Source organism: Marinomonas foliarum (genome assembly GCF_016906065.1).
Lineage (GTDB): Bacteria > Pseudomonadota > Gammaproteobacteria > Pseudomonadales > Marinomonadaceae > Marinomonas > Marinomonas foliarum.
Window position 1 is genome coordinate 288,356 of record NZ_CP070273.1, and the last position, 57,671, is coordinate 346,026.

Consider the following 57,671-nt stretch of genomic DNA (forward strand, 5'->3'; position numbering starts at 1 on the left):
TCACCCTGCATGCCATGAAGCAATTTGGTGTCGACGTTGAAAACCAAAACTACCAAGCATTTGTGGTAAAAGGTCAACAAACCTACCAAAGCCCTGGTGAAATAATGGTAGAAGGTGACGCCTCTTCTGCGTCTTACTTCCTAGCCGCAGCAGCTATTGCTGGTGGAAAAATCAAAGTTCATGGCGTTGGCACTGACAGTGTACAAGGCGATGTAAAATTTGCGGAAGTACTCGAAAAAATGGGCGCTAAGATCACTTATGGCCCAACTTGGATTGCCGCAGAACATAACGAACTTAATGGCATTGATCTAGACATGAACCACATCCCAGATGCAGCCATGACTATAGCGACTACTGCCCTTTTTGCAAAAGGTACAACGACGATTCGCAACATTTACAATTGGCGTGTAAAAGAAACAGACCGTTTGTACGCCATGGCAACGGAGTTGAAAAAGCTCGGTGCTGATGTAATTGAAGGCGAAGACTTCATTACCGTCACGCCCATTGAGAAACTACAACATGCCGCCATCGATACTTATAACGATCATCGCATCGCTATGTGTTTCTCGCTGGTTGCTTTTTCAGATACACCTGTAACTATCAACGATCCGGGCTGCACATCAAAAACCTTCCCAACCTATTTTGAACTGTTCAACACCGTTGCGAGCTAAGTTTTAAAAAGGCACAAGCCTTATTAAAATCCACTTGTTTGAACAAAAATAGTAAAAGCCAAATCCCTATCAAGGATTTGGCTTTTTTTGGTCAAAAAAAAGCCCCTGCATTTCACTGCTGGGGCAAGGCTCTCAATACAAAGGGAAATGTATTAATGAAATATTACGATTGTGGCTGTACTGGAGTTTCCAGCTTTTCAATTTGCTGAGGCGTCAACAACTCATAAAGGCCTGCACGGTTCTTTGCATAAGCCACGGTCAGATCTTCTGTTAGCTCACCACTTTTTTCTGCAAGATCATCCACCTTATCCATGTAGCCTTTAGAGCCTGGTGATAAACTACTTATCTCCATTTGAGTCGTTTGTAACTGCTCTTGAATTTTACGAATTGCCTTACCGTCTTTTTCAAAAAGGTCAGACACTTTGGTTTGAGTTTTTTCATCCAAACCTAGCTGCTGCGCGATGCGACTTGCCAGTTGTTCATGGCTTGGTGCAGTATTGATTGGAGCGCTTTGCACCGCTTCACCTTTAGACATATCGCCCTGAGGCGTTTTAGTTTCTGCAAATGCACTGACGGCTACGCCAGTAATAATCGCGGCACTTAAACCAATCGCACCCATCATTCCTGCTTTTTTACGATTAAACATAGTTAGCTCCTTACGCTCTGTTTCCTGTTTGAATGAAATCCATTATGTCGATTTATCTGTCAAACAGTGCCAAAGAGAGTGAATCGAGATGCACAACTTGTCATGAGAACGTAAAGGAAAGTGCGCATTCACCGTTTTTTCCTAATAAGCGAGCAAACCTGAACATATTCTTAGAAGTGCGAATGATTGGCTTTACGATCATCCACATTTAAATGTAAGAAAGCGCTGGATCCCAATCTTTCCAGACCACTTCGCGCCCCTGTTGACGAATCATCTCCATGATTTCTGCAACTGGCCTTTCGTCACTGATCTCAAATTGCTCTAAGGCTTCCAGAGAATCATCCGCGTATCCACCCGGTTGGGTTTTCGACTCCGCACTCATGGTGGTAAAGCCCATACGCATCGCATGATGGCGGAATTCAGGGGACTCACGAGTAGACAAGCTCATTTCCAAATCTCGATCAAACAAGCGCCACGCAGCAATAAGCTGAACTAATTGACGATCTGAAATGACTGATTTGGGAACGATCCCACCCTCACAAGGACGAATACGCGGGAACGCCACACTAAATCGGCTGCGCCAGTAACGCTTTTGCAAATGCCGAAGATGATGCGCCATCATCACGGAGTCCGTACGCCAATCCTCCAAGCCAAGTAACACACCCAAGCCAATTTTATGGATACTTGCTTGCCCGATTCGATCCGGCGCGTCTAGTCGATAGTTGAAGTTGGATTTGTTGCCGCGTAAATGATGCTCAAGATAGGTTTTTCGTCGATAAGTTTCTTGATAAACCAGCACACCATCTAAGCCAATACCTTGTAGCTGTTTGTATTCGTTTGCATCTAATGGCTGAACTTCCATGGAGAGCTGACTAAAATGCGGCTTGATAAGCGGAATCATGCGCTCAAAGTAAGGCATAGAGACTTTATTGGTTTCTCCTGTCACCAGGAGAATATGGTCAAAGCCTTTGCCTTTAATCGCTTCGATTTCCTTTCCTAGCTGGGTTTCATTTAAAGTGAGACGCTTAATCGCGTTGCTCATAGAAAAACCACAATAGGTACATTCGTTCGCGCAGGTGTTAGACAAATACAAAGGCGCAAACAAACTCACCGTTTTACCAAAGCGTTGCAAAGTAAGCTGCTCGCTTTTCGCCACCATTTCCAGCAAATACGGCTCTGCGGCAGGAGAAATCAAGGCTGCAAAATCATCCACATCCAACTTGCTTTTGCTCAAGGCTCGCAACACATCTTGCTCAGTTTTTTCTTGATGCGACCGTGTCACTTCCTGCCAATCGGCATTTTCAACAAACTCGCTGAATTGACCTTTCGTAGCAGGACTTTGTTCTAGCATGCGAATTTTTTGACTGGCTCCTTCTATCATGACAGAGCCCCAATGAAGTCCGTCAAAGGGCTGGTGGCATTCGCTTGCAAGCGTTTTTCCCCCAAACCCGATTCATAAGCCATACGCCCTGCCTCCACAGCAAGTTTAAAGGCCTTGCCCATTTGAGCCGGTTGCTTAGCGACGGCCATGGCCGTATTTACCAATACCGCATCCGCACCAATCTCCATCGCTAAAGCAGCATCAGATGGCGCACCAATCCCTGCATCCACAATCACAGGCACCCTACTTTGCTCAATAATAATTTCCAGAAAAGGACGACTCGCCAACCCCATATTCGAGCCAATAGGCGACCCCAGCGGCATAACACATTGACAGCCCACTTCTTCCAATCGCTTACAAAGCACGGGGTCGGCATGAACATAAGGCATCACCACAAAGCCTTTTTTGATCAACTCTTCAGCGGCCAATAGGGTTTCCATACCATCTGGCATCAAATAACGCGGATCAGGATGAATCTCCAACTTCACCCAATTGGTTTCTAATGCCTCACGAGCAAGTTCAGCGGCAAATACCGCTTCTTTCGCGGTGCGCGCACCAGACGTATTAGGCAATAATTTCATCCCCTGTTGCAGCAAAGGCTGAAGAATGTTGTCCGTCTGATTTTTTAAATCCATACGACGTAACGATAACGTGACTAACTCACTCTCACTAGCGTTTAAAGAATCCATCATGGCATCGGCACTGGCGTACTTGCCAGTTCCGGTAAAAAGCCGAGAATGAAATTCGTGTCCAGCAATAAATAAAGACGACATATTAGCCTCCTGCAATCGATTCAAAAATAAATACCTGACTCTGCTCATTCAGCTCCGTACTAGACCACAAGCTTTTTGGCACCACTTGCTGGTTAATCGCAATGGCAATACCCTGCTCGCTTTTGCCTAATTGAGTAAGCAAATCTTGGAGCGTCTCTCCAACAAACTCATGAGACGCATCGTTCAACATAATCTTCATTGCTCGCCTCCTTTATTTCTTTGAGTGTTCGAGTGCTGTTCAAACGACCTAATGAGTAATTGTGTCGCTGCTTCTGGATCAATCGCTTTAGTGATGGCTGTCACCAAGGCAACACTATCGACGCCCGTATGCGTAACGCTCGGCAATCGTTCGGCATTGATACCACCAATGGCCACAGTCGGAAACGCGCCTTTTAATAAAGTTGCGTAATGGACCAGTCGACTTAAGCCTTGTGGCTGAGATGGCATATCTTTGGTTTGTGTTGGAAAAATATGACCCAAAGCAATGTAGCTTGGTTGGATAGATTGAGCTCGAGCAATTTCATAGTAGCCATGGGTACTGATGCCGAGTCGCAGCCCTGCAGCTTGGATTTTCGCTAAATCCGCCACCTCCAAATCTTCCTGACCGAGATGAATGCCATAAGCGCCAAAAGCGATGGCCTGCTGCCAATAGTCATTAATAAAGACTTGCGCGTCGTACTCTTTACCCAAGGCAATCGCCTGTTGGATTTTACTTTCTAGATCTGCGTCGTCAGGGTCTTTGATGCGCAACTGAGCGATTTTCACGCCTTGCTTTAACACTCGTTCCAACCAATCCACAGAATCAACAACGGGATACAAGCCCATTTTTTTGAGGTCCATCTTGGCAAAAGGCCGTTTTGTTGGCGCCTTTGTGCTCATGTTTGGTGAAACAATCGCTGGAAGGTTTTCAATCTGAAGAGGCCAACCAGGTCGACCCAATGAACCAATTCCTTTGCCTATTTCCACGCCTGTTTTCAAGGCACCAGTGATATAAGCTTGCGCCATAGTCATCGCATCCAAAAGATCGTAGCCATGAGCAATAAAGCTCGCTAATGCTGTCGACAAGGCGTTGCCTGTGCCACGGGTGTTTTGTACAACCAGTCTTTCGCATGCGAAACCAATGATAGAATCCCGGTTCACTAGCCAGCCTGTTGCCTTCTCTGAATCTAATTGACCTGATTTCAGCAACCAAGCACACTTGGACGACGATAAATACGCAGCCAACTGACCTTGTATATCAACCACTGACTGTTGAGCTGATAAACCTGTCAGCCGTTCAAACTCCATCAAATTGGGTGTAATGACATCCACATAAGGCAGCACTGATTCCAATAAAGACGCTGCGACTGAGTCTTGCAGCAATCGATCTCCCAACTCGCTGCTCGCCGCCATAACGGGATCAAAGACAACCAACACAGCAGGAAAGTCTGCTTTAACACGCTTCAACCAAATCGAACAGGCTTTTACTATCTCAACGGATGGTAGCAAGCTCACTTTAATAGCATCTGGCGGTACGTCGTCGAGCAAGGTTTGCCACTGCTCATCGAACATGGACAAAGAAACAGGCTCGACGATGCGCACTTCTTTGGAGTTTTGCGCTGTGATGCAAGTGACGATGGTTTGCACGTGGCAACCTAAATCTTGCCCTGTGTGTAAATCCACTTGAAGTCCAGTGTGGGCGGACGAGTCCGACTCGCCCACGCACCAGACCACAGGAGGTTTTATAGACATATATCCTCCTTTCGCTTACAGCGATTCTTCTTTTGATTTATTTGACGTTAATTTATCTGTGGTTAACTTATCTGTGGCTAAGTAGACATCACTGCCTAGTTCACGAAAATGCTCAGACATTTGCTGCATACCGGCGTTCGCTTCTAAAGCACTCACATCGATTGCCTGTGTGCCTTCTAACTCTTTTGCACTCTCTAGCCCTTTTGCATAGTCGCGAACTTCTTGGGTGATTTTCATCGAACAGAATTTTGGCCCGCACATGGAACAGAAATGCGCAACTTTACCAGAGGCCTGCGGCAATGTTTCATCGTGATAAGAACGGGCGGTTTCAGGGTCTAACGACAGGTTGAACTGATCTTCCCAACGAAACTCAAACCGTGCTTTCGATAAGGCGTTGTCTCGAATTTGCGCCCCAGGATGACCCTTGGCCAAATCCGCTGCATGAGCGGCGATTTTATAGGTAATTAAGCCTTGCTTAACGTCTTCTTTGTTTGGCAACCCAAGATGCTCTTTTGGCGTCACGTAGCACAACATGGCACAGCCATACCAACCGATTTGCGCTGCCCCAATACCAGACGTGATGTGATCGTAACCCGGAGCAATGTCTTGTGTTAATGGCCCTAACGTGTAAAAGGGTGCTTCGTGACAATGCTTCAGCTGCTCGGTCATATTCTCTTCGATAAGCTGCATTGGCACGTGCCCCGGCCCTTCGATCATCACTTGCACATCGTACTCCCAAGCGATTTTTGTCAACTCGCCCAAGGTGCGAAGTTCCGACATTTGTGCTTCGTCATTGGCATCCATGATAGACCCCGGACGCAAGCCATCACCAAGCGACAAGGCCACATCGTATTGCGCGCACAACTCACAAATCTCGCGGAAGCGCTCGTACAAGAAGCTTTCTGTATGGTGCGCCAAACACCATTTCGCCATGATAGAACCACCGCGAGACACGATGCCCGTCAGGCGTTTAGCCGTCATGGGCACATAGCTCAGCAAAACGCCGGCGTGAATGGTAAAGTAATCCACACCCTGCTCCGCTTGCTCGATCAAAGTATCCCGAAAAACATCCCAGTTCAGATTTTCGGCCACACCATCGACTTTTTCCAAAGCTTGATAAATAGGTACAGTACCGATTGGCACTGGCGAGTTACGCAAGATCCATTCGCGGGTTTCGTGAATGTTTTTACCTGTCGATAAATCCATTACTGTATCTGCACCCCAACGGGTCGACCACACTAGTTTTTCTACTTCTTCTTCAATGGAAGATGTCACGGCAGAGTTACCAATATTGGCATTCACCTTCACTAAGAAGTTACGACCAATGATCATGGGCTCGGATTCAGGGTGATTGATGTTGTTAGGGATAATGGCGCGACCTCTTGCCACTTCATCACGAACAAACTCTGGCGTAATGCGTGTTTGCAGGTTCGCCCCAAAGCTTTGACCTGGGTGCTGCTTCAACAACAATTCGCTTTTGATCGCATCGATATTTTGATTTTCACGTAAAGCGATGTATTCCATTTCTGGCGTAACAACACCTTGACGAGCGTAATGCATTTGCGTCACACACTTGCCTTGGCGCGCTTTGCGTACTTTAGGTAACTCTTTAAAACGCAATTCATCCAGAGCCGAGTTTTCTAAACGTGATTGCGCAAATTCTGACGACACACTGGGCAACACCTCGGAGTCATTACGCTTGTCGATCCAAGAAGCACGCATTGGCGCCAAACCACGATACACATCGATATTTTCGTGCGGATCTGCATATGGACCAGAACAATCGTAAACATAGATGGCTTCATTGGGTTCGAAAGTCAGGTTATCTGGATCAGAACCAATCGGTGTATCGGTTAAGTTGATCTTACGCATAGGAACGCGAATCGAATCGTCTGATCCGCTCAAATATATGCGCTCAGACGCTGGAAAAGGCTTGGCTTGTAATGATTCGATAAAAGACTTGGCGGCTTGGCGCGTTTCTTCTCGAGTCTGTTTTTTAGACTGTTTGCTTGGTTTTTTTTGAGGTTCATTAGTAGTCGACATAGCACTTCCCTTATTTAAAAAATGGAGAATTGCTTGTCTGGGGTGCTGTTTTACAGGCAAACGCACTACTGGCGTTAATTTGCAAAACATGAACCCTGAATTTTATTAGGAAAGGATGCTGTAGACATATGACCGCATCGATTCCATAAAAATCAGGAGTTCATTCGATGCAGAAAAGAAAAATAGAGACTTTCTTGTTTCCTACGCGGGTATTAGCCCGATCAGGTTCTGCGGATCCCGCATTTAATTATGCGATCTCAGCCAAATGGCACTCCGACAAGTAGGGCTGAGTATACCCAGTCTTATCGGAATGTAAACACCCACATTTTCAGCAAGTGTTTGAGGAACCAATCAACGAAAAACTACTCGGCTTGCATTTCCAGCGCCATTTTATAGAGGTAATTTTTCTTCTCACCCGTTAATTTAGCCGCCATGGCTGCCGCTTGCTTAACCGGTAAATCTTCTAACAAAATCGTCAGAATACGCTTCGCTTCTAATTCGGCTTCATTACCGCTTTCTTGCGTAAAACTCAGCATAACGACAAACTCACCACGCATTTGGTTGGCATCTGCATCGAACTTGGCAAGTATTTCTGAGGCCGTTCCGGATAAAAACGTTTCAAACGTTTTCGTTACTTCCCGCGCTAAAACCAGCTGAGCATCCTCACCATAGACTTTTTGTACATCCGCAATGGAGTCATAAACTCGGTGGGTAGACTCATAAAAAACCACGGTGCCAGTTTGCTTCTTCCAAGATTCAAACAAGTCACAACGACCTTTGGATTTAGCTGGTACAAAACCCGCAAAAAAGAACTGATCAGTAGGCAAACCAGAAGCACACAATGCTGAAATCAACGCACAAGCACCAGGGATCGGCACAACTTTATGACCTTGCTCTCGCAATGCATGCACCACGTGATAGCCAGGATCTGAAATAAGTGGCGTACCCGCATCAGAGACTAAAGCGACACTTTTGCCTTCCTCTAATAAGCTGGCAACGTAGTTAGCTTTATCTTTTTCATTATGGTCGTGAATTGAAAATAGCTTCGCTTCAATCGCAAAATGATTGAGTAAGCGGCGAGTGTGTCGAGTGTCTTCTGCCGCGATATAGTCTACATTGCGTAAAGTTTGCTCTGCTCTCTTACTGAAATCATCTAGATTGCCAATTGGAGTGGCAACTATGTACAGCGACCCTCTCGCATCATCAGAACTATGTGGTACCATGTTGCCTCTTTTATTTGTCATTTTATAAGCTTATGAGCCTAATTAATTACCGCATCATATCATTAACTCTTTGCAGTGTGCTGCTAAGCGCCTGTAATTCCATGAATTTAAACATGGAACAACAAACTGCAGCTCAGAAAGCAAACGCAGGGCAAGAGAACAGCTTGCCAGCAAGCATATACCATCCAAGAAAAACGTCTGATGTTTCAGAGTCACTGGCTAAAAGCTTCTCCTCTGCAAGAATGTTTTACGAACAAGGTGAATACCAGCAGGCGTTAGATCTACTTGAAAACGACGTACTGACCACGACCTCATCGCTTCGCTTTGCTGGATATTTATTAGCAGCACAAGCCGCCTCTCAACTAGATAACTCAACGGCTGCCATGAATTATTTAGTCCAAGCAGATGCCTTGGCCGCTGCTCGTCACCCTGACAATCAAAACACGCTAAAAGAAACCAAAGCCAGTATCTTAGAATACTTCGGTAACTGGTTAGATGTGGTCAATCTGCGTATGGACTTGACTTTCAACCTGCCACTGAATGAAGGCGAAGACAATCAAGCTAAATTATGGTTAGCAATTCAAAACCTGACCAAGAATGAAGTTGACGAACTGTACCAGCAGAAAACGCCTCTTTTGAATGGATGGCTAACCATCAGTGGAATTTTACGCAATCAGTCACTTTCAATCGAACAACAGCTAAAAGTATTCGACAACTGGAAAGCAGAAAATCCAAACCACCCAGCTGCACTATCACCACCACAAGACTTTCTGATAATGGCATCTGTTGGCCAAATGACGCCTGAAAAAATTGTGTTATTACTCCCTATGAGCGGACCATTAGAGCGTGCTTCCCAAGCCATTGTGGATGGCTTTTTTGCCAGCTATTACAATCAAAAAGAAGCAAAGCCAAAAGTTGTCATTATCAATGTAGAGGACTACTCCAATATATCTGATGCTTTGGATGCCGCAAACGAGATACAGCCAGATGTTATCATCGGCCCTCTTCAAAAAAATAATGTGGCGCAGATTAGTCGCTTAAATTTGCCTATCCCCGTGATTGCACTCAATCAGCTAGATGTTAATCAGCACCCTAAGAACTTGTTCCACTTCTCTCTCAGCCCTGAAGATGAAATTCACGAAATCATCGCCTTTGCCAAAAAAGAAAGCGCTAATAAAGCTGCTATTTTAAGCATTCAAGACACATGGGCACTAAAGCAAGGGGATGATTTTCGAGCCGCTGCAGAAAAAGAAAATGTGGACCTAATTTCAAACCAAACCTACGCTAACACGCCGAAAGGCAGACAAGAGGCAATACAAAAATTACTCTTGATCGATGAGAGTTTTGCCCGCCGAAGACTGATTGAGAGGTGGACTGGAACCAATGTAGATAGTATCGCAAGGTCTCGAGAAGATCTTGATTACGTTTACTATGTAGGCAAGTTAAATGATGCTAAGCAAATTAGGCCTTTATTAGATTTCTACTTTGCCGAAAAAATCCCTATGTTGGCCAGCAGTACTCTTAATGATAGCGCTCCTGAAAAATCAACCAAGCCTGAAGACATTGAGCGCATACTCTTTACAGAACTCCCTGCACTCACCCCTAAAAATACGGCATTGAGTGCATTACCGAAAAATCAAAGTTCAAACATTTTACGACGCCTACAAGCATTGGGAGCAGATTCGTACCTATTAGCCAACAAGTACAAGCTGTTCGCCTTACTCCCAAGCACCAAAGTTTCTGCAAATACTGGCATTATAACGATCGATGAAAATGGTATTTTTCATAAAAGACCTGAAATCATGACCTACCGAAAAGGAAATTTGGTATATGCAAACAGTCAGCAGTTTTTTGAACAGAAGGAAAGCCTCGAAAAATAATGGCAAAAAAGCAGAGCAACTTGCTGAGGCCTTTTTAAAAAAAGAAGGGCTTCGCTTTGTTGAAAGAAATTTTTTCTGCCGTATGGGTGAAATAGATTTAATATTTTTAGACAATGAAACTTATATCTTCATAGAAGTGCGCTATAGGGCAAAGCTATTACACGGTAGCGCAGCCGAGAGCTTAAGCGCTTCTAAATTACAAAAAGTCCGCAACAGCGCGGCACTATGGTTACAAAAAAACCGTAAAGAACATCACGCAAGTCGTTTTGATGCAATCTTATTTGACGCAGAAATAGACCGACAACACTTAACTTGGCTGAAAGCAGTATTTTAATAACTATGGATTTTCAAGAAGCAATCTATACACAATTTGCCCAGAGTTTTGAAGCACAACAACAGGCGCTGGAAAGTTTACCCCCTTACATTGAACACGCTGCTAAAGTCATTTTTTCAAGCATTGCCTCCGGCGGTAAAGTGATTTGTGTTGGTAATGGTACGGGATCCCACCTATCGCAATACTTCAGCACCCTGATGCTAGATCGAATGGATAGAGAACGCCCCGGCTTACCTGCCATTTGCCTAAGCGGTGAAGGTGCTGCTTTATTAGCTATAACCCATAACGACAGTTACCACGACGTCTTCTCAAAGCAAATTACTGCATTGGGCAATCCTGGGGACATACTGTTCGTTGTAGCCAACCGTGGCAACACATCCCCTATCATACAAGCCATTCAAGCAGCGCATGAGCGCAAAATGGGGATAGTCGCCCTTACCAGCCCAGAAGCCAAAAACGTTTCATCACTTACGTCACAAGACGATACAGAAATAAAAATAAATCTGCTTGGCACTGCAAGAGTACACGAGTGCCAACTGAGTGTTATCCATATATTAATAGATTTACTTGAACGACAACTTTTTGGCTATGAAGATTAAGAGAATCGAATAAACCTAAATTCAAGACAAAAAAAGAGCCGCTGTTTGCGGCTCTTTTTTTGTCGATAATGTAACACCAATGAAATCTTTTATTTCACTACTTTCAACTGAAAACCCTTTTTAGGCTCCGGTGGCGTCGGCGGAGTTGGTTTATCAAGAAACTCTTCATCCGGAAACACAAAACCGTCACCATTTTCTTTTGCATACAAAGCCAGAGCCGCCGACATAGGAACGTAAACCTGCATAGGCTTACCGCTAAACCTTGCCTCAAAAGAAACAGCGTCTTTATCCATTATTAAGTGCCGCACAGCAGTCATACTAATGTTAAGAACAATTTGTCCATCTTTAACAAACTCTGTAGGAATAACAACGTCTTTTTGCTCAGCATCGACCAAAAGATAAGGAGTCATGTCATTATCAGCAACCCAAGAATACGCTGCATTCAATAAATAAGATCGTTTAGGTAACATTTTCACTCCTACTACATATAAATCTTTGTAAAAAAAAGGAGCTATAACAGCTCCTCTTTTGTTACTAAACAAAGCTTGAGAAGGCTCTCAGCTTAGTCTAAACGCATTTCCTGTTCAGCTTCAGATAAGCTTTCTTGGAAAGATTCACGAGCAAATACAAGGTCCATATATTTATACAGAGCTCTTGCTTGCTCTTTAGGAATCTCTACGCCCAATGCCGGTAAACGCCATAAAATAGGAGCCAAGCAGCAATCAACGATGGTGAACTCATCGCTCATGAAATAAGGCTTCTCTTCAAAGATTGGCGCTACATTTAATAGACCTTCACGCAATTCTTTTTGTGCCTGAGCAACCGCGTCTTTGTCTTTACTAGTCAAAATCAAATCAACTAACTTTGCCCAGTCACGCTGAATACGATACATAAACAAGCGACTTTCAGCGCGTGCTACAGGGTAAACAGGTAGTAATGGTGGATGCGGAAAACGCTCATCCAAATATTCCATCATTACATTTGGTTCGTATAGAACCAAATCACGATCAACCAATGCTGGAAGTTCATTGTATGGATTAACATCAGCCAGTTCGTCTGGCTTGTTAAATGGGTCTACATCTATGATGTCCACTGTGACGGCTTTTTCAGCCAATACAATACGAACTCTATGGCTGTAATGATCCTCTCCATCTGAGAAGAACGTCATTGAGGAGCGCTTTGCAATAACACCCATGTCTAACCCCTATATTGAAAACATCAACGCCCTCTTCGAAGAAAAGGACAAACTATAGTATGGAGACGAAGTAACAAACACATTACACAACTTCGTCACACTAAAAATATTATTTCTACGGTTTAATAACCACGCAGCTTCAGAAAACAAGAGATTTGCAACACCAAGAAAACCTTTTGTTTTATAGAGCCGCTATTCTAACATTTTTTGAAACAATTTTTCTTAGAAAAATCATCACGCTGAACGATAGTAACACTGTATTTATTTCAAACAAAAAAAACGCTTGGCGAATACACCAAGCGTTTTGATAATAATTCCAAAGCGAAAATTAACGCTTAGAGAACTGAGGACGACGACGTGCTTTGCGTAGACCAACTTTCTTACGTTCAACTTCACGAGAGTCGCGTGTAACGAATCCTGCAGAACGTAGAGTACGACGTAGAGTCTCATCGTATTGCATCAATGCGCGTGTGATACCGTGACGGATCGCACCAGCTTGACCAGAGATACCACCACCTTTAACAGTGATGTAAACGTCAAATTTTTCAGTAGCATCAACAAGTTCAAGAGGCTGACGAACAACCATCTGAGCTGTTTCACGACCGAAGTACTGAGAAAGAGTACGGTTATTGATAACTAAGTTACCAGTACCCGCTTTAAGGAAAACACGAGCGGTAGACGTTTTACGACGACCTGTACCGTAGTATTGAGTAGCTGACATAATGATCTTCCGTATTAAATGTTAAGGGCTTGAGGCTGTTGAGCAGCATGTGGATGCTCAGTACCAGCGTACACTTTCATTTTCTTGTGCATTGCACGGCCCAAAGGACCTTTTGGCAACATACCTTTTACGGCGATTTCAAGAACGCGCTCTGGAGCGTGATCAATCAACTTCTCGAAATTCATAGAACGCAAGCCGCCTGGATAACCAGTATGGCGGTAGTATTGTTTAGCAGCTGCTTTGTTACCTGTAACGTGAACTTTCTCAGCATTGATAACAACGATGTAATCACCAGTGTCAACATGAGGAGTATATTCCGCTTTATGCTTACCGCGAAGACGGCGAGCAATTTCAGTAGCCAAGCGACCTAGAGTTTTGCCTTCAGCATCAACCACGAACCAGTCGCGGCGCACTTCAGCAGGTTTAGCTGTAAAAGTTTTCATGAAAAAACCCTATCAATATGCGTGTTCAATGACACGCTATACCTATTATTATTGGTTGGCCGAAAGCAAAGCTTCCGATCAACGTACACTTACCTTTAAAAAGGCGAGCGAAGTATATACCAACCTAATAAAATATGAAAGTCGAAATACTCTTAAGGACGGTGCTCTAAAGACAAATATTCTTCAGATTGCATCTCTAACAATCGGCTCACAGTCCGGTCGTACTCAAAGGCCAACCTTGTACCTGTATATATATCAGGGATTGCCACCTCGGCTGTAAATATCACCTTGACATGACGATCATAAAACTCATCAACCAAGTTAATAAAGCGTCTCGCCAAATCATCACGAGAAGCGTCCATCTGAGGTAAGTTAGAAATAATCACCGTACCATAAAGACGCGCAATTTCGATGTAGTCAATTTGACTTCTTGGGCCATCGCAAAGCGCTTTAATATCAAACCAAGCAAGACTTTCACAACTCCTCAAAAGAGGGATTGTACGTCCCTCAATTTCGACACCACCACCCTCTACAATATGAGACGCATCAGAAATAAGACTCATAAACCTGTCATTTAGCTCCTTATCAGCCGCTTCACTTAAAGGGTAATGATACAGTTTAGCCTGCTTCAGCGTACGCAATCGATAGTCGACACCACCATCAACATTCATTACTTTGGTGTGCTGCTTAACCAGATCAATAGCTGGTAAAAAACGCGCTCGCTGCAAACCATTCTTATACAAGCCATCTGGCTCAATGTTTGAAGTAGCAACTAAGGTAGTGCCATTCTTAAACAACACATCTAGCAAGCCCGCTAATATCATCGCATCGGTAATATCAGTTACAAAAAACTCATCAAAGCACAAAACCTGCGCTTTCGAAGATATTTGCTTACCCACAATCTCTAGCGGATTTTTAACGTCATTTAACTTACGCAATTCCTGATGAACCATCTGCATGAAGCGATGAAAATGCAGGCGTATTTTCTTCTCTGTCGGCAAACAATCAAAAAACGTATCCATTAAGTAGGTCTTTCCTCTACCTACCCCACCCCAAAAATAGAGACCTTGCTCTACAGCAGGTGTTTTTTTCTTTAAAAACCTTCCCAAAAGTCCATCTGAAGGCTTATTAGCCTGATTTGCGACTAAGCGATCAAATAAATCTTGAAGAGCCTCTACCGCTTCTTCTTGAGCTGGATCATAATGGAAGTCTTCTCTGGTCAAATCTTGCTTGTAACGTGTAATGGGTGTCATCGCCGCTCTTATTCGTTCAATTAGGTGAATTGCGTTTATTCTAACAAATTGCGCCTTAAACAACACCTATCAAGCTGTTATCGTAGAAGTGATTTAGCTATAATGGATTATCTGTTTTTTGGAGAAAGTCATGAACTTGGAAGAATTCAACATTATCATATTTATTACTGGCATCATTATTGGCTGCGTTGCCACGCTTTTTGTTAAAAGCCTCAACACAAGACAAAGTAAGCAAACAATATCTAACTCAAGCGTTATCACCATTAAATCGCTACAACAGGAGCTAGACAGCAAACAAGTCATCATTGATAACTTCTTCACTGACAGCAATGAACACCTTATTGCTGCCGAAAAGCGACTAGCAGAATTGAGAAACTGCCTTGCCAGCAATGCACCTCAATTAAGCAATGTTAAAATAGAAAGCCATCAAACCACCACCTCAGTGTTGACAGATGACTCCGAGATAACAGAAGCACCTAGAGATTACGCTCTCAAGAAAGATAAAGAACCTGGCATGCTCAGTGAAAGCTTTGGCCTAGATGATCGAAACAGAGATTCAGATCTAGAACCGAAACGCACTATATAAAAAAAGGGCTTTTTAAAAGCCCTTTTTTACGCTTAACCATCAACATTAAGCAGGATTATCCACATCAATAAAGGTCGCAACTAAGCCACATTCGTCCGACAAATACGCCGCTATAGATTTAGCCCCAAACCGTTCGGTAGCATGATGCCCAGCCGCAATGAAATGAATTCCCATTTCACGAGCAATATGAATAGTCTGCTCAGACACTTCACCTGTAATGAAAACATCTGCCCCAATAGCCACAGCCTGCTCTATATAACCTTGCGCACCTCCAGTACACAAAGCCACTCGACGTATAGGCTGATCACTAACACGCTCAAACAACACACTTCGACTGACCGCTGATTCAACTCGTTGCTGAAAAGCATCAAGTGACATAGCTTCCTCTAACTCACCCACAATACCGATGGACTCCTCGATAGGAACCCCAGTCTGTAGAGCAGATCGACAAGACAAACCAATAGCATCAGCCAAGCCCGCATTATTGCCCAGAGTTGGATGCGCATCCAACGGCAAGTGATAACCATACAAATTGATGTCATGCTTTATTAATGCGGCGATACGGCGATACTTCATACCAACAATACGAGGATCTTCGTTTTTCCAAAAATACCCATGATGAACAAAGATTGCATCGGCCTTTAGTTCAATAGCAGCATCAATTAACGCCTGACTTGCTGTAACACCTGTCACAACACGGTTAATGTCTTTTTTTCCTTCCACCTGCAAACCATTGGGCGCATAATCTTTGAAACGACTTGGACTTAATGTTTCATTAAGCAATAACTCAAATTCACTGCGTAGCAAAGTAACCTCTCACATCTATGAATCAAAAAACTTACTGGGTTTCGGCCATTATCTCCATTCTCACCGGCACTTGTATAGGCCTAGCCGTCTTACTCATTCAAGAGAAACAAAAAACACCTATTACAAGCTACTCTTCACCTGTAAAAGCTGCGACTCCTTCCGTTGTAAATATATACACCCAAGTAGCAGAACCAAAAGCCTTTAACGATGCAAATAAAGTAAAACACAGCATAAATTTAGGCTCTGGCGTTATAGCAACGAAAGATGGATTTATTCTAACCAATCATCATGTCATTCAAAATGCCCAAAGCATTGTTATCGCCCTATATGATGACAGACGCATTGAGGCTAAAATTATTGGTTCCGACCCATCCACAGACCTAGCCGTTCTAAAAATAGAGCTACCCAACTTACCAAATATAAAAATAGGCAACAGTGATGACGTCTTTGTTGGCGACCAAATTCTCGCCATTGGTAATCCTTTCGGAATAGGTCAAACGGTTACCGCTGGAATAATCAGCGCCAAAGGCCGCAATAGCATAGGATTGAATACCTACGAAAATTTCTTACAAACAGATGCCGCTATAAATCCAGGTAACTCAGGCGGTGCACTCGTTAACCTAAAAGGCGAACTGATTGGCATTAGCTCTGCCATCTATTCAAGTACAGGAGGCTCACAAGGGATAGGATTTGCAACACCAGTGGACGACGCGCTTGAGGTTATGGCGGATATTATAGAGCACGGTGAAGTTATAAGAGGCTATCTGGGCATGGACGCACAGAAGGTCACAAAAGCACTAGCTGAAAACTTGTTACTACCTTCAGAGCACGGGCTATTAGTAAGCGATATAACAAAGGAAAGCCCGGCCGAGAAAGCAGGCATAGAAGTTGGAGATATTATTATTGAAATAAACAATATTCCGAGCGAAGATCCATTTCAGATTAGGCATTTAATTGCATCACTAAAGCCCGGCACCAATATTTCACTTGTTGGCATTCGTGGGCAGCAATCCTATCAAACAAATATCATGCTAGAAAAGCAACCCACGATGCAACGCATTAACTATTAATACATTATTTAATAATACTAATTCTGAAGCTCAACTTGCTCTTTTAGACTCTGCAAACTGCGCTCAAAATTACTTCCCGCAATATCATTCGCAAACATAGCAAGATAAGGGCTCAGTAACCCAGTATTCAGACTACCTTCAATAGTCCAGACAACCATAGTTTCACTACCACTATCTCGCAGCTCAATTTGGTTTCGAACTAAATCAACTGCTGGCTTAGGGCGCACATCAAAACGAATAACGGATGATGAAGACTCAACAATTGTCAACAAACCTTGCTCAGCGGTTTCATCGTAAACTAAAGCGACAGAATCACCCTCTTTCAACGCCCCTTCAAAATCAGCAACCTTACCACCCTGAATAAACATCCAGCTCGGCAAACGATCCCCTTGAAGAATATCTCGATAAATAGCATCACGAGAAGCCTGAATAACCACGCTGCGCTCTACTCGATAGTCAGTTGGCATGAAAAATCCAACAACCACTAAAAGCAAAATAACCAACGCAGAAATACGTGTTATTTTTCTGAGCGTATAAAGCGCTGCAGGGTGAGATAAATTACTCACCATTCACACCCTTCAGAATACGATACTCTGCTGACAATGCGTGCGCCTCTAATGATTCACCACGCGCCAAAGGGGAAGCAATTTTCGCTAACTCACTCGCCCCTTCAGGGGAGCAATAAATCAAAGAACTACGCTTTTGGAAATCGTACACACCTAAAGGCGATGAAAAACGTGCAGTGCCAGATGTTGGTAAAACATGATTTGGCCCAGCACAGTAATCGCCTAGCGCCTCTGGAGTATGACGCCCCATAAAAATAGCACCAGCATGACGAATTTTCTCAACCCATTTTTCGGGATCATCCATAGACAATTCTAGATGTTCCGCGGCAACAACATTCGCAATATCCATCGCTTCATCCATGTTCTCAACATGAATAAATGCACCACGACCTTCCAAGGATGCTTTAATAATATCTTTGCGACTTTGCGTTTCGAGCAACTTATTCATTGAGGCCTTTACAGCCTTAAGAAAAGCTAAGTCAGGTGAGATCAGAATCGATTGTGCATCTTCATCATGTTCAGCCTGTGAAAATAAATCCATAGCAATCCAATCAGGATCAGTTTTGCCATCACACACAACCAATATTTCAGAAGGGCCGGCAATCATGTCGATACCAACCACACCGAAAACCATTTTTTTGGCGGTAGCTACGTAGATATTCCCTGGCCCAACAATTTTATCAACCTTAGGAACGCTTTTTGTACCATAGGCCAGAGCTGCAACGGCTTGGGCACCGCCAATCGTAAATACACGATCAACACCAGCAATATAGGCCGCAGCTAAAACGATATCGTTAACTATTCCATCAGGAGTCGGGACCACCATGATGATTTCACCAACGCCAGCCACTTTTGCAGGCATCACATTCATCAACACAGAGGAAGGATAGGCTGCTTTACCACCAGGCACGTAGACACCAACTCGATCTAACGGAGTGATTTTTTGCCCCAGCACAGTACCACTGTCTTCTTGATACTGCCAAGAAGGCTGTATTTGACGCTCATGGTAATTATGAACTCGCTTCGCTGCCGCCTCTAAACTAGCCACCAGCTCTATGCTTACTCGACCTTTCGCTAACGCTAACTCTTCACGGGTAATTTCAAGTTCAGAAGACGATGCAACCTGTCGGCGGTCAAATTGATTGGTAAACTCAATCAGAGCGCTATCGCCTTTAAGACGAACCTGCTCAACAATATTTGCTACCGCTTGCTGAACTCCATTATCAGACACTGAGTCCCACGCAAGTAGAGATTCTAGCTCTGAACGAAACCCTTCAGCTCTAGAAGAAAATTCTCGAATATTCAGACTCAATTACTTACCCTCGTTATCTTCAACCGCTCGTCTTATCATTTCTAAAATAGGCTCAATTTCTGAGTATTTAGTCTTGTAAGCCGCTTTATTGACCACCAAACGCGTACTAATTGGCGCAATCAATTCCCGCGCCTCCAGACCATTCGCTTTTAACGTATTGCCCGTGTCCACTATATCAACAATAAGATCAGCAAGCCCCATGATCGGAGCCAACTCCATCGCGCCATATAGTTTCACAACGTCTGCTTGAACGCCCTGCTCAGCAAAGTACGCTTTCGCAGTTTTGATAAACTTAGAAGCCACCTTCAAACGTCTATTTGGCAAAGGTTGGCCCACAACACCAGCCGTCATCAAACGACATTTGGCTATTTTAAGGTCTAATAGTTCATATAAATTTTTAGTAGAGGCTTCCATCAATACATCTTTGCCCGCCACACCAAAATCTGCCACACCATGATCAACATATGTGGGCACATCCGTTGCGCGCAAAATAACTAATTTTATATGCTCATGATTAGTATCAAATATTAACTTTCGACTTTTACTAATATCTTCAACAGGAACAATATTCGCCTTCTCTAAAAGCGGCAAGGTTTCACCAAGAATACGCCCTTTCGACAGAGCAATCGTTAATGTTTTACTCATATCAATTCAGAACCCGTGAAATTTTCGCACCCAATGCACCGAACTTTTCTTCAATACATTCATAGCCACGATCAATGTGATAAATACGATCAATTTTAGTATCGCCCTCAGCAACCAATGCAGAAAGCACTAAGCTAGCGGAGGCTCGCAAATCTGTCGCCATTACTGGTGCACCTTTAAGACGATCACAACCACGAACAATAGCTGTATTACCATTCACTTCTATATCTGCACCCATACGCAACATTTCGTCTACGTGCATAAAGCGGTTCTCAAAGATATTTTCAATGACTCGGCCAACACCATTAGCAACCGAGTTTAAGGCAACAAATTGCGCTTGCATGTCAGTAGGGAAAGCTGGGTAAGGCGCTGTACTAATGTTCACAGCTTGCGGTCGACGACCTTCCATATCCACTTCGATCCAATCATCACCACAAGTAACCTTAGCTCCCGCCTCCTCCAACTTAGCAAGTACAGCCTCAAGTGATTTCACATCAGTATCAATCACCTTCACTTTACCACCAGTAATTGCAGCAGCAACCAAGAAGGTACCTGTCTCAATACGGTCTGGCATCACCGGGTAGTTAGTACCATGTAGATTTTCAACACCATCAATAACGATAGTATCTGTGCCATGCCCAGTAATTTTTGCTCCCATAGCAATAAGGCATTCAGCCAAATCAACCACTTCCGGTTCACGTGCAGCGTTTTCTAAAATAGTCTGACCATCAGCCAAGGTTGCAGCCATTAGCAAGTTTTCAGTACCTGTCACAGTCACTTTGTCGAAGAAAATGCGCGCACCTTTAAGACGCCCATCTACACTAGCAACAATATCACCACCTTCGACACTTATAGTTGCGCCCATAGCTTCCAAGCCACGCAGGTGCAAATCTACAGGTCGACTACCAATGGCACAGCCGCCAGGTAGAGACACAATAGCCTTACCAAAATGACTTACTAATGGACCTAGAACCAAGATAGAAGCTCTCATGGTTTTAACAAGTTCATAAGGCGCTTCACAATTATTGAGTGTTGAAACATCCAATTGAACACTCATTTTTTCATCTACTACAACGCCACACCCCATAGAACCAAGCAGTTCCAACATGGTCGTAATATCATGTAAATGCGGAAGATTTTTTATTGTGATTAATTCTTTTGTTAGCAAAGTGGCTGCAAGAATTGGCAGCGCAGCATTTTTCGCGCCAGACGCACGAACAACACCATTAAGCCGAGTACCACCGGTAATCAGAAGCTTGTCCATATTTTAAATCTCTTATAATCGCGTTATTACAGCTTATTTTTTTGTTCTGGCGTGTAGGTTTTCATGGTAACGGCATGAATGGCGCCACTGGAAATAGCTTCCTGAAGGTGAGAGTAAACAAGCTGCTGCCTTTTGACAGTTGATAATCCTTCAAACTCACTTGTTACTACCACTACTTGAAAATTACACCCCTCACCTTCTGCGATCACTTCGCAATTAGGAATAGAGGATTCTAAAAGTGCTTTAACTTCACCTGCGTTCACAGTCGCTCCAATAGATTAAATATACATAATTGGCTTTATTCTACCTTAGTACAGCCAACTACTTAACACCTCAAAGCGTAACTCTGAAGAAAAAACTGGCTGTTTTCTAACATTTTAATCTAGGCTGACAATCGAACTGACAAAAAATCCGAACCCACAGAGTGAATTCGGATTTTTAACGTGCTTTATATCAAGGAGGAGAAACTATGACTTTTTAGCTAACGACTCTCTCCAAGCCGAAATAGCCGACTCAATATCATTTCTATTTTGTTCCATCATCACACCAAACTGCTTGCGAAAAGTCAGTCCGAAGTTAATGTTATTGATGACTACATTGCTCAACATCCAATTTCCTTGCTTTGCCTGTTCCATATAAAAAGAAATATTTAGAACACCGCCTGCTTCCATCTGGAAATTAACATCTACCTTTGTTTCCTTTCCTCGCCCCTGAGGCCCCAAGGGCAAAACATTAATTCGATCTGCGTCCAACTCCAAAAGCGATGCGCCATATGTTTTCAGCAAGGTATCTTTGGTCACATTTGCGAAACGGGCTCGCTGCTCTGGAGAAGCTCTACGATAATACTTCCCCATTACCTTTTTTGAGAAATCGTCAAAATCAACAACCTCTTCCAAAATATCATTTACACGCTGTTCAAGTAACGCTGGGTCTTTTGCTAAAACCGCCTTATCAGCAACAATATTCGTTCGAAAAGCCTCAACCACATTAACAACAGTGTTTCTCGCTTCATCTACGTTTGACCATGCAAGATTTGCACTGACCAAGGAAAAAAACACAAGCACGCCTGAAAAAACTCTTAACATAATACTACTCCGAATCGCCTGCCTTGAATAAAAACTGACTAATTAATGTCTCCAAAACAAGAGCCGATTGCGTATCAAAAATCTCACCGCCATCAGTCAGCATTTCATCATCAGCACCAATTGATAACCCTAAATATTTTTCTCCCAACAAGCCACTTGTCAGGATAGCAATAGAACTGTCTGTCGGAATATTATCGACATCCGAATCGATATTCATGGTAACCAACCCCATATAAAGATCTTTATCTAGCGTTATCGATTCAACACTACCAATATTTACGCCAGCAATAGTGACTTTTGCTCGATTACTCAAACCACCAATATCATCAAATCTAGCAACTATCTGGTAAGTATCTTTTTTATCAGAAAATGCCAAGCCACTAACCTGCACCGCTAGGTAAACAAAGGCCATAATACCAACAACAATAAAGACCCCTACAAACAATTCAATACGTTTACTTCTCATCTTAAAAATCTCCAAACATGGCGGCAGTTAATACAAAGTCCAACGCCAAAATAGCCAATGAACCTAAAACGACAGTACGAGTCGTGGCTTTACCAATCCCTTCTGAGGTTGGTACACACTCATACCCTTGATAGACAGCAATCCAAGTAACAGCAACAGAGAAAAACACCGCTTTAATAAAACCATTAAGAATATCGGTATCAAAATAGACTGACTGCTGCATCAGCGACCAAAAAGCGCCATCATGGACACCTAACCAGTTAACAGAAACAATCAAGCCACCGATAATCCCTGTCGCCGAGAAGATCAAACTCAACAAAGGCAAACAAATAACCCCAGCAATAAACCTAGGTGCAATGACTCGACGCAATGGATCAACACCCATCATTTCAAAACTAGATAGCTGCTCTGTTGCTTTCATCAAGCCAATTTCAGCAGTCAAAGATGACCCAGCACGACCTGCGAACAATAAAGCGGTTACCACTGGACCTAACTCTCGCAATAAAGCCAAAGCCAACAACTGACCTACCGCTTCCTCTGAACCAAACTTAGCCAGTATGCTATAGCCCTGTAACGCCAATACCATCCCAATGAAAGCGCCAGAAACGACCACTATCACTAGAGATAAAACACCCACAGAATACAACTGTTTAACCAGTAAATTTAAAGACTCTTTCGGCCTAACTGGCAATCTAAAGACACTTTGAATGAGAAAAATCCCAGCACGCCCCACCGACTCTAGCCAGTTCAGCAACGCAGCCCCAAGCTCTGCAACCATTTTCATAAAGACACCTTATCCGCAACTGAGCTACTTTCTGGATAATGAAATGGCACTGGCCCATCTGGCTCACCATTTAAGAACTGCTGGACCTCAGCATTATCTGACGCCTTTATCTCCTCAGCTGACCCTTCCGCAATAACACGACCGCCAGCTAAAATACATACATGATCTGCAATAGAAAGAGACTCTTCAACATCGTGAGAAACAAGCACTGAGGTGATCTTGGCTGAATCATTTAACTGGCGTATTAGCTTCACCAGCACACCTTTTGAAATTGGATCCTGGCCTGTAAATGGCTCATCATACATAACCAACTCAGGGTCCAAGGCTATCGCCCTAGCCAATGCAACACGTCGCGCCATACCACCAGAAAGTTCAGAGGGCATTAATTCGGCCGCCCCTCGCAAACCGACACTGTAAAGCTTTTCCAATACTCTGTTAGATATTGCTTCAGCGTCAAGCTTGGTGTGCTCCTCCATTGGAAAAGCTATGTTCTCAGCAACACTCATATCACTGAATAGAGCACCACTTTGGAACAACATGCCCATTTTCTTTCTCGCTTTATACAGATTCGACCGAGACAATGAGTGGACATTTTGACCATCTACCAAAACCGCCCCAGAGTCTGGCGCTAACTGAGCTGCAATCAAACGCAGCAAAGTAGTTTTACCTGTTCCGCTTGGCCCCATGACAGCGGTAATCTTCCCCCTAGGAATCGTTATAGAGACGTTTTCGTAGATAAGCCGCTCTCCCCTTGAAAAACTCACATTTTGGACTTCGATATAAGCATCAGTCACTGGTACACCCTTAGCATCCTTCCCAAATATGGTTTGATACTATCATTGCCCCCTAACAATTAGAATCGTGACAAAGGCAAAACTACTTTGTTTGCAATATCAAGCCTTGAATTTAGTCGCCAAACCTCATTAAATGGTGCCTTCTATTACAATGAGTCATACCATTAATATGTTGTTATTTTCTATTGCTCTCATCGCAGGACTAGTTTTACTCGTATTTAGCTCTGATAAATTCATTGAGCACGCTGCTCTCGTAGCTGAAAAGCTCAACGTAAGCCCTATGATTATTGGCATCACCCTAGTAGCATTTGGCACATCAGCTCCCGAGATGGTGGTTTCTGCTATTGCCGCAATGGATAATGCGCCAGAAATAGCAATCGGCAATGTTCTAGGCTCGAATATTGCCAACATCGCTCTAGTGCTAGGTATCACCTTGTTGTTTTCCGCCATCCCTATAGCAAAAGGACTTTCCACAAAGGAAGTCCCCCTAGTGTTAGCAATCACACTACTAACCGGCTTTTTATTATATGACCAAGCATTAGATCTTTGGGACGGTATAATACTCATTGTTGCTTTTATCGTCGTACTGATCATTCTATTGCGCGGCAACAAAGATCTAGAGAGTGAACTAAAAGAAGAGCTTCCTGCAGATGACGGCACATCAATACTACAATCACTAGTCATTGCATTAATCGGACTAATCGTCCTGATCGGCAGCTCCAAACTACTCGTTTGGGGAGCCATAGGGATTGCCACAGCATTAGGTGTTAGCGAGCTAGTCATCGGCTTAACTATTGTTGCGATTGGAACCAGCCTTCCAGAGTTAGCGGCTTCCATTAGTAGTGTGAGAAAAGGCCATCATGACATTGCCATTGGCAATGTATTGGGCTCAAACGTCTTTAACCTAGCCACCGTACTACCTTTACCTGCACTGATTGCCCCGGGAATCATTGATCCGAGCGTGATACAGCGTGATTTCCCTTGGGTACTAGGATTGACTGTCGCGCTTGCTGTTGCCATCTTCATCTTTAAAAAATCCAAGAGCATTGCTATCCCTAGATGGTTAGGTCTACCCTTAATCGCTTCTTATGGCGTGTATTTATTCGCAATCAGCACGAATGGCGCTTTATAACAATGGATACTGCAAAGCTATTAAAGACCAAAAACACTCTCATATTAGTCGTGATAATTATGCTTGCGATTGCTATCAGTTGGTACAGTACAGAGCCAGGAAAAAACTTGGTGGAAGCAGATGCACTTCGTGGATCACCTGATTACTTTGTAACCGAAGTACAAATTAAAGAGTTTGATAAAAGTGGAACTTTAATCGAATCTATGAATGCAAAACAAACCTTCCACTATGATTTGCAAGACAAAACATTCCTTGAACAACCTAGTGTTGCACGCTACTCAGAGTCAGGGCAATGGAATGCAAAAGCAGATAAAGGGGTTATTGAGGACGGAAGTAATGATATCCTATTAACTGACAACGTAAGAGCAACTAAGAAGTATCAACAGTCTGAAGACATCAATTTAAGCTCAGACAACATGCACTACGAAGATAAAAACAAATCATTGACCAGCTACGGAGCTGCTACCCTGATATCAACTCAAGGAAAAACCTCCGCAAGCAAGATTACAACCTATATAAATTCAGAAGAAGTCGTGATGACAGGATCTGTACGAGGAAGCTATGAAACAATTCATTAACGCCAGCATGTTGCTCACTTCTGCCCTTATTGGACAATACACTTACGCATTACCAGATGACATCAGTAAGCCGTTAGAAATACAAGCCGATGAAGCATCGTTCGACCAAAACTCAGGTCAAGCCATTTATAAAGGCAACGTATTTGTAAAGCAGGGCTCTATCGAGATTCAAGCGCAGTATTTAAAAGTTTCCACAGATCCAAAAACCCAACAATTCAATAGCCTTGAAGCGACTGGTTTGCCTGCGAAGTTCAGCCAACAAATTGACTGGAATGGAAACATTGTTATTAGCAGAGGAAACGAAATCCACTACCAAACAGATGAATCTAAGTTAGAAATTACTGGTGATGGCTATTTGAGCCGCATGCAGAACTCTATCACTGCTGACTATATTCTCTATATGATTCAAGACGGCACCTTTAGCGCAGAGAAAAAAGATTCTGGACGCGTGTCTATGACATTACAACCACAAGCTACTGAGGCAAAATAATAGATGGCCTTACTAGAAGCAAAGCACCTTGCAAAAAGCTATAAAAAACGCAAAGTTGTAAAAGATGTATCAATTTCTGTTGAATCAGGACAAGCGGTTGGTCTATTAGGACCAAACGGAGCAGGGAAAACCACTTGCTTCTATATGATTGTTGGCATGGTAGCAAATGACGCTGGCGGCATTTTTATTGATGGCGTAGATATAACCCACGACGCAATGCATACACGTGCACAAAAAGGCATTGGCTACCTTCCTCAGGAAGCATCTATTTTCCGAAAGATGTCGGTAGAAGATAACATATTAGCTATCTTAGAAACCCGAAAAGAGCTAAATAAAAGCCAACAACAAGAGAGACTTGAGGCTCTTTTAGAAGAGTTTCATATTACTCATATACGCACCAACTTAGGCATGGCATTGTCTGGAGGAGAACGTCGTAGGGTCGAAATTGCAAGAGCACTTGCAATGAACCCAAAATTCATCCTTCTAGATGAACCATTTGCTGGTGTAGACCCTATTTCTGTTGGTGACATAAAGCTCATCATCAAACATCTGCAAGAAAGTGGTATAGGTGTATTGATCACCGATCACAACGTCAGAGAGACCCTCGACATCTGCGATAAAGCCTATATTGTTGGCAATGGCTACATCATTGCGTCAGGTGATGCTAGTACTGTCATCAACAATGAACAGGTTAAAAAGGTCTATTTAGGCGACGACTTCCGTCTGTAACCCCTTATCATTGCTGTAGAAAGGGAGTAGTATGCACAACTCGTTCCAATTCATTCAAACAAAAAGAGTTGCTCCATGAAGCAGTCTTTACAATTAAAGCTAGGTCAACAGCTAACCATGACCCCCCAACTGCAGCAAGCAATACGCTTACTGCAGCTTTCTACGTTGGATTTAAAGCAAGAAATCCATGAATTTCTAGAGTCTAACCCGCTCCTTGAGCTTGATGATGACGAGCAAACTCATAACGATATCCCTGCTAGCATTGAATCAAAGAGCGAAACAGAAACACCTCTAGACAACGGTGAAGAAGCGCGCGTAGAGTCTGAATGGACGGAAAGCATCCCCGAAGAACTGTCTATAGATAGTAATTGGGATGACACCTACCAAAGTTCAGCAGCGGTGAGTGACAGCCACAGTTTTGAAGGCGATAGCGATTTTGAAAGCCGCAATGCTCCAGCCGAAAGCATTCAAGACCATCTTATTTGGCAGTTAAACCTCACCCACATGTCAGATAGAGACCTCGAGATTGCCTATGCCATCATTGAATGTGTTCAGCCTGATGGCTACTTAAGCATTACCCCTGACGACATCTGCGAATCACTCAGCATTGAACTTGAAGACTTAGAAATGGAAGAAGTCATTGCTGTTCAACATAGACTACAGCGCTTCGACCCCGTCGGTGTATGCTCTATTGATTTACGCGATTGCCTATTAGTGCAATTAGAGGCTTTTCAAACACATCCTCTATTTAAAAGCACATATAACCTTATTGACCACTATTTACCCCTATTGGGTAATAGAGATTTTGCGCAATTAAGCCGCAAAACAAAATTAAAAGACGAAGCCCTAAAAGAAGTCATTAACCTAATCCAGCAACTAAACCCGCGCCCAGGTTCTGTTATTGATGCGGATGATACAGATTACGTGATTCCTGACGTATCAGTTAAAAAGCGCAACGACGTATGGCAAGTTGAATTAAACAATGACGCTCTTCCACCAATAAAAATCAATGAAACCTATTCAGCGATGGCAAGTACAGCTACAACAGCTGAAGATGCTTCTTACATCAAAAACTCTCTACAAGAAGCAAAATGGTTCATGAAAAGCTTGCAAAGCCGCAACGAGACACTACTAAAAGTAGCCAGTTGCATTGTTAGCAGACAAATCGATTTTTTCGAGCTTGGTGAAGAAGCGATGAAACCAATGGTACTTCATGACGTAGCTGAAGAAGTAGGCATGCATGAATCGACCATATCTAGGGTGACTACTCAAAAATACATGCATACGCCCAAAGGCATATTTGAGCTAAAATATTTCTTTTCTAGTCATGTTAATACGGCATCCGGCGGTGAATGCTCTTCGACAGCAATCAGAGCCATGATCAAAAAGCTTGTTGCCGATGAACCTGCTAAAAAACCTTTAAGTGATAACAAGTTAGCTGCCATTCTGGCAGATCAAGGCATACAAGTTGCTAGACGAACTGTAGCCAAATATCGTGAGGCGATGAACATCCCTCCTTCCAATGAACGCAAACGACTGATCTAAACGGAAAGCATTTTATCATGTCATTGAAATCATTATTAAAAGCAGACCTCGTTCTCGCAAAGCAAGATATCATTAGCAAAAAACGCGTATTAGAAAACCTCGCGGAAGTAGCATCTAACCGACTTCACTGTGATAACGAAGCGGTTTATGACGCCCTGCTAGGTCGAGAAAAACTTGGAAGTACCGGTATAGGCAATGGAATAGCAATTCCACATTGTAGACTAGAGTCTGCAAATCATACTGCCATAGTCGTGATGTCCTTAAAGACACCTATCGATTTTGACTCGATAGACAAGCGAGCTGTCGATCTAATATTTGCTCTGATTGTTCCGCCACATGAGTGCGACCAACATCTTGCAACATTAGCTCAAATAGCAGAATTAGCACAGTCTCCAGAGTCATTAGACAAGCTGCGTACAGCCCAAAATAACGAAGAGCTATTCAATATTTTTAACTCATTAGTATAGGTATAGAGCATGCTGGAAGAGTCTATTGTTATTATAAACAAGCTTGGCTTGCATGCCCGTGCTGCAGGCAAACTCATTGAAACAACCACACGCTTTTCTTGCGATATCACCATAGAGAAAGACGGCCGTAATGTGGATGGAAAAAGCATCATGGCAATGATGATGCTCGCTGCAGGAAAAGGCACCGAAATAAACATAAAAGCAAATGGTGAAGACGAACAAGACGCTATTAACGCGATTGTTGAATTAATTAACAATCGCTTCGGTGAAGATGAGTAAAGAGCACCATGTCGGAGCAAAACACCCTTAATCATTTGCAGACAGTTACCGAGTCCCTTGAGACCGGTGCTACGATGCAAATACGCTACCTACTTAACGGTGCCTTGCCTGCACAAGATGTTGCGCGACTACTAGAATCTTCCCCACCAAAAGAGCGCAAGCTCTTATGGGAACTCATCGAAGACAAAAACGAAGGCGAAGTATTACAGTATCTACCCGAAGATATTGGTGTTCAATTCATGAAAAACATGAACACAGAACGCCTAATCGCCGTCTCTGAACACTTCGAAAGCGATGACCTAGCTGACTTACTGCAACACCTACCAGAAAAAATTGTAAAAGAAGTTCTTGCGTCAATGACGGCGCAGGACAGAACAAGAGTCGAAGATTTATTAAGCTATTCAGAGGATTCTGCTGGCGGCTTAATGAACACGGATACAATAACAATTCGTCCAAACATTACCGTTGACATTGTTTTTCGCTATCTACGCAGGCACGCAAAAATCCCAGATATGACCGATAACCTATTGGTCGTAAGCCGCTCAGACAAACTGCTAGGCACATTGTCCCTTACAAAGTTATTAGTTTCCAACCCAAGCGCAACCGTGCGTGATATTATGGAAACAGAGTTTACCGCTATCAATGCAGAAACTCCCGCGAGTGAAGTCGCACAGTTATTTGAGAAAATGGACCTTGTCTCAGCTCCGGTTATTGATGGTGAAAGCAGAAAATTACTTGGCCGTATCACTATAGATGACGTGGTTGATGTTATTCGAGATGAGGCAGAACACTCCATGTTAAGCATGGCAGGCCTCGATGATGACGAAGACACCTTCTCCCCTATTATGAAAACCACCAAACGTCGTGCTGTTTGGCTAGGTATAAACCTTATTACTGCATTTATTGCCTCCTATGTTATTGGTCTATTTCAAAATACATTGGATCAGGTGGTCGCATTGGCAATATTAATGCCTATTGTTGCCAGCATGGGCGGCATCGCTGGCTCACAAGTACTCACACTGGTTATTCGTGGTATAGCACTCAACCAGATTGGAGCAACCAACACTCGCTGGCTTTTGAATAGAGAGCTTGTTGTAGGTCTTCTCAATGGCATTTTGTGGGCAACCGTTATCGCAGCCCTTACCGCTCTTTGGTTTGACAACATAAAGATTGCCTATATCATTGCGGGTGCCACCATAATAAACCTGCTATTTGCAGCAACCACTGGTACACTTCTGCCAATTTTCTTGAAAAAGATTGGTATCGACCCTGCCCTTGCTGGCAGCGTAATTTTGACTACCGTGACCGACGTGATTGGATTCCTTTCTTTCCTTGGTCTCGCTACTATTTTTCTAATATAGGTTCCCATGACAGACTTTGATCAATTTGAAAACGAAGAAGACATCCCTAAAAGTAAAACCCAGATCAAGCGTGAAATGGAAGCCCTGCAAGATCTAGGTAAAAAACTACTAAGCTTAAGTAAAAATCAACTTAAGAAAGTTGAGATGTCAGACACATTACGCGAAGCCTTTGTTGAAGCAGGGCGCATAAAACAACACGAAGCAATGAGAAGACATCTCCAATATATTGGCAAGGTAATGCGCACAGAAGACCACGAAGCCATTGCGCATCGTGTCGCTCTGTTTGACTCGACGTCGGCCGCTTACAATAAATTATTTCACCAACTTGAAGTAAAGCGTGATGCACTGATTGGTGAAAATAGCAAAGAGGTTTTGTCACAATACTTAGATGAAAACCCTCAGATTGAAGACATTCAATTGCTTAGGCAGTTAATTCGCCTATCACAGAAGGAAGTATCCCAAGCCTCAAACACAACAAATCGTAAAAAACTTTTCCGCTTTTTACGTGAAGCCGAAGAAAAGCGCTTGGGCCTAAAAGACTAACAAAGAAAACTAAGTCTATTGGAATTAACGACGAAAAGCTCCGGTACAGACATAACTGACCGGGGCTTTTTTAGCGAAATCTACGATGAACTAAACAGGGCATCTTTTTCCTGCAGCCATTCAGCCTTTGTTTTTCCACTTCAAAAACAAAAAAGCCAGGCTCTCCCTGCAAATCCGCCAAACACTCACCAAACGGCGAATATAAAGCACTATTACCATAAGTCTGTCTTGTTGAGTTATGCCAACCACACTGACCAACACCCAATACATAACACTGATTCTCTATTGCACGAGCAGACAACAATGTGCGCCAATGCGCCTTTCCAGTGACATAAGTAAATGCGGATGGCACTAACAATATTTCGGCCCCTAGACTTACCAGTTGTCGATATAGCTCTGGAAACCTCAAGTCATAGCAAATACTTAGACCAACTTTAAAACCATCAATGTCCAACACCTTTAATGATAATTCACCCGCTTCTATAACGTCAGATTCTTTATAAGAGGCCGCTTTATCATCGACAGCCACATCAAATAAATGAATCTTGTCATATCGTTCAAGCACTGCGCCATCCGGCCCAACTACCCAGCAAGACTGCCTCACACGCTCATTAGGAACCACACTGCCGTCAAACCTAAGAAGGGATGGATGAGAGCCAATAACGATATAGACAGAGTGCAATATAGCAAGGGCCTTAACTTCAGCAAAAATCGTAGCTTGATATTCAGACTCAGCCAAACGACGCATGCTTTTGCCATCAAACAAAAATACGTTCTCAGGAAGGACTACGAGACGCGCACCTCCATCCAGAACAGCTGAAGTAACGAGTCGCTTAACCTCTTTAACATTGCTTCGCCAATCTTTCGTGCTCGTCAGTTGAATAGCGGCAACAGACAATCTATTTGTCATTTGACTTACCCTGTGGCTGATATCGAACTGGCGTCATAACAGGATTATTAAATGAACCTTCAACCTTATATTGAACACTCGTTACCTTCGATAACTGATCACCTATTAGCTTATCAGTTATGAACAATAAACCTGCTAATTGAGGTGTCCCCCAAATCAAACCCGCCAAAGGAAGCGTGCCAGTTAAGGGGAAAGTCGCCGTTAATTTTTCATTCAATATTTCATTCACAATATCCGCCTCACCAGCAACAACAAGCTCAGCAGTCGGAGACTTGATGGTAATTGGAGAAACCGTTTTCAAAATACCGTCGCCAAGTGAAAGCACCCCTTTAAACTCATCATAAGTTAAGCCTGGCTCATAAACATCTGAAAAATCCAACAATAAACGTCGACTTAAGGCCCCTATATTAAAGATACCTAGCGCTTTCAAAAATGGAGGTAACTCATCAACTTTACTGAAATTACCATTCGATGCCGAAAAAGCAATCCGTCCAGATACAGATTCACGATCAAAATAAAATGGGTGCCCTTTCCAACTTAACCCCACATCGATGTTGTAATTTTTAGACGTAACAATGGCCTCGTTGGAAAACTTTTGTGTTAATTCTGCAAGGTCAGCACCATCAGCAGTAATAACTAGCTCAACATTGGAAGCTTTCCCACTGTCTTGCCAAAATAAAGAACCTTTAAAACTGCCCGTTTTTAACTTAGATGAAATAGGATCAACCCTTACAACATCTCCTTCTCTAGTTATAGTTAGCTGCCAATCACCATAGGGCTTTTCATTAAAATAAAGTTGATCTACCGATAACTTCATATTGGGAATTTGCTTAGCCGAGAAAGGTGCCGCTTTACCGCTATCAGCATCATCCTCTGAAGAATCAGAATTCCAGCTTAGAAAACCAAAATTAAGATTAACCACACCATCTTTCCATATAAAAGCAAAATTCATTTCATCTGAATTTACAAAGAGTGGCTTATCCGTAGACGAGTTATAAAGCACCTTAAAGTTATGCCAAGTATTATTTGGATTTACCACCACCCTATCCACTATAAGGTCAACACGACTCAACCAAGCAGGTAGAGCAGGAATTTCCACCGAATCAGACGTAGTATTTTCGTTTGAAAAATCAGCGATTACAGACTGCCACTCATTAACAAGAAGCTGTTTTAGATCACCACTAATCACCAAACCATTTGGTATGGTTGAACCCAGCCCTTTATGTTGCACCGTACTAACAATCAACTCGCCACCAACAAACTCTTCGTTTTGGAGCAATAACCTTGCCTTCGAAAAAGCATCGTAGCTTGCATCGATAACAAGATCGGATTCATGCTGCCTTACTTTAACTTGTAACGGCTTTACTTCACCCGATTCTTTCCCAATAGGCTCTGGCAGATCGATTTTTGCACCCAATAAATCACTATCGATAGTAAAGTCGACTTGACCCGGTTGAGATTGATTCACTGATAATTTGCCGACATAATCTGCCAAACCAGAAACTTTATTTACGGCCACATCAGTAACATTACGCCATTTAAGTACTTCCTTAACATCCACATTGCCGGAAAGATCGCCAATAACTGCCAACCCACCGCTCCCATCAGATGTTGCCATAGAAGACAACGCTAGGTGAGAGACTCCACCTAAAGCTTGCACATCAAATCCTGAATCGGTTATACCCTCACTAGAGCTGTAATTCAGCCTCCCTTCTTGAACATAACCGGTCAAGTCAAGTTCATTAATTCGCAACGAATTGTCTTTAAAATCTAGCGCAAGCTGTACCTTGGGCTCCATGTCAGCTGAAAAAGGAATCGCAACATCAAATTCGCCTTTTACACGCCCCTTCAATTGCCAATTAGCAAAAGGTGACAAGACAGACTGAGCCAATGGCGTTGATTGTAATGTAGACATAACCAGCGGCGCGTCTTCATCCACTGCACCCGAAATATTTAGCCAATCCGCTCGCTCATTTATGATTGGAACCGTAACCAAAAGATCACGTATCGGTAAGTCTGCTAGCTTTGCTGAGTCCACTCGGACACTAATGCCAAAGCCGTCATATGAAAAATTGCCTTTGACATCCGTCGCTGTAGGCCAGTTTTCATCAAACGCCACATCCGTATCATTTAGCCCCATTTGCACTCGTACGTGAGGCTTAGCACCGTCAGACAAATCACTCTGCACCAATACATCAATATCAGTGATTTCTCCAGAATTAGGAAATGCCTTCTGAATCCAAGACATAACCGCTTCATCAAGCACTTTAGGCGGAATATAATCCAGTCGATCTGCAACAGATAAGTTTTGACCATGCAAATCTAAAGCAAGCCAGTCAGGCTCATTACTTCTAACCTCTAAACGAAAACCACCATCAACATCTGCACCATGACGCTGCACGAGCAAATCCCGACCACTCACTAAAAATACATCTTGCTGTTGCCGCCACCCCACATAACCCGAAAGTTTATCAACCAGCCACGGCGACTCGTAAACTGTATCGAACCACAATTTACTTCCATTACTTCGAAAATCAATATAACCATTGTCCTCAGACAAACTGAAAACGGCATTAACATTATCGGCCTGAGGAATGCCATTATAGGCGCTAACCGATGCCGACTGTAGGTTACTTAAAAACTGGAATGACCACTGATCATTTTCTCGCCATACTTGGACACTGCCATTGCTAGCCATTCCCACTGGATTTAAGCCATTCAAAATACTGAATGCGTTAGAATCTTTTGGTAAAAAATACGCTAATACCTCATGCCCCAACCCTAGATCAGCTTGATTAAAGCGAATTGTCGAACGATTTGTTAAAGACGACCAATCAAACACACCCTTGATTGCTTGGTAATTTAAGCCATCACTATCCCTAATGGTTAAATCCTGCACATCAACACGAACCGCAGGCTGTTTCTGCGAGTAATGAAGCTTTACAGAAGATGTCGTGTCAAAACGCTGCCCATCCTCAAAAGCAACATTGAAATTTGTTGACTCGGCACGAACCTCATATTCTTTGCCAACAATCGCATCCAGCCATATTTCACCACCAAAATCAGCAGATGCAATTGAATATGAATTATTCGGTAATAAACTATTAATAGGTAAAGATATCTTCGGGGCATGAAGCGATGCTTTTACTCGATAGTTACCAAGTAAACCTCGCGCTTCCGCTATGCGGGCATTAATTTTGAACGGAGATTGATAGCCATCTAAAAAGACAGTTGATGTCAGCAAAGACTCATAAGACTTCTGAAATAGGTACAGGTGTGGGACTCGGATTTTATGTAGGCCCAGCTGCTCGCTATTAACGTCTATTTGACCATCATAAATAGAAAAGTTTTTCTGTGCAGATAGGTAATCTAAAGCACGCTCAACCCCCACTTCATTACGAACATTGCGTGTGGGTGTGGCGCCATCTAAATGCCAAACACCATTACTCTCTTGCATCCCTAAATAGGGGCGGACAAAACGAATATAGGTAAACTGAGGACTTAAACTAAGCAGGGATTTAACAGTGTCTAAGCGAATACGCATTTCATCAATACTAACGGCGACCTTTCCATTAGCGAGGATGTTAAACCCGCTAACAGAAACAGTAGGATCGACTCCCTCTAATCCCCCATCAATGCTAGCCAACGTCACAGGATAACCAATAATTTGCTGTAAATTATTCTCGATCTGCGGACGATATCGATCCATATAAGGAAGCAGCTGCCCAACACTGAGCGCAAAAATGGCCAACAATGCTGTTAATGCAACACTCCCCCAAAAAGAAAAAAGGATCAGTTTACGCAGTATCCAACGCATCTTAGGTCCTTTTTAGTTAACGCAAAACGACATCATACTGGTCTTGCGTGTAAACAGAATCAACTTGAAAACGGATAGTTTTGCCAATGAATGCCTCTAACTCAGCAACAGCAACACTTTCTTCGTCAAGAAACCTTTCAACAACAGCACTTGCTGCCAAGACAGTGTATGTTTGTGAATTATAGGCGCGATCTGCTCTTAATATTTCCCGGAACACCTCATAACACACTGTCTCTGGTGTTTTAACAAGACCACTGCCTCGGCAGGAACGACAGGGCTCACATAAGGTTTGTCCCAAACTCTCGCGCGTTCTTTTTCTCGTCATTTCAACCAAACCAAGCTCAGAAACCCCAGTAATTTTGGTTTTCGCATGGTCCGCATCTAATATTTTTTCAAGCATACGTAGCACTTGACGCTTATGCTCTTCATCTTCCATATCAATGAAGTCTATGATGATGATACCACCTAGATTACGCAACCTAAGTTGCCGGCCTATTGCGGTGGCCGCCTCTAAATTTGTCTTGTAGATGGTTTCTTCAAGATTTCTACTTCCGACAAAAGCACCAGTATTAACATCTATAGTGGTCATGGACTCGGTTTGCTCAACAAGCAAATAACCGCCAGATTTCAATTGCACCTTACGATCTAACGCCTTATGAATTTCATCTTCAACACTGTATAAATCAAAGATCGGACGCTCACCAGGATAATACTCAATGCGATCTCTAAGGTCAGGAATAAAATCTTCAGCGAAAGAACGTAACTTGGCATAATTCTCTTTGGAATCTATTCGAATTTTTTCTGTCGAAAGTCCAACCAAATCACGCATAGTACGTAAGTGCAAAGGAAGATCTTCATAAATAACAGAAGGCGCTTTTGCATTTTGCATACGACGCTTTACAGATTGCCATAGACGAGTAAGAAACTTGATATCAGCAAGAATCTCGTCTTCACCCGCTCTTTCTGCTGCAGTTCTTAATATATAACCACTATTTTCATCTGCGTCCGTGAGCGCTTCAGAAACTAACGATTTTAAACGTTCACGCTCAACTTCATCTTCGATTCTTTGGCTCACTCCAACATGTGCCTGATCTGGCATGTAAACCAAATAGCGAGAAGGAATAGAAAGGTGAGTTGTTAGTCTCGCGCCTTTTGAACTAATAGGGTCTTTGGTCACTTGAACCACTAGAGATTGCCCTTCACGCAAATAATCACCAATTTGATCACTTGGGTTAACAGCATCACGGCTCACAACCTCTGATACATGAATAAAAGCAGCCCTTTCCAAGCCAATATCAACAAATGCCGCCTGCATACCAGGAAGAACTCGGACAACCTTGCCTTGATAAATATTACCGACAATCCCTTTACGGCTGGAACGCTCTATATAAACTTCTTGTAATACGCCGTTCTCAACTAGAGCAACGCGAATCTCCATTGGAGTAACATTAATGAGTACATCTTCACTCATGTGACATTTCCTCTAGTGAATGAATTCCGAACTGGGCTAACAACTCAGCCGTTTCATAAAGGGGCAACCCAACAACAGCAGAATAAGATCCTGACATAGAGCGCACGAAAATAGAACCCAAACCTTGAATGCCGTATGAACCAGCTTTATCTTTGGGCTCATTGGTTTTCCAATATTGATCTATTTCTACATCTGAGATATCTCGAAAACTCACATCGCTTACAACACATTCCGTAGCGACATATTCAAGATTAATATTGCACAGACAAAGGGAGGTAATGACTTGATGAGAACGACCTGACAGCCGCCTTAACATTGACCTTGAATCCTCAAGAGACTCCGGCTTACCAAGGATACAGCCGTCTACAACCACACTGGTATCTGACGCGAGAAAAATCACTGAAGAGTCAAGATGATGATTTTGTTGCTTATATATTCTGGATGCTGCATGCGCTTTTTCCACTGCCATACGAACAACATATTCTTTCGCTTCTTCCTGCTCTTTTGGCGTTTCGTCGATGTCAGCAGGCAACACCTCAAAACGCTTAACCAAAAGACCAAGCAGCTCTTTCCTTCTCGGCGAAGCTGAAGCCAAAACAAGCATAATGTTTCCCTAAAGAATAAACCTAGCGAATAGCATAAATACGGCGCACACTGCGCAATATAATAAAAGACCAAGGCCATAAAGCCCCAGTAATCACCGCAGGCATAAAAATCATTAATGTTGGCTCAGCATTACCAAGGTAATGATCAACCCAGAAGTCGACAAGCTGATTCACACTTACCAACAAACATATAAAAAAACCCTGTTGCCAACGATGATACATTCTCAACCGCTTATAAAACACGGCACAGGTATAAGCAATAATCACATAGGTTAATGAGTGCTGACCTATTATGCCGCCTTGCAATAGATCAACCATCAAACCTAGAAACCACGCCAAACCAACACCAACACGGAATGGCAACGCAATAACCCAATATAAAATGACCAACAAAGCCCATTCAGGGCGGAACCAGACAAGATCACCAGGAAAAGGCACAGCCTCAAGCATTAAAGCGGTTAATAAGGTAATACAAAATACAAAGATAGGCTTCATGACCGTCCCGCCTTAGGCTTTTCAATAAGCATAACGTGACGGCTTCGACCCAATTGAGCTAAAGGGACAACTTCCACATCAGCATAAGCTTTGCCCTGAGTATATTTCACACTCCGAACAACACCGACAGGATAACCACTGGGGAAGCGATTATCTAAACCAGAAGTAGTGAGCACATCACCTTTTTTTATATCAACTGAACGAGGAACGCTCATCAATTCCATAATGGTGACGCTTCCAGTACCACGCAAAATCCCTCTAAAACCAGTACGTGAAAGCTGCACAGGCACAAAGTGATTAGCATCGGCAATTAACAATACACGACTACTATAAGCAGATGTTTCAACAACTTGCCCTAACACACCAGTCGCATCCAAGACAGGTTGACCAACATAAGCGCCAGAGGAAAACCCTTTGTCTATCATCAATCGATGACTATAAGCACTTTGGTCAAAACCAATTACCTCAGCCATTACGATTTTTTCATCAACCCGTTGAGATGCATCTAAAAGCTCTCGCAAGCGAACATTTTCTGCTTGCAGAGATTCAAGGCGCTGCTGTCGACTGCGTAGGATTAAAATTTCAGACTGTAAAGACTGATTCTCTTTAACCAAGCCTTCCCTACTCGCAAGATGCTCACCAGCCCAATTGAACATTTTCTGAGGCGTGTTAACAACAACTTGGATAGGTGTCACAAGCAAAGTCAGATAAGGCCTTACTTGTGAAAAAGCCGAGTAACGTACATCAGCAACGATCATCGCAATAGACAAAATAACCAACACAACAAAACGTGTGCTGGATACTTTGCCACTGAAAAGAAGCGAATTATTAATGGTACGCTCCTAACGCTTATTCGTTATCTGCTGTAAACAACTCAGAAGCGTGTTTGTCCATCAACTCTAAAGCCATACCACCGCCACGAGCAACACAGGTTAACGGATCGTCAGCTATGATAACTGGTAGACCAGTTTCTTCACTGATCAAGCGATCAATTTCACGTAGCAACGCACCACCGCCAGTCAAAACCAACCCCGTTTCACCAATATCTGCAGCTAATTCTGGTGGAGATTGCTCAAGAACACCTTTAATTGCTTGTACGATCTGAGCCAATGGCTCTTGTAGCGCTTCTAGAATTTCAGTGCTGCTTAGAGTGAAAGAGCGAGGAATACCTTCAGCCAAATTACGACCACGAACATCGATCTGTAATTCTTCACCAGTATGGTAAGCCATACCAATCTCTGTTTTTATGCGCTCAGCCGTCGCATCACCAATCAAACTACCGTATTGGCGACGAACATATGTAGTAATGGCTTCATCAAAACGGTCACCACCTACTCGAATCGATTCAGATGTAACAATACCGTTCAAAGAAATGATAGCGATCTCTGTCGTACCACCACCGATATCGATAACCATGGAACCTGACGCTTCAGCAACAGGAAGACCTGCACCAATAGCCGCCGCCATAGGTTCTTCAATAATATAAACTTCGCGTGCGCCAGCGCCCAAAGCGGATTCTTTAATCGCACGTCGCTCTACTTGGGTAGATTTACAAGGCACACAAACCAAAACTCGAGGGCTTGGCTTTAACAAACTATTTTCATGAACCTTGGAGATAAAATATTGCAGCATCTTTTCTGTAACATGAAAGTCAGCAATAACACCGTCTTTCATCGGTCGGATAGCGGTAATATTACCCGGTGTACGACCCAACATGCGCTTCGCATCTGTACCAACAGACGCCACTGTTTTTTGGTTTCCATTATGACGTATAGCAACAACAGACGGCTCATCTAGCACAATTCCGCGGTCACGAACGTAAATAAGGGTATTTGCCGTTCCTAAGTCAATTGACAAATCACTTGAAAACATTCCCCTGATTTTCTTAAACATGAATTCTTACACCCTGATAATACGATACGAACAGCGTCAAAATGTAACAATGACGGGGCCAATGGGCAAGTTGATTCCGCGTAAATGTTAAAAAAGTTCCAAGGTATTTCATTGTTTAGCAAAAAAAATTAATAAATCTAAAATATGCCTTCTTTTTCACCCGCTTTGCTTTATAGCAATACCACTAAGAGATACAATGGCGGGCATTTACGATAATCAAAACATTTAGGTGGAACATGTCCATAGACAAACAAGACGTGCAAAAGATTGCACACTTGGCACGCCTCGCTCTTACTGAGGCAGACGCCGATCAATACCAACACTCTCTTTCAAGCGTTTTATCACTCGTTGAGCAAATGCAATCTGTTAATACCGATGGTGTTGAACCTCTTTCTAATCCACTTGAGATGACGCAACGCTTAAGAGAAGACATAGTCACCGAAGAAAATCGTCGTGACGCATTCTTAGCAAACGCACCTCAGACCGAAGCTGGCCTTTTCCTAGTACCGAAAGTGATCGATTAAGAGAGACAAGCATGTTCGAACAAAGCATCTCGACATTAGCGCAAAAGCTGCGCAACAAAGACATTTCAAGCGTTGAGCTAACACGCCTATTTTTAGCGCGTATCGCTAAGCTTGATCCGCAATTAAATAGTTACATTACTGTTAGCGAGCAGCGCGCTCTTGAACAAGCAGCCACAGCTGATGCACTTATTCAAAATGGCAAAGGCACTAGCCTGACCGGCATCCCTATTGCCCACAAAGATTTATTCTGCACGGAAGGCACATTAACCACGTGTGGCTCAAAAATGCTGAACAACTTCATTCCGCCTTATGAATCCACCGTAACTAGTCGCATTCAACAGGCTGGCGCAGTAATGCTAGGCAAAACCAACATGGATGAGTTCGCGATGGGCTCTTCCAATGAAAACAGCTTTTACGGTGCCGTAAAAAACCCATGGAACCTAGACATGGTCCCTGGCGGCTCTTCAGGTGGCTCTGCGGCAGCTATTGCTGCAGGACTAGCTGTTGCAGCAACAGGCACAGATACGGGCGGCTCCATTCGCCAACCCGCTTCTTTCTGCGGCATTACTGGCCTAAAACCAACCTACGGCCGTGTATCTCGCTTCGGTATGATTGCCTACGCATCCAGCCTTGACCAAGGCGGCCCAATGGCAAAAAGCGCTGAAGATTGCGCACACTTGATGCAAGCTATGGCTGGCTTCGACGAAAAAGACTCTACATCTGCAGATACGCCTTCAGAAGATTATCTAGCCAATTTGAACGCTCCGCTAACAGGCCTAAAAATCGGATTACCAAAAGAATACTTTGGCGAAGGTCTAGACTCACAAGTCGCTGACATCATTATGGCGGCAGTAAAAGAGTTTGAAAAACTGGGCGCGACGGTAAAAGAAATTTCCCTGCCAAACTTACAGCTAAGTATTCCGTCCTATTACGTAATTGCACCATCTGAAGCCTCTTCAAATCTATCTCGCTTTGATGGCGTTCGTTTCGGCCACCGCTGCGACGATCCAAAAGACTTATTAGACATGTACATGCGCTCACGTGCTGAAGGTTTCGGTACTGAAGTACAGAAACGTATCATGGTTGGCACTTATGCACTTTCTGAAGGCTACTACGATGCTTACTATCTAAAAGCACAAAAAATTCGTCGCCTGATTAAAGAAGACTTCGTTAAAGCACTTGATGAAGTCGATGTCATCATGGGACCCGTTGCACCAACTACCGCATTCGGTCTTGGCAGCAAAACAAGTGATCCAGTTGCCATGTATCTTGAAGACATTTACACCCTATCCGTTAACCTTGCAGGCATCCCAGCCATGTCTGTTCCAGCAGGCTTTGCCAATGGCATGCCGGTTGGGCTACAAGTAATGGGTAACTATTTTGCCGAAGCCAAGCTTTTAAACGTAGCGCATCAGTATCAACAAAATACAGATTGGCACTTACAAACACCAACTATGGCAAAAGGAGCATAAGCATGAACTGGGAAGTTGTTATTGGCCTTGAGATTCATACTCAGCTCTCTACAAAATCAAAATTGTTTTCAGGCGCTGCCGTTGGCTTTGGCGCCGAACCAAACACACAAACCACACTTGTTGATCTAGGTATGCCTGGCGCATTACCTGTGTTTAACAAGGAAGCGTTACGCATGGCCGTTATGTTTGGACACGCCATCAACGCTGAAATTGGCATGTCATCCGTTTTTGCTCGTAAAAACTACTTCTACCCGGACCTTCCAAAAGGCTACCAAACTAGCCAAATGGATCATCCTATTGTTGGTAAAGGCTATCTCGATGTGATGCTAGAAGATGGCACTACCTCTCGCGTTGGCATTACTCGCGCCCACCTAGAAGAAGATGCAGGCAAATCCTTGCATGAAGATTTCCAGGGCATGACAGGCATAGACCTGAACCGCTCTAGCACGCCTTTGCTTGAGATCGTATCTGAGCCAGATATTCGCTCAGCAAAAGAAGCCGTGGCTTACGTTAAGATGATCCACTCTATCGTAACCTACCTTGGTATTTGCGATGGCAACATGGCAGAAGGCTCTATGCGTTGCGACATCAACTTGTCACTACGCCCTAAAGGCCAGAAAGAATACGGCACTCGTACTGAAATCAAAAACGTCAACTCGTTCCGCTTTATCGAAAAAGCAATCTACACCGAGATAGAGCGCCAAGCAGACATTTTGGAAGACGGCGGTCGCATCATTCAGGAAACTCGCCTGTATGATCCAGAAAAGAACGAAACTCGCAGCATGCGCTCTAAAGAAGACGCCAACGATTACCGCTACTTCCCATGCCCAGATCTACTTCCGGTAGTACTGACGCAAGAATACGTTGACGGTATCAAGGCAACGCTACCTGAGCTACCAAGCCAAAAAGCCGTTCGTTTCCAAAGCGAATACGGACTCAGCGAATATGACGCCAACGTTCTTTCATCCTCTCGCGCCATGGCTGACTATTTTGAAACAGCCAATAACGTCGCTAAAGATGCAAAATTAACTGCAAACTGGGCAATGGGCGAACTAAGCAAACTCCTTAACCAAGAACAGCTAGACATCGAAAACTCACCGGTTAGCGCAGAAGCATTTGGTGGACTGTTAGTTCGAGTCAAAGACAACACTATCAATGGCAAAACAGCAAAAGACGTGCTGCAAGCCATGTGGAACGGTGAAGGTTCGGCAGACGCGATTATCGAAGCCAAAGGCCTAAAACAAGTCACAGATACTGGCGCCATTGAAGCCATGATTCAGACTATTTTAGATGCTAACGCAGCACAAGTTGAACAATACCGAGCCGCCGATGAAGACAAGCAAAAGAAAATGATTGGCTTCTTTGTTGGGCAAGTTATGAAAGCATCGCAAGGCAAAGCCAATCCTGGCCTTGTTAACCCGATACTGTCTAAAATGCTGAAAGGCTAACAAACAATAGTTATTAAAAAACCGCATCAATTGATGCGGTTTTTTATTCTGTCTTGAACAACTAAGCATCAGCAATCAAAAACTGGATACAATTCTATCTCGCCCACAACGCTTCGCTTCATGCAAATTCTGATCTGCCATTCGAATCAACTCCTCAAATGTGTCAACTTTATCGCTACATATACCAACACTGAAAGCCAAACGAATTTTTCCTTCCGTGAATTCCTTTAAGCGCAAAGTTTCCAAGAAAGCATGTAACCTATCCTGAAATTTTTGGCCCTCTACTTTCGCGACGACACAAAATTCTTCTCCGCCAAAACGGCCAACCAGCATATCTGGAAATGCTTCAATAAACTCCCGCCCTACCGCCTCAAGCAAACTATCTCCAACAAGATGGCCATAGGTATCATTAATTTTTTTAAAATGATCAATATCTAACATAGCGAGAGAAAGCCCTAGGGCATTATCTCGAAGCAGCTGTTCACCCTCTTCAAATAGGCTGCGGCGGTTTTTTAACTTAGTTAAAGGGTCAATGTTAGCAAGATCTCGTATGGTCTCGAGCATCTCCTGCGCCTCTAGACTATGAATAACCCGACAATGAAACTCTTCGTGATAAAAAGGCTTCTTCAGAAAATCATTCGCACCAGCCTTTATGAATTTAGCAGATAAAGCATTGTCCCCCTCTGCTGACAAACCAATAATGACTAAGTCCTGAAAACGAGAGTTATAACGAAGCATACGCACAAGGTCATAACCATTAACCAAAGGCATATTAAAATCTGTTATCAGCATGCGTATAGAAGGATCTTCCTCCAACTTAGCCAAAGCGACCTGACCATTCTCAGCCTCAACGACATTAAACCGATATTGCTCCAATAATATTTTGATAAACAAACGGCTTGTAGAGGAGTCTTCAGCAACCAAAACCTTAATGTCTCGATTACGGTCTAGTCGCTCAATCACCTTAACTACATGATTAAAAGAATAGCGACCATCCTTAGTGATATAGTCCAACACCCCTTTATTTAGCAGACGAAGGCGTAACTTATCATCAAAATTGCCAGTCAAAACGACACATGGGACTTTATGCGACAAAACAAGATCAACAACCTCTCCGTTTTCAGCATCCGGCAAATTCAAATCAGCAATCGCCGCAAAATATTCTTCACCTGAAAGCGCCAATTTCTCTTCTGCTTCTTTGTAGCAAGCGCACAATATCGGGGTAAACAAAGCCGTCTGGGAAAGTAAATGATGGAGGACCTTCAAAACGACAGGACTATCCTCAATGACTAATATTTTTCTTTCCTTTACCATGCTCAATTCCCATTTTAAAAGTAAGTGCCATACTTTTTGAATATTTTTAAATTATCCCCTATGACCCGCGATTCCGATACTCTAAAATACTTATTTTACAGTCTGGTTTTATAAAAATCTGACAGTACTTAACATTAACCTTACTCTATCTAAATGCAAAGTGGCCCTTTATGCAATGCAGAGAAAATTGCGGTGCATGTTGCACAGCCCCTTCTATTAGCTCTCCTATACCTGGTATGCCAAATGGAAAAGCTGCTGGAGAACCTTGCATACAGCTACTAGCTGATTATCGCTGCGCCATATTTGGCGACCCCTCAAGACCTGAGGTATGCGACAAATTTAGCGCCGAAGAATACACGTGCGGAAGTAACCGTGAAGAAGCACTCTTCATATTGACCCATTTGGAAGATGAAACTAGCCCAATCAACACAGGCTTATTAAAAAGGAAATATCAATGATACCAGCGAAGCACCTACTCCCTTTACTCTGTGTTAGCTTATTGCTCGGCGCTTGCTCAACCTCAAAAACAAGCAAACAATTCATTGTTATTCCACCAAGTGAATCGCAAATAGAAAGCAGTGTGAAGGAGCAAGTTTCATTAGCACTTAATGCGTTCACACCAGTTGCTGGGCAAGCCCTTCCAAACAACACTGTTCTTCAAGCCTATGAAGCTCGTGGCTACGATCCAATTTGGATTCAAGACAAAAAAATCAACATGTCGATTTATAAGCTCGTTGATATTCTAGAGCAATCCCAAAGCCAAGGTTTAAATCCCATTCATTACCACGCTGGGATTATCAAAGAATATTTAGCCCTAAAAAGCCCAACACCTCAGCAACTAGCAGAGATGGATGTCATTTCGACTATTGCCTTAACCAGCTACGCCCATGACATTAGCAATGGCCGCTACGAACCTCAGCTGATAGACCCAAATTGGCAACTTGATGCGCCAAGCAACACCTGGAAAGATTTACTGTATCTCGACTCAGCAACCGACATGGTAAATTCACTGCAACTTCTGTCACCACGCAGCCCACAATATCAAGTTTTACAAAAATGGCTGGTTTATTACCAAGACCTAGCTGCAAAAGAAAGTGATATTTTCGTTAGCGCTGGCGTGCCTTTATCCCTTGGCGATACAGGACCAAGAGTTGCCCAACTAAGAGCGAGACTAGTACAACTTGGTGACATTCGTTTTTCCACACGCAAAGTAAATGAAGAACAGTTTGACTCTCGCCTAAAAGAATCATTGATGCGCTTTCAGCGCCGCCATCACCTAACAGCGGACGGTGCAGCAGGATCCAGAACAATAGAAATGCTTAATGTTCCACTAGAAACTAGAGCGAAGCAAATTGCTTACAACTTAGAAAGATGGCGCTGGCTGCCAAGCGAGCTAGAAGCGAACCGAGTCTGGGTCGACCTAACCAATTACACCGTCGATATGCACCTTAACGGCGAACTCACTTCAATGAAGGCAGTCATAGGAAGGCCAGACAGAAAAACCCCCGTATTCAAGGGCTTAATGACCTATATGGTTACCAACCCTACATGGCGAGTACCGCACCGTATCGCCAGAGAAAACCTTTTACCAAAACTACAAGCTGATCCAAACTATCTTGTAAAACATGGCTATAAAGTCTTCTCAAGCTGGAGTATTGGCGCAAAAGAACTTGATTCAACCAAAATCAATTGGAAAGCGATCAGTGAGGACAAGTTAGCCTTTCGCTTTGAACAAGAGCCAGACGAAGGCAATGCCCTAGGCCAGTATAAGTTTATGTTTCCAAACAAAAACGAAATTTATTTACACGACACCCCTGCTAAGCACCTTTTTCGCGAAAGCGACAGAGCATTTAGCTCCGGTTGTGTACGACTAGAGAACCCTGTTGAGTTTGCTAGAGAAATTACCAAAGGCAGCAAACAACTCAACGCTATGAACAGCTCATTGAAGAATAAAAGCAACACAGTCATCTCGCTACCTACTTACATCCCTGTGTATTTGGTTTACTTCACTGTAGTTCCAAATGCAAACGGTATGCTGGAGTTTCGTAACGATGTATACGAAAGAGACGCCTTAATGGAAGAAGCGATGGGTTACTCGCCATTCAGAGCAAGGGACTCTATTTAAAACCCTCAAAACCACCATAAAACAATGCCCGATAAGTATTATTTACTTACCGGGCATTTTTATATGTACCACTTTCAGACTTTCAACTTCAACAACTAGCCCATTATATTATCGAACCATAATACATACTGTAACTTCTTCACGATCATGATAAAGGTGCTTTATTTGATACTGATAACCGACGCCAGCTTTTCTCAACATTGCCTCTATCATCTGTAAGCACAAAGACACTTCTTGGTAGCGTTTTTTCATTGGCAGCTTGAGGTTAAAAATTGCTCGTCTAGTCCATCCACTTGCCAACCAATTAGCCATTAATTCTGCGACTTTAATTGGTCGCTCCACCATGTCACACACTAACCAATCTACAGTGTAAGGTGGCTCATATTTAAAACCATCTGCCTTTTCGTGCTGAACCAAACCCGTCGACATTAATTCTTTTTGCATTGGGCCATTATCAATTGCAATAACATGAATGCCTTTTTTAACAAACTGATATGTCCAGCCGCCAGGGGCCGCACCAAGATCAACCGCCGTCATACCCTCTGTTAGGTCAGACTCTCGCGTTTGTTCTGGCACAAATTGTAGAAAAGCTTCCTCCAGCTTAAGTGTTGAACGGCTTGGGCCTGCTGCAGGAAAGCGTAAACGACGAATCCCCATCGGAAACTCACTACGGCAGACCGCGTATGAAACACCTAAGTAAGCCGCCTCACCATCCAGCATAAACACATGATGACGAACACCTACCGCCTTATTACGCAACACACCCGACTTTTTCCAGCCGTCACGCAATGGCTTTTCCAGCTTCTTAATTAAACCCGACAAAGATTTAGCTTCATTAGTGTCTGCTGTTTCAATCCAGATTTCTTCCGCAAGCGGCAATTCCCGAGCAGCCTCTAGCAAGGACTCAACTCGGCCACCCTGCTCCAACTCAATCACGTCATTCACAGCGATAATCTGGCGAGCAAATATAAGGCGGTTAAAACTCAATTGCTGAATCAAGGTTTCGCCAGCATCAGGCTGGTCAAAGTTATACACAATATAGCCAGCATCCGGCACAACTTTGGCGTACCCGTAAAAACCTTTACTGCTCGCTACTTCAGATAACTCAGCCGCACAATCTTTTTCAAAGCCTTGACGACAATAAACCAAAACATTTTTCATTCAAATTCCTTCTTAGCAAGCATTCAAGCTAGCTAAGTTAATCAATTATTTTTTAGAGGGCCATTTTAATAAAGACTCATCAAACTGAGCGCCCACAAAGTCACCTAAAGCTGATGAAAACATCGCCCCATTATTTGGTGCACAAACATAAACCTTATCCTCTCCATGCCAGTTAAACTGCAAAAAATAAGCATGAAGGTATCCTCTATCTGCCTCTTCACCACCATATCTAAGATCGCCAAAAATGGGCGAACCAATACTTTTTAATGCAACACGAATCTGGTGGGTTTTCCCCGTTAAAGGCCTAACAATGAAAACCCTAAACCCTTGAAAAGATGAAGAAAAAAACTGAGTGACAGCCATATTCTCACCTTCTTTGGTCAATTTCCACTGCCCCCTTCGACTAGGGGACATACCACCAGCGATCGTGCCTTGTTTTTTTCTAGGCTTGCGCTTTGATAACGCCAAATAGCGTTTTTCAACTGCATGCTGCTCAAACATCCTACCAAAGTCAGCCGCTGCCTTTGCGTGACACGCCACAACCAACAGACCCGACGTCATTTTATCCAATCGATGCACCGGATAAAACGTTTGCTCAGGGTAATAGGCAGACAAAGACTGCATAACTCCCATCTCTTCTGACTCTGCATGAAAGCTCATACCAGCGGGCTTATCGATCACCCAATAATCATCACAACGAAACAATATAGGAAGCAAATGAGCCCCACCACGAATAAATAAAGAAAAAATGGATTAGCCAACAAGTTTATCCACAGAGAAAGTGGACAACTCATATGTCAATACAGGGAAGTAAATATAATCTAATTTTGATAATCTGACTGCACAGAAAGGCGATTACGACCACTACGCTTCGCGACATAAAGACCTTTATCAGCTTGCGCTAGTATTTCTTCATAACGTGAAACGCCAGGGTCTATTGCAGCCAAACCGATGCTAATAGTAACAGGAATAACAATTCCATTTTCCGTCTCTATCAACATATCTTCAACAGACCGCCTCATAGCTTCCATGATATCAGCAGCGTCTTTGATGCTAGTTCCACGCATAATAACGATGAACTCTTCACCGCCGTAACGACCAATCTCATCCTGTGGCCGAATAACAGAAGCCATCATTGCAGATACTTTAGCCAGCACAAGGTCACCAGCTTCATGACCAAAGGTGTCATTAATTTTTTTAAAATGGTCCAAATCTACGATTGAGAAAACACATGATTCTCTATTGATAATTGAATCTGCAAAAATATTAACTGCATCGGCCAATACCTTTCGCCGATTAGATAACCCCGTCAGCTCATCTTTTTCAGCAAGGATACGTAAATGCTGATTAACTGACTTCAAGCGACTTATAACTAGGTTTATAACCATTGCAAAATTAAAGCTCACCGCAAAAAACACCAAGATAACGGATAGCTCTTGATCTGTTGAATTAAGATACAACCCATTGGTATCGGTCAATTCACAAAGTAAAAATAACGCTAATGAGATGCCAACAACCCAATATTTCACTGCTTGTCGATCTGTTCTAAAAACAACTAAAGCATAAGCAATAACATTGACAAAAAACCAATGAAAACCGCTTTCAGTACCAAAATAAAACAAGCTGAGAATAGATGTTTGAAAAATTTTAATGATAGGCATTAAAATCTGAGCCCTAAAAAGATGCCCAATAAAATTGTATCGAAGACCCACCAAGGCAACTAGTAGACCCAAAGTAGAAAGGATGGTAATAGAGTACATTTGACGAAAGGTAAAAACAGCGATCAAAAACAAACAGCCCACACAAAAAATTATGTAAGAGAAGTTCACTACATGCTTTTGATTGAGGTCATTTCCAAATTCATCCTCAAAACCAATATTCAAAAGCGTATTTATGAATTGCTTTATCGATGAAAACACAATACCCCGTATATATTTGCCTGAAATAATTTAAATTGCGATCAAATCGCTATATTCATCACCCAATACGTACAAAAAAACAGTTTTCTATAATGTGCAGGCTAAAGCGCATACTTTACAGAAAACCAATTATTTTTTCTATAAATTAAGCCAAGTAAAAACCCTACAAAGAGGGTTTGACAACCTCCCCTCCTATCTCCTAAAAAATAACGACAATCACATGCTATCATTTTGCAAAATCAAGTAAACTTTTCGTGAAAGAATCCACTTCGTTGGCATGAAACTTGATTATTATCAATACTAAAAGCAAAAAATTAACTGATCGGTCAAAAATACATGAGAAAGATCAGAAATGCCCCAAAAGGAAGCGAGGCATAAACCAAAACGGTGCACAAAGATGAAAAAGTTATCATACATATCGGATGACACAGTATCTTCAAGTCTTTTACTCATTTAATAGAATAAGGTGCCAGTACATTGAAAAAGCACAATTTGGTATCACGCCTTGAGCTCACAAACATTACCAAGCAATACCCCGGCTGCCTTGCCAACGACAACATCAGCTTAACCCTGATGCCAGGAGAAATTCATGCTCTGCTAGGAGAAAATGGTGCAGGCAAAAGCACTTTAGTAAAAACCATTTATGGTGTGGTGGCTCCAGACAAAGGAGACATTATTTGGAATGGGAAAGAAGTCTCTATCAAATCACCCTCTATTGCTCGTGATTTAGGTATTGGGATGGTGTTTCAGCATTTTTCATTATTCGAAACATTAACAGTTAGCCAAAACATTGAGTTATGTTTGAGCAAGACACAATTAAATGAAATCGGAGATTTGGCAGAAAGAATTACTCACCTCTCTGCAGAATATGGCTTAAACGTAAAGCCAAGCCGATACGTACATTCACTATCAATAGGAGAAAGACAACGTGTTGAAATAATGCGCTGCCTAGTTCAATCCGTAAAATTACTAATCTTAGACGAACCTACCTCGGTTTTAACCCCCCAAGAAGTGTCAGGGTTATTTGGCGTTCTACGTACACTTTCAAATGAAGGCTGTAGCATTTTATTTATCAGCCACAAACTCCATGAAGTTACAGAAATTTGCCATAAAGCCACTATTTTACGAGGCGGAAAAGTGGTTGATACCTGCATTCCACAAAGAGAAACACCAGCTTCTATTGCAAAAATGATGGTAGGTGATCTTGCTGAACAAGATGCAGGGTACACAAAAAAAGAAGGCACTGTTGGCGTTTTTAACGTCGAAGACTTATCTCTTGCAGCCAAGCAGCCTTTTGGGACAGCGCTTAAGAACCTCAACTTCGAACTAAAATCAGGTGAAATCCTCGGCATCGCTGGCGTTGCTGGCAACGGTCAAGACGAATTGATGGCCATTATCAGTGGTGAAGATGAACGCAGTGTAAAGAACAGCTTATCACTTGATGGTTCAGACATTAGTGATTTAAATGCTGGCGAGCGTCGAAAACTTGGTATGGCATACGTTCCAGAAGAGCGCTTAGGTCGAGGCGCTGTTCCAGACATGAGCCTAACAGAAAATACCCTTCTAACTCACAGCCAAGGCTTCATTAGAAACGGCCTAGTCGACTGGCAGAGTATAAAAGGCTACACCAGCGAGCTCATCACCAAATATAAAGTAAAATGTCACGGTGAATTCTCCGAAGCGAAAAGCTTAAGTGGCGGCAACTTGCAAAAATTCATCATGGGGCGCGAAATTGGACAGAACCCTAAAGTGCTTATTTGTGCCCACCCTACTTGGGGAGTCGATGTAGGCGCAGCACTTGCCATTCATCAAGCCCTATTAGAACTTCGTGATAAAGGCGCTGCCATTTTGCTTATTTCGGAAGACATTGATGAATTATTTTTGTTGGCCGACCGAATGGCAGCTGTTTGCGATGGCTACCTATCACCTGTTGTGAAAACTGAAACCACCAACATAGATCAAATAGGACAATGGATGGCTGGTACTTTTATAAAAAATACGTCAGCCTCTGACAAACAAGAGGCAACCGCATGATTCTTATCCAAGCTCGTACTGAGCCAAGCTCATTGATGAAAGTGGCTTCACCGCTTCTAGCTATTGCGTTAACCCTGATCTTTGGCTGCGCTCTTTTCTCAGCCATAGGAAAATCGCCGATTCAAGCATTGCATGTCTTATTAATCGCACCATTAGCGGACAGTTACAACATTGGAGAAATGTTTGTCAAAATGGGGCCTCTCCTACTCTGTGCTGTTGGCCTGTCTTTATGTTATCGAGCCAATTTATGGAACATTGGTGCTGAAGGTCAACTATTAGCAGGCGCTCTAGGTGGATCGGCAATGGCGCTTTACTTTGGCGATTCTGACTCTATTCTTGCCTTGCCAATAACCTTATTAGCCGGCATAGCATCAGGCATGATTTGGGCGGCAATTCCGACCTATTTAAAGTTACGCTTTAATTCAAACCTAATATTAACCACCATCATGTTTAACTACATCGGCCTATATCTTCTTATTTGGGCAGTACATGGACCTCTCCGTGATCCCCAAGGCTTCGGCTTTCCTGAGTCCGCAATGTTTTCCGATACCACTCTCTTACCGACACTATTTGAGAGCAGCAGAATTCACCTTGGTATAGTTTTTGCCATCATATCCGCTTTTATCGCTTGGTTTATATTAAGCAAATCCCACCTTGGCTTTCAAATACGAGTTTTTGGTTCCGATGAACCAGCAGCAAAGTACGCAGGCTTTAGTAGCAGAAAATTAAGCTGGATGGTGATGCTTTTTGCAGGTGCATTAGCAGGCTTAGCAGGTGTCAGTGAAACCACTGGCCCAATTGGGCAACTGGTCCCCAATGTATCACCTGGTTACGGCTATTCCGCCATCATTGTTGCTTACCTAGGAAGACTAAATCCTCTTGGCGCTATCTTAGCAGCAGTTTTCATGGCGGTTCTCTATATGGGAGGCGATTTAGCACAAATCGAAATGGGCATCCCCGTTGCCGTGGTGAGTATGTTCCAAGGTGTTTTATTGTTCTTTCTTTTGGCATGTGACTTTTTTATTAACAACAGACTCGCCTTTTCTAATAAAGCGACAAACTAGGAGCCTATTTTGGACTCAGATCTAATCGTACAAATATTGTTTGCCGCCGTAAAAACTGGCACTCCGTTGCTTTTTATTGCCCTAGGTGAAGTTATATGTGAAAAATCTGGCGTGTTAAACCTTGGCCAAGAAGGCATGATGTTAATGGGCGCTGTAGTAGGCTTCCTAGCGGCTTATGGCACAGGTAGTGCAGGACTTGGTGTTCTTGCTGCCATGATAATGGGGTGCATAATGAGCTTAATTTTCGCAGTACTCGTTCTGCATCTTGGCGCCAATCAAGTAGCCACAGGGCTTGCTTTAACTATTTTTGGAACCGGCTTAAGTGCTTTTATTGGATCAGGTGTTGTTGGCCAAACCATTCAAGGTTTTCAGCCTATTGCCATTCCACTGCTATCGGACATTCCCTTTCTCGGTCGCATTCTTTTTAGTCATGACATTTTGGTTTACACCTCTTTTGCTATGACCTTTATTCTGATGTTTGTGATTTACAAAACACGCATCGGACTAACCTTAACCGCCGTCGGAGAAAACCCTCACGCAGCAAACGCCATAGGCATTAAAGTGTTAAGAGTTCGCTATTTAGCCGTCATGTTTGGCGGTGTCATGGCGGGCATTTCAGGCGCCTATATGTCGCTTGTTTATACTCCTATGTGGGTAGAAAACATGACAGCGGGGCGCGGCTGGATCGCCCTTGCATTGGTCGTCTTTGCATCGTGGCGAATCGGCAGAATCATGTTAGGTGCCTACCTCTTCGGCATAGCAAGCATTATGCATTTAGTCCTTCAAGGCTTGGGCTGGTCTATTTCACCAAACCTACTTGCCATGCTGCCTTATGTCGCAACAGTCATTGTAATGGTGATTATCAGCGCAGATAAATTTAAAGAAAAATTATTGGCCCCTAGGTCATTAGGAAAAACCTTTGACCCAAGACAAATGGCCTAAACAAAAAAAGTGAATACCATAAATAAAATGCCTTCGGGCACAAAAGGAGCAAGCAATGAAACTTAAAAGTGTATTGATAGGTCTGGGACTTTTAGCGGGAGCAAGTTTTGTTCAAGCTGAGGATCCACTCAAAGTCGGTTTTGTCTATGTTGGACCCGTTGGCGACTTAGGCTGGAGCTATGAACATGACAGAGGTCGTAAAGGCATAGAAGAATATTTTGGCGATAAAGTAAAAACCACTTACGTTGAAAACGTGCCAGAAGGTGCTGATGCCGAGCGAGTAATCACCCAACTCGCTAAAGCAGGCAATGACCTTATTTTTACTACCTCTTTTGGTTTTATGAACCCAACGGTAAAAGTCGCGAAGCGCTTTCCTAAAGTAAAGTTTGAGCATGCTACTGGATACAAACTGTCTAAAAACTTAGGCACTTACGTTCTTCGCACCTACGAAGGCCGTTATATTTCAGGCGTGGCTGCAGGCATGATGACCAAAACCAATACCATTGGTTATATTGGTTCATTTCCGATCCCAGAAGTTATCCGTGACATCAACGCCGCTTACATGGGTGCAAAAAGTGTTAATCCAGATGTAAAAATGAAAATTGTTTGGGCGAATACTTGGTACGATCCAGGTAAAGAGACAGATGCTGCAAACGCACTAATGGACCAAGGTGTTGATGTAATGCTACAACACACCGACAGCCCAGCGCCGCTTATTGCTGCTGAGAAACGTGGGTTACGCGCCATTGGCCAAGCTTCTGACCAAAGTAAATTTGCGCCAAACGCACATATTTTCTCTGTTCGTGATGATTGGGCACCTTACTACATCAAACGAGTGCAAGCCGTTATGGATGGCACATGGGATTCTAAAGATTTCTGGGGCGGCTTCCAAGAAGACATGCTATCTCTAGCGTCTATTAACCCAAACCTTCCAGCAGATGTTCGAGCTAAAATTGATGCAACTTATACTGCAATCAATTCTGGTGAATTCAAACCATTCACTGGGCCTATTAAAGACAACAAAGGCAATATCGCAGTTCCAGCCAACCACTCACTAACAGATCAAGAGCTTGCTCAAGTAAATTGGTATGTTGATGGCATTACTGACGAAATTCCTCGCTAAGTCCTACTATGCTTATATACAGCCAGCGCCGCTGGCTGTATATTCTGCCGTTTTTTCCTAATCACTATTCTTAAACTCAGCCAACCATCCTTTTTCATCATCGGTTTTATCGCTATATTTAAGAATCAAAGGCAAAGCAACGAAAGGTACCCCCATGGAAACACTAATCGAACTATCAAAGAAAATGCCCAAAACAGAACTTCATCTACATATTGAAGGCACCTTTGAGCCAGAGCAGATGTTTGCCATAGCCCAACGAAATCAGGTGAAACTAAAATACAGCACAGTAGATGCTTTAAAAGCCGCTTATCAATTCACGAACTTACAAGATTTTCTCGATCTTTATTATCAAGGTATGTCTGTACTACTCCATGAAGCCGATTTTTACGACCTTACCATGGCGTATTTGAAAAAAGTTAATAGCGAAAATGTTGTGCACGTAGAGATTTTCTTTGACCCACAAGGCCACTTATCTCGAGGGGTGAGCTTTGAGCCCCAAATCCGAGGCATCTACAACGCCCTGCAAGACGCCGAGAAAAAATGGGGAATGACCTCCAAGCTCATTATGTCTTTCCTACGCCACCTCAGTGAAGAAAGCGCCTTTGACACGCTAGAACAAGCAAAACCTTATTTAGCTTGGATTGATGGTGTTGGATTAGACAGCTCAGAAGTCGGACATCCGCCGGAAAAATTCTTACGTGTTTTTGAAGCCTGCAAAAAGCTTGGCTTAAAGATCACTGCCCATGCTGGTGAAGAAGGCCCTCCAGAATATGTTTGGCAAGCTATAAACCAAATCGGCGTTGACAGAATTGATCATGGCAACAGAGCGTTAGAAGACGATAAACTTATTGATACGATAAAAGAGCGTAATTTAACTCTGACGGTTTGCCCGCTTTCCAATTTAAAGCTTTGTGTCGTCACCGACATGAAAGACCACCCGATCAAAAATATGCTGGCACTTGGTTTGCATGCTACCGTCAATTCTGACGATCCAGCTTACTTTGGTGGCTACATGAACGACAACTATGCATCACTTATTAATGGCACTGGCATTAGCAAAGATGAGCTTTTTCAGTTAGCCCAAAACGGCATCACTGGAAGCTGGATGGAAGACCATGTTAAAGAACAGCACTTAAAGGGCCTTCATGCCCTTTTCGCATAAGACTGTTATTAGGTACCTATAACACATGAAACACCGATACCCCGAAGCTTGCTGCGGGGTATCGGTGTTTCATCCGAGCAATATTAAACTTTATTCATATGCCATTCTCTCTCGAAGGAAGCCGTCGCAAAACGACTTCTCTCGACCTTGTAGGTCGCGCATTTATGCCGACAAAAAACTCACCACAACAAATTATGTCTTGTCGGGCTAAAGCCACGACCTACAAAAAGCAATATAAATCAACATATTGTAGGCTACGCCTGTACTCCCCTCATCAGGCCTACAACGCTTTAACGACAACCTCCTTCGCGGGAATGGCGCAGCAAGCTGAGAGGAATTTACCCGAAGAAATTAAATTGGGTGATTGAGTTGATCACTCTTTTTAGCCGATGTGTTAAGATGCGTTTTTTTACCAACCCGAGTCAAATTCATGTCAAACACAATCCTTCTTGATGATACCTTCTATCGTTTACCTAGCAGCGAACGCTATGATCACGTTTTAAACCTCGTGAAGAAAGGCACATCCGTATGGACACTGGCTGACGCAGAGGGCTGTTTAATTATTGATCTTGGTAGCGATAAAGTATTACCTATTTGGCCAGCGGAACCCCTAGCTACCGCATGGGGCGAGAAAGAGTATCAAGGGTTTAATAGCTTAGAAATTAACGCTGCCGATTGGGCCGAGAAATGGCTTCCAGGCATGCAAGGTGATGGCTTTTCTGTTGGTGTAGCGCCAAACCTTGCTGGCGAATGCATTGTTTCTTCTGCCGAAGAACATGCAGCCGACTTACAAAGC

At 43.1% G+C, this 57,671-nt stretch carries 59 protein-coding genes and 1 riboswitch (2 of these 60 running past the window's edge); of the genes, 26 read left to right on the plus strand and 33 right to left on the minus strand.

What is annotated here, in order from left to right; translation table 11 throughout:
- Window positions 1–671: the 3' portion of a 3-phosphoshikimate 1-carboxyvinyltransferase gene (gene aroA, locus JSY38_RS01390; RefSeq protein WP_114412854.1), read on the plus strand. Its footprint begins 607 nt before the window's first position; the window shows 671 of its 1,278 coding nt (coding positions 608–1,278); its start codon lies beyond the left edge, outside the window; its stop codon occupies window positions 669–671.
- A 163-nt stretch (window positions 672–834) separates the two neighbouring features.
- On the opposite strand, the gene JSY38_RS01395 is transcribed toward aroA, so the two are convergent.
- The 7 genes from JSY38_RS01395 to rsmI all read right to left on the minus strand — a co-directional run bounded on the left by JSY38_RS01395 (window position 835) and on the right by rsmI (window position 8,468).
- On the minus strand, window positions 835–1,317 hold the full coding sequence (locus JSY38_RS01395; protein ID WP_114412856.1) for a Spy/CpxP family protein refolding chaperone: 483 nt from the start codon (window positions 1,315–1,317) through the stop codon (window positions 835–837).
- Between the two features lie 208 nt (window positions 1,318–1,525).
- The gene (gene thiH / locus JSY38_RS01400; RefSeq protein WP_205114885.1) at window positions 1,526–2,698 is read right to left on the minus strand and encodes a 2-iminoacetate synthase ThiH; all 1,173 of its coding nucleotides are present in this window, start codon (window positions 2,696–2,698) and stop codon (window positions 1,526–1,528) included.
- Entirely contained in the window at window positions 2,695–3,471 is a 777-nt protein-coding gene (locus JSY38_RS01405) for a thiazole synthase (protein WP_114412859.1), read from the minus strand. Before JSY38_RS01405 ends, thiH begins: the two co-directional genes overlap by 4 nt.
- 1 nt (window position 3,472) lies before the next feature.
- Window positions 3,473–3,670 (minus strand): sulfur carrier protein ThiS, encoded by a 198-nt coding sequence (gene thiS / locus JSY38_RS01410; protein WP_114412860.1) that lies wholly within the window; start codon window positions 3,668–3,670, stop codon window positions 3,473–3,475.
- A complete protein-coding gene (gene thiE, locus JSY38_RS01415; RefSeq protein ID WP_205114886.1) occupies window positions 3,667–5,202 on the minus strand; it encodes a thiamine phosphate synthase in 1,536 nt (511 codons plus the stop codon). The genes thiS and thiE overlap by 4 nt, the downstream gene beginning before the upstream one ends.
- 15 nt (window positions 5,203–5,217) lie before the next feature.
- The gene (gene thiC / locus JSY38_RS01420) at window positions 5,218–7,245 is read right to left on the minus strand and encodes a phosphomethylpyrimidine synthase ThiC (protein WP_205114887.1); all 2,028 of its coding nucleotides are present in this window, start codon (window positions 7,243–7,245) and stop codon (window positions 5,218–5,220) included.
- A gap of 181 nt (window positions 7,246–7,426) precedes the next feature.
- Window positions 7,427–7,531: riboswitch (TPP riboswitch) on the minus strand.
- A 76-nt stretch (window positions 7,532–7,607) separates the two neighbouring features.
- Window positions 7,608–8,468, minus strand: a complete 861-nt coding sequence (gene rsmI, locus JSY38_RS01425; protein WP_239544104.1) for a 16S rRNA (cytidine(1402)-2'-O)-methyltransferase — start codon at window positions 8,466–8,468, stop codon at window positions 7,608–7,610.
- 113 nt (window positions 8,469–8,581) lie between these two features.
- Between rsmI and JSY38_RS01430 the strand changes: the two genes are divergently transcribed.
- The 3 genes from JSY38_RS01430 to JSY38_RS01440 are packed head-to-tail and all read left to right on the plus strand — an operon-like array spanning window position 8,582 to window position 11,281.
- Complete coding sequence (locus tag JSY38_RS01430) at window positions 8,582–10,348, plus strand: penicillin-binding protein activator (RefSeq protein WP_239544106.1); 1,767 nt, start codon at window positions 8,582–8,584, stop codon at window positions 10,346–10,348.
- On the plus strand, window positions 10,299–10,682 hold the full coding sequence (locus JSY38_RS01435) for a YraN family protein (RefSeq protein ID WP_205114890.1): 384 nt from the start codon (window positions 10,299–10,301) through the stop codon (window positions 10,680–10,682). Before JSY38_RS01430 ends, JSY38_RS01435 begins: the two co-directional genes overlap by 50 nt.
- A gap of 5 nt (window positions 10,683–10,687) precedes the next feature.
- Window positions 10,688–11,281: an SIS domain-containing protein gene (locus tag JSY38_RS01440; RefSeq protein WP_114412868.1), complete on the plus strand. Its 594-nt coding sequence runs from the start codon at window positions 10,688–10,690 to the stop codon at window positions 11,279–11,281.
- An 89-nt stretch (window positions 11,282–11,370) separates the two neighbouring features.
- Here JSY38_RS01440 and JSY38_RS01445 read toward each other — a convergent pair whose 3' ends face one another.
- From JSY38_RS01445 to zapE, 5 genes are all read right to left on the minus strand, one after another.
- Window positions 11,371–11,751 carry a ClpXP protease specificity-enhancing factor gene (locus JSY38_RS01445; protein WP_205114891.1) on the minus strand — a complete coding sequence of 127 codons (381 nt, stop codon included), beginning with the start codon at window positions 11,749–11,751 and terminating at the stop codon, window positions 11,371–11,373.
- 92 nt (window positions 11,752–11,843) lie between these two features.
- Window positions 11,844–12,476 carry a glutathione S-transferase N-terminal domain-containing protein gene (locus JSY38_RS01450; RefSeq protein WP_114412870.1) on the minus strand — a complete coding sequence of 211 codons (633 nt, stop codon included), beginning with the start codon at window positions 12,474–12,476 and terminating at the stop codon, window positions 11,844–11,846.
- Between the two features lie 328 nt (window positions 12,477–12,804).
- Window positions 12,805–13,197, minus strand: coding sequence for a 30S ribosomal protein S9 (rpsI, locus tag JSY38_RS01455; RefSeq protein WP_114412871.1), 393 nt, complete (start codon window positions 13,195–13,197; stop codon window positions 12,805–12,807).
- Between the two features lie 14 nt (window positions 13,198–13,211).
- Window positions 13,212–13,640 carry a 50S ribosomal protein L13 gene (rplM, locus tag JSY38_RS01460; RefSeq protein ID WP_113917669.1) on the minus strand — a complete coding sequence of 143 codons (429 nt, stop codon included), beginning with the start codon at window positions 13,638–13,640 and terminating at the stop codon, window positions 13,212–13,214.
- Window positions 13,641–13,792: 152 nt separating this feature from the next.
- A complete protein-coding gene (zapE, locus tag JSY38_RS01465; protein WP_205114892.1) occupies window positions 13,793–14,893 on the minus strand; it encodes a cell division protein ZapE in 1,101 nt (366 codons plus the stop codon).
- Between the two features lie 130 nt (window positions 14,894–15,023).
- Here zapE and JSY38_RS01470 point away from each other — a divergent pair, with 130 nt between their 5' ends.
- Window positions 15,024–15,479, plus strand: a complete 456-nt coding sequence (locus tag JSY38_RS01470; RefSeq protein ID WP_205114894.1) for a Z-ring associated ZapG family protein — start codon at window positions 15,024–15,026, stop codon at window positions 15,477–15,479.
- A 45-nt stretch (window positions 15,480–15,524) separates the two neighbouring features.
- Here JSY38_RS01470 and JSY38_RS01475 read toward each other — a convergent pair whose 3' ends face one another.
- On the minus strand, window positions 15,525–16,286 hold the full coding sequence (locus JSY38_RS01475; RefSeq protein ID WP_114412874.1) for a Nif3-like dinuclear metal center hexameric protein: 762 nt from the start codon (window positions 16,284–16,286) through the stop codon (window positions 15,525–15,527).
- A gap of 17 nt (window positions 16,287–16,303) precedes the next feature.
- Here JSY38_RS01475 and JSY38_RS01480 point away from each other — a divergent pair, with 17 nt between their 5' ends.
- Window positions 16,304–17,356, plus strand: coding sequence for a S1C family serine protease (locus tag JSY38_RS01480; RefSeq protein ID WP_205114895.1), 1,053 nt, complete (start codon window positions 16,304–16,306; stop codon window positions 17,354–17,356).
- Window positions 17,357–17,373: 17 nt separating this feature from the next.
- On the opposite strand, the gene JSY38_RS01485 is transcribed toward JSY38_RS01480, so the two are convergent.
- The 9 genes from JSY38_RS01485 to JSY38_RS01525 all read right to left on the minus strand — a co-directional run bounded on the left by JSY38_RS01485 (window position 17,374) and on the right by JSY38_RS01525 (window position 24,272).
- Window positions 17,374–17,925 (minus strand): SRPBCC family protein, encoded by a 552-nt coding sequence (locus tag JSY38_RS01485; RefSeq protein ID WP_205114896.1) that lies wholly within the window; start codon window positions 17,923–17,925, stop codon window positions 17,374–17,376.
- Window positions 17,915–19,234 carry a histidinol dehydrogenase gene (hisD, locus tag JSY38_RS01490; protein WP_205114897.1) on the minus strand — a complete coding sequence of 440 codons (1,320 nt, stop codon included), beginning with the start codon at window positions 19,232–19,234 and terminating at the stop codon, window positions 17,915–17,917. The genes JSY38_RS01485 and hisD overlap by 11 nt, the downstream gene beginning before the upstream one ends.
- On the minus strand, window positions 19,235–19,879 hold the full coding sequence (hisG, locus tag JSY38_RS01495) for an ATP phosphoribosyltransferase (RefSeq protein ID WP_205114898.1): 645 nt from the start codon (window positions 19,877–19,879) through the stop codon (window positions 19,235–19,237).
- 1 nt (window position 19,880) lies between these two features.
- Entirely contained in the window at window positions 19,881–21,143 is a 1,263-nt protein-coding gene (gene murA / locus JSY38_RS01500) for a UDP-N-acetylglucosamine 1-carboxyvinyltransferase (RefSeq protein WP_114412879.1), read from the minus strand.
- Window positions 21,144–21,169: 26 nt separating this feature from the next.
- Window positions 21,170–21,406 carry a BolA family protein gene (locus JSY38_RS01505; protein WP_114412880.1) on the minus strand — a complete coding sequence of 79 codons (237 nt, stop codon included), beginning with the start codon at window positions 21,404–21,406 and terminating at the stop codon, window positions 21,170–21,172.
- 204 nt (window positions 21,407–21,610) lie between these two features.
- Complete coding sequence (locus tag JSY38_RS01510; RefSeq protein WP_205114899.1) at window positions 21,611–22,228, minus strand: MlaC/ttg2D family ABC transporter substrate-binding protein; 618 nt, start codon at window positions 22,226–22,228, stop codon at window positions 21,611–21,613.
- A 4-nt stretch (window positions 22,229–22,232) separates the two neighbouring features.
- Window positions 22,233–22,694 carry an outer membrane lipid asymmetry maintenance protein MlaD gene (gene mlaD / locus JSY38_RS01515; RefSeq protein ID WP_205114900.1) on the minus strand — a complete coding sequence of 154 codons (462 nt, stop codon included), beginning with the start codon at window positions 22,692–22,694 and terminating at the stop codon, window positions 22,233–22,235.
- A gap of 1 nt (window position 22,695) precedes the next feature.
- On the minus strand, window positions 22,696–23,478 hold the full coding sequence (gene mlaE, locus JSY38_RS01520) for a lipid asymmetry maintenance ABC transporter permease subunit MlaE (protein WP_114412883.1): 783 nt from the start codon (window positions 23,476–23,478) through the stop codon (window positions 22,696–22,698).
- Window positions 23,475–24,272 carry an ABC transporter ATP-binding protein gene (locus JSY38_RS01525; protein ID WP_205114902.1) on the minus strand — a complete coding sequence of 266 codons (798 nt, stop codon included), beginning with the start codon at window positions 24,270–24,272 and terminating at the stop codon, window positions 23,475–23,477. Before JSY38_RS01525 ends, mlaE begins: the two co-directional genes overlap by 4 nt.
- Before the next feature lie 151 nt (window positions 24,273–24,423).
- Here JSY38_RS01525 and JSY38_RS01530 point away from each other — a divergent pair, with 151 nt between their 5' ends.
- The 9 genes from JSY38_RS01530 (at window position 24,424) to yjgA (ending at window position 31,396) form a co-directional block, all read left to right on the plus strand.
- Complete coding sequence (locus JSY38_RS01530; RefSeq protein WP_239544124.1) at window positions 24,424–25,404, plus strand: calcium/sodium antiporter; 981 nt, start codon at window positions 24,424–24,426, stop codon at window positions 25,402–25,404.
- A gap of 2 nt (window positions 25,405–25,406) precedes the next feature.
- Window positions 25,407–25,982 carry an LPS export ABC transporter periplasmic protein LptC gene (gene lptC / locus JSY38_RS01535; protein WP_114412886.1) on the plus strand — a complete coding sequence of 192 codons (576 nt, stop codon included), beginning with the start codon at window positions 25,407–25,409 and terminating at the stop codon, window positions 25,980–25,982.
- Window positions 25,966–26,472 carry a lipopolysaccharide transport periplasmic protein LptA gene (lptA, locus tag JSY38_RS01540; RefSeq protein ID WP_205114903.1) on the plus strand — a complete coding sequence of 169 codons (507 nt, stop codon included), beginning with the start codon at window positions 25,966–25,968 and terminating at the stop codon, window positions 26,470–26,472. The genes lptC and lptA overlap by 17 nt, the downstream gene beginning before the upstream one ends.
- Before the next feature lie 3 nt (window positions 26,473–26,475).
- Window positions 26,476–27,201: an LPS export ABC transporter ATP-binding protein gene (lptB, locus tag JSY38_RS01545; RefSeq protein WP_205114904.1), complete on the plus strand. Its 726-nt coding sequence runs from the start codon at window positions 26,476–26,478 to the stop codon at window positions 27,199–27,201.
- 75 nt (window positions 27,202–27,276) lie between these two features.
- Window positions 27,277–28,746, plus strand: a complete 1,470-nt coding sequence (locus tag JSY38_RS01550) for an RNA polymerase factor sigma-54 (RefSeq protein WP_205114905.1) — start codon at window positions 27,277–27,279, stop codon at window positions 28,744–28,746.
- Between the two features lie 17 nt (window positions 28,747–28,763).
- Complete coding sequence (ptsN, locus tag JSY38_RS01555; RefSeq protein WP_205114906.1) at window positions 28,764–29,213, plus strand: PTS IIA-like nitrogen regulatory protein PtsN; 450 nt, start codon at window positions 28,764–28,766, stop codon at window positions 29,211–29,213.
- 9 nt (window positions 29,214–29,222) lie between these two features.
- Window positions 29,223–29,492, plus strand: a complete 270-nt coding sequence (locus JSY38_RS01560; protein WP_114412891.1) for an HPr family phosphocarrier protein — start codon at window positions 29,223–29,225, stop codon at window positions 29,490–29,492.
- Between the two features lie 8 nt (window positions 29,493–29,500).
- Window positions 29,501–30,853, plus strand: a complete 1,353-nt coding sequence (gene mgtE, locus JSY38_RS01565; protein WP_114412892.1) for a magnesium transporter — start codon at window positions 29,501–29,503, stop codon at window positions 30,851–30,853.
- A 6-nt stretch (window positions 30,854–30,859) separates the two neighbouring features.
- Window positions 30,860–31,396, plus strand: a complete 537-nt coding sequence (yjgA, locus tag JSY38_RS01570) for a ribosome biogenesis factor YjgA (protein WP_114412893.1) — start codon at window positions 30,860–30,862, stop codon at window positions 31,394–31,396.
- Window positions 31,397–31,466: 70 nt separating this feature from the next.
- Here yjgA and JSY38_RS01575 read toward each other — a convergent pair whose 3' ends face one another.
- The 7 genes from JSY38_RS01575 to JSY38_RS01605 all read right to left on the minus strand — a co-directional run bounded on the left by JSY38_RS01575 (window position 31,467) and on the right by JSY38_RS01605 (window position 40,587).
- Window positions 31,467–32,306, minus strand: coding sequence for a carbon-nitrogen hydrolase family protein (locus tag JSY38_RS01575; RefSeq protein ID WP_205114907.1), 840 nt, complete (start codon window positions 32,304–32,306; stop codon window positions 31,467–31,469).
- Entirely contained in the window at window positions 32,296–36,123 is a 3,828-nt protein-coding gene (locus JSY38_RS01580) for a YhdP family protein (RefSeq protein ID WP_205114909.1), read from the minus strand. Before JSY38_RS01580 ends, JSY38_RS01575 begins: the two co-directional genes overlap by 11 nt.
- A gap of 16 nt (window positions 36,124–36,139) precedes the next feature.
- Complete coding sequence (gene rng / locus JSY38_RS01585) at window positions 36,140–37,594, minus strand: ribonuclease G (RefSeq protein WP_114412896.1); 1,455 nt, start codon at window positions 37,592–37,594, stop codon at window positions 36,140–36,142.
- Window positions 37,587–38,198 (minus strand): Maf family protein, encoded by a 612-nt coding sequence (locus JSY38_RS01590; RefSeq protein ID WP_114412897.1) that lies wholly within the window; start codon window positions 38,196–38,198, stop codon window positions 37,587–37,589. The genes rng and JSY38_RS01590 overlap by 8 nt, the downstream gene beginning before the upstream one ends.
- 22 nt (window positions 38,199–38,220) lie before the next feature.
- Entirely contained in the window at window positions 38,221–38,694 is a 474-nt protein-coding gene (gene mreD, locus JSY38_RS01595) for a rod shape-determining protein MreD (protein WP_114412898.1), read from the minus strand.
- A complete protein-coding gene (mreC, locus tag JSY38_RS01600) occupies window positions 38,691–39,476 on the minus strand; it encodes a rod shape-determining protein MreC (RefSeq protein ID WP_239544126.1) in 786 nt (261 codons plus the stop codon). Before mreC ends, mreD begins: the two co-directional genes overlap by 4 nt.
- Window positions 39,477–39,543: 67 nt before the next feature.
- Window positions 39,544–40,587, minus strand: coding sequence for a rod shape-determining protein (locus JSY38_RS01605; RefSeq protein ID WP_110573027.1), 1,044 nt, complete (start codon window positions 40,585–40,587; stop codon window positions 39,544–39,546).
- A 236-nt stretch (window positions 40,588–40,823) separates the two neighbouring features.
- Between JSY38_RS01605 and gatC the strand changes: the two genes are divergently transcribed.
- From gatC to gatB, 3 genes are read left to right on the plus strand one after another with little or no spacing between them, the layout of a single operon-like run.
- Window positions 40,824–41,111, plus strand: a complete 288-nt coding sequence (gene gatC / locus JSY38_RS01610) for an Asp-tRNA(Asn)/Glu-tRNA(Gln) amidotransferase subunit GatC (RefSeq protein ID WP_205114911.1) — start codon at window positions 40,824–40,826, stop codon at window positions 41,109–41,111.
- An 11-nt stretch (window positions 41,112–41,122) separates the two neighbouring features.
- On the plus strand, window positions 41,123–42,583 hold the full coding sequence (gene gatA / locus JSY38_RS01615) for an Asp-tRNA(Asn)/Glu-tRNA(Gln) amidotransferase subunit GatA (RefSeq protein ID WP_114412900.1): 1,461 nt from the start codon (window positions 41,123–41,125) through the stop codon (window positions 42,581–42,583).
- A gap of 2 nt (window positions 42,584–42,585) precedes the next feature.
- Entirely contained in the window at window positions 42,586–44,031 is a 1,446-nt protein-coding gene (gene gatB / locus JSY38_RS01620; protein WP_205114913.1) for an Asp-tRNA(Asn)/Glu-tRNA(Gln) amidotransferase subunit GatB, read from the plus strand.
- A 75-nt stretch (window positions 44,032–44,106) separates the two neighbouring features.
- Here gatB and JSY38_RS01625 read toward each other — a convergent pair whose 3' ends face one another.
- Window positions 44,107–45,345, minus strand: coding sequence for a response regulator (locus JSY38_RS01625; protein ID WP_205114915.1), 1,239 nt, complete (start codon window positions 45,343–45,345; stop codon window positions 44,107–44,109).
- A 170-nt stretch (window positions 45,346–45,515) separates the two neighbouring features.
- Between JSY38_RS01625 and JSY38_RS18480 the strand changes: the two genes are divergently transcribed.
- Both JSY38_RS18480 and JSY38_RS01630 read left to right on the plus strand, forming a co-directional pair.
- Window positions 45,516–45,803 carry a YkgJ family cysteine cluster protein gene (locus tag JSY38_RS18480; protein WP_239544138.1) on the plus strand — a complete coding sequence of 96 codons (288 nt, stop codon included), beginning with the start codon at window positions 45,516–45,518 and terminating at the stop codon, window positions 45,801–45,803.
- Window positions 45,800–47,470, plus strand: coding sequence for a L,D-transpeptidase family protein (locus JSY38_RS01630; protein WP_205114917.1), 1,671 nt, complete (start codon window positions 45,800–45,802; stop codon window positions 47,468–47,470). The genes JSY38_RS18480 and JSY38_RS01630 overlap by 4 nt, the downstream gene beginning before the upstream one ends.
- 108 nt (window positions 47,471–47,578) lie before the next feature.
- Here the strand turns inward: JSY38_RS01630 and rlmM are convergent, their stop codons facing one another.
- From rlmM to JSY38_RS01645, 3 genes are all read right to left on the minus strand, one after another.
- On the minus strand, window positions 47,579–48,631 hold the full coding sequence (rlmM, locus tag JSY38_RS01635) for a 23S rRNA (cytidine(2498)-2'-O)-methyltransferase RlmM (protein WP_114412904.1): 1,053 nt from the start codon (window positions 48,629–48,631) through the stop codon (window positions 47,579–47,581).
- Between the two features lie 45 nt (window positions 48,632–48,676).
- Window positions 48,677–49,348, minus strand: coding sequence for a TIGR01621 family pseudouridine synthase (locus tag JSY38_RS01640; protein ID WP_114412905.1), 672 nt, complete (start codon window positions 49,346–49,348; stop codon window positions 48,677–48,679).
- A gap of 104 nt (window positions 49,349–49,452) precedes the next feature.
- Window positions 49,453–50,514 carry a GGDEF domain-containing protein gene (locus JSY38_RS01645; RefSeq protein WP_239544147.1) on the minus strand — a complete coding sequence of 354 codons (1,062 nt, stop codon included), beginning with the start codon at window positions 50,512–50,514 and terminating at the stop codon, window positions 49,453–49,455.
- Between the two features lie 513 nt (window positions 50,515–51,027).
- On the opposite strand from JSY38_RS01645, the gene JSY38_RS01650 reads away from it, so the two are divergent.
- The 6 genes from JSY38_RS01650 to JSY38_RS01675 form a co-directional block, all read left to right on the plus strand.
- The gene (locus JSY38_RS01650; RefSeq protein WP_205114920.1) at window positions 51,028–52,584 is read left to right on the plus strand and encodes an ABC transporter ATP-binding protein; all 1,557 of its coding nucleotides are present in this window, start codon (window positions 51,028–51,030) and stop codon (window positions 52,582–52,584) included.
- On the plus strand, window positions 52,581–53,648 hold the full coding sequence (locus tag JSY38_RS01655) for an ABC transporter permease (RefSeq protein WP_205114922.1): 1,068 nt from the start codon (window positions 52,581–52,583) through the stop codon (window positions 53,646–53,648). Before JSY38_RS01650 ends, JSY38_RS01655 begins: the two co-directional genes overlap by 4 nt.
- Before the next feature lie 9 nt (window positions 53,649–53,657).
- Window positions 53,658–54,590, plus strand: coding sequence for an ABC transporter permease (locus tag JSY38_RS01660; RefSeq protein WP_114412909.1), 933 nt, complete (start codon window positions 53,658–53,660; stop codon window positions 54,588–54,590).
- A 55-nt stretch (window positions 54,591–54,645) separates the two neighbouring features.
- Window positions 54,646–55,713, plus strand: a complete 1,068-nt coding sequence (locus JSY38_RS01665) for a BMP family ABC transporter substrate-binding protein (protein WP_114412910.1) — start codon at window positions 54,646–54,648, stop codon at window positions 55,711–55,713.
- A 154-nt stretch (window positions 55,714–55,867) separates the two neighbouring features.
- Window positions 55,868–56,875, plus strand: a complete 1,008-nt coding sequence (locus JSY38_RS01670; RefSeq protein WP_205114924.1) for an adenosine deaminase — start codon at window positions 55,868–55,870, stop codon at window positions 56,873–56,875.
- A gap of 430 nt (window positions 56,876–57,305) precedes the next feature.
- Window positions 57,306–57,671: the 5' portion of a DUF2750 domain-containing protein gene (locus JSY38_RS01675; RefSeq protein WP_205114926.1), read on the plus strand. Its footprint extends 3 nt past the window's final position; 366 of the gene's 369 nt are visible here — the first part of the coding sequence; it begins with the start codon at window positions 57,306–57,308; the stop codon falls past the right edge of the window.

Excerpts from the sequence above, each read along its gene's own strand:
- gatA (WP_114412900.1), top strand. The coding sequence starts at position 41,123 with ATGTTCGAACAAAGCATCTCGACATTAGCGCAAAAGCTGCGCAACAAA.
- JSY38_RS01665 (WP_114412910.1), top strand. The coding sequence starts at position 54,646 with ATGAAACTTAAAAGTGTATTGATAGGTCTGGGACTTTTAGCGGGAGCA.
- JSY38_RS01605 (WP_110573027.1), bottom strand. The coding sequence starts at position 40,587 with ATGTTTAAGAAAATCAGGGGAATGTTTTCAAGTGATTTGTCAATTGAC.
- ptsN (WP_205114906.1), top strand. The coding sequence starts at position 28,764 with ATGTCATTGAAATCATTATTAAAAGCAGACCTCGTTCTCGCAAAGCAA.
- zapE (WP_205114892.1), bottom strand. The coding sequence starts at position 14,893 with ATGACACCCATTACACGTTACAAGCAAGATTTGACCAGAGAAGACTTC.
- JSY38_RS01670 (WP_205114924.1), top strand. The coding sequence starts at position 55,868 with ATGGAAACACTAATCGAACTATCAAAGAAAATGCCCAAAACAGAACTT.
- JSY38_RS01630 (WP_205114917.1), top strand. The coding sequence starts at position 45,800 with ATGATACCAGCGAAGCACCTACTCCCTTTACTCTGTGTTAGCTTATTG.
- yjgA (WP_114412893.1), top strand. The coding sequence starts at position 30,860 with ATGACAGACTTTGATCAATTTGAAAACGAAGAAGACATCCCTAAAAGT.
- lptB (WP_205114904.1), top strand. The coding sequence starts at position 26,476 with ATGGCCTTACTAGAAGCAAAGCACCTTGCAAAAAGCTATAAAAAACGC.
- murA (WP_114412879.1), bottom strand. The coding sequence starts at position 21,143 with ATGGACAAGCTTCTGATTACCGGTGGTACTCGGCTTAATGGTGTTGTT.
- mlaD (WP_205114900.1), bottom strand. The coding sequence starts at position 22,694 with ATGAGAAGTAAACGTATTGAATTGTTTGTAGGGGTCTTTATTGTTGTT.
- JSY38_RS01435 (WP_205114890.1), top strand. The coding sequence starts at position 10,299 with ATGCAAACAGTCAGCAGTTTTTTGAACAGAAGGAAAGCCTCGAAAAAT.
- lptA (WP_205114903.1), top strand. The coding sequence starts at position 25,966 with ATGAAACAATTCATTAACGCCAGCATGTTGCTCACTTCTGCCCTTATT.
- thiS (WP_114412860.1), bottom strand. The coding sequence starts at position 3,670 with ATGAAGATTATGTTGAACGATGCGTCTCATGAGTTTGTTGGAGAGACG.
- rng (WP_114412896.1), bottom strand. The coding sequence starts at position 37,594 with ATGAGTGAAGATGTACTCATTAATGTTACTCCAATGGAGATTCGCGTT.
- JSY38_RS01395 (WP_114412856.1), bottom strand. The coding sequence starts at position 1,317 with ATGTTTAATCGTAAAAAAGCAGGAATGATGGGTGCGATTGGTTTAAGT.
- gatC (WP_205114911.1), top strand. The coding sequence starts at position 40,824 with ATGTCCATAGACAAACAAGACGTGCAAAAGATTGCACACTTGGCACGC.
- thiC (WP_205114887.1), bottom strand. The coding sequence starts at position 7,245 with ATGTCGACTACTAATGAACCTCAAAAAAAACCAAGCAAACAGTCTAAA.
- lptC (WP_114412886.1), top strand. The coding sequence starts at position 25,407 with ATGGATACTGCAAAGCTATTAAAGACCAAAAACACTCTCATATTAGTC.
- rlmM (WP_114412904.1), bottom strand. The coding sequence starts at position 48,631 with ATGAAAAATGTTTTGGTTTATTGTCGTCAAGGCTTTGAAAAAGATTGT.
- JSY38_RS01575 (WP_205114907.1), bottom strand. The coding sequence starts at position 32,306 with ATGACAAATAGATTGTCTGTTGCCGCTATTCAACTGACGAGCACGAAA.
- JSY38_RS01450 (WP_114412870.1), bottom strand. The coding sequence starts at position 12,476 with ATGGGTGTTATTGCAAAGCGCTCCTCAATGACGTTCTTCTCAGATGGA.
- JSY38_RS01480 (WP_205114895.1), top strand. The coding sequence starts at position 16,304 with ATGAATCAAAAAACTTACTGGGTTTCGGCCATTATCTCCATTCTCACC.
- JSY38_RS01655 (WP_205114922.1), top strand. The coding sequence starts at position 52,581 with ATGATTCTTATCCAAGCTCGTACTGAGCCAAGCTCATTGATGAAAGTG.
- JSY38_RS01510 (WP_205114899.1), bottom strand. The coding sequence starts at position 22,228 with ATGTTAAGAGTTTTTTCAGGCGTGCTTGTGTTTTTTTCCTTGGTCAGT.
- JSY38_RS01580 (WP_205114909.1), bottom strand. The coding sequence starts at position 36,123 with ATGCGTTGGATACTGCGTAAACTGATCCTTTTTTCTTTTTGGGGGAGT.
- rpsI (WP_114412871.1), bottom strand. The coding sequence starts at position 13,197 with ATGTCAGCTACTCAATACTACGGTACAGGTCGTCGTAAAACGTCTACC.
- mreD (WP_114412898.1), bottom strand. The coding sequence starts at position 38,694 with ATGAAGCCTATCTTTGTATTTTGTATTACCTTATTAACCGCTTTAATG.
- JSY38_RS01530 (WP_239544124.1), top strand. The coding sequence starts at position 24,424 with ATGAGTCATACCATTAATATGTTGTTATTTTCTATTGCTCTCATCGCA.
- JSY38_RS01445 (WP_205114891.1), bottom strand. The coding sequence starts at position 11,751 with ATGTTACCTAAACGATCTTATTTATTGAATGCAGCGTATTCTTGGGTT.
- JSY38_RS01405 (WP_114412859.1), bottom strand. The coding sequence starts at position 3,471 with ATGTCGTCTTTATTTATTGCTGGACACGAATTTCATTCTCGGCTTTTT.
- thiE (WP_205114886.1), bottom strand. The coding sequence starts at position 5,202 with ATGTCTATAAAACCTCCTGTGGTCTGGTGCGTGGGCGAGTCGGACTCG.
- thiH (WP_205114885.1), bottom strand. The coding sequence starts at position 2,698 with ATGATAGAAGGAGCCAGTCAAAAAATTCGCATGCTAGAACAAAGTCCT.
- gatB (WP_205114913.1), top strand. The coding sequence starts at position 42,586 with ATGAACTGGGAAGTTGTTATTGGCCTTGAGATTCATACTCAGCTCTCT.
- JSY38_RS01550 (WP_205114905.1), top strand. The coding sequence starts at position 27,277 with ATGAAGCAGTCTTTACAATTAAAGCTAGGTCAACAGCTAACCATGACC.
- mgtE (WP_114412892.1), top strand. The coding sequence starts at position 29,501 with ATGTCGGAGCAAAACACCCTTAATCATTTGCAGACAGTTACCGAGTCC.
- rsmI (WP_239544104.1), bottom strand. The coding sequence starts at position 8,468 with ATGGTACCACATAGTTCTGATGATGCGAGAGGGTCGCTGTACATAGTT.
- JSY38_RS01470 (WP_205114894.1), top strand. The coding sequence starts at position 15,024 with ATGAACTTGGAAGAATTCAACATTATCATATTTATTACTGGCATCATT.
- JSY38_RS01590 (WP_114412897.1), bottom strand. The coding sequence starts at position 38,198 with ATGCTTGTTTTGGCTTCAGCTTCGCCGAGAAGGAAAGAGCTGCTTGGT.
- mlaE (WP_114412883.1), bottom strand. The coding sequence starts at position 23,478 with ATGAAAATGGTTGCAGAGCTTGGGGCTGCGTTGCTGAACTGGCTAGAG.
- JSY38_RS18480 (WP_239544138.1), top strand. The coding sequence starts at position 45,516 with ATGCAATGCAGAGAAAATTGCGGTGCATGTTGCACAGCCCCTTCTATT.
- JSY38_RS01430 (WP_239544106.1), top strand. The coding sequence starts at position 8,582 with ATGGAACAACAAACTGCAGCTCAGAAAGCAAACGCAGGGCAAGAGAAC.
- JSY38_RS01440 (WP_114412868.1), top strand. The coding sequence starts at position 10,688 with ATGGATTTTCAAGAAGCAATCTATACACAATTTGCCCAGAGTTTTGAA.
- hisG (WP_205114898.1), bottom strand. The coding sequence starts at position 19,879 with ATGAGTAAAACATTAACGATTGCTCTGTCGAAAGGGCGTATTCTTGGT.
- JSY38_RS01560 (WP_114412891.1), top strand. The coding sequence starts at position 29,223 with ATGCTGGAAGAGTCTATTGTTATTATAAACAAGCTTGGCTTGCATGCC.
- rplM (WP_113917669.1), bottom strand. The coding sequence starts at position 13,640 with ATGAAAACTTTTACAGCTAAACCTGCTGAAGTGCGCCGCGACTGGTTC.
- JSY38_RS01625 (WP_205114915.1), bottom strand. The coding sequence starts at position 45,345 with ATGGTAAAGGAAAGAAAAATATTAGTCATTGAGGATAGTCCTGTCGTT.
- JSY38_RS01485 (WP_205114896.1), bottom strand. The coding sequence starts at position 17,925 with ATGGTGAGTAATTTATCTCACCCTGCAGCGCTTTATACGCTCAGAAAA.